This is a genomic window from Spirillospora sp. NPDC047279 (genome assembly GCF_040643285.1).
GTDB lineage: Bacteria > Actinomycetota > Actinomycetes > Streptosporangiales > Streptosporangiaceae > Spirillospora.
In genome coordinates, this window is sequence record NZ_JBEYUA010000004.1 from 387,995 (window position 1) to 443,767 (window position 55,773).

General features: G+C 72.9%; 54 protein-coding genes (2 of these 54 only partly in view). 26 read left to right on the top strand and 28 right to left on the bottom strand.

Features of this window, described 5'->3' with window-relative positions; genetic code table 11:
- The 5 genes from ABZ810_RS12380 to ABZ810_RS12400 form a co-directional block, all read right to left on the bottom strand.
- Positions 1-102 carry the start of an SAM-dependent methyltransferase gene (locus ABZ810_RS12380; protein ID WP_358402461.1) on the bottom strand. Its footprint begins 750 nt before the window's first position, so 102 of the gene's 852 nt are visible here — the first part of the coding sequence; it begins with the start codon at positions 100-102; its stop codon lies off the left edge, out of view.
- Positions 103-562: 460 nt separating this feature from the next.
- Complete coding sequence (locus ABZ810_RS12385) at positions 563-1,042, bottom strand: SRPBCC family protein (protein WP_358402463.1); 480 nt, start codon at positions 1,040-1,042, stop codon at positions 563-565.
- On the bottom strand, positions 1,039-1,632 hold the full coding sequence (locus ABZ810_RS12390) for a TIGR03086 family metal-binding protein (RefSeq protein ID WP_358402465.1): 594 nt from the start codon (positions 1,630-1,632) through the stop codon (positions 1,039-1,041). The genes ABZ810_RS12385 and ABZ810_RS12390 overlap by 4 nt, the downstream gene beginning before the upstream one ends.
- Entirely contained in the window at positions 1,625-1,960 is a 336-nt protein-coding gene (locus tag ABZ810_RS12395) for a metalloregulator ArsR/SmtB family transcription factor (protein WP_358402467.1), read from the bottom strand. Before ABZ810_RS12395 ends, ABZ810_RS12390 begins: the two co-directional genes overlap by 8 nt.
- 47 nt (positions 1,961-2,007) lie before the next feature.
- A complete protein-coding gene (locus ABZ810_RS12400; RefSeq protein WP_358402468.1) occupies positions 2,008-2,619 on the bottom strand; it encodes a TetR family transcriptional regulator in 612 nt (203 codons plus the stop codon).
- 76 nt (positions 2,620-2,695) lie between these two features.
- Here ABZ810_RS12400 and ABZ810_RS12405 point away from each other — a divergent pair, with 76 nt between their 5' ends.
- Positions 2,696-4,117 carry an amidase gene (locus ABZ810_RS12405; RefSeq protein WP_358402470.1) on the top strand — a complete coding sequence of 474 codons (1,422 nt, stop codon included), beginning with the start codon at positions 2,696-2,698 and terminating at the stop codon, positions 4,115-4,117.
- 23 nt (positions 4,118-4,140) lie between these two features.
- Here ABZ810_RS12405 and ABZ810_RS12410 read toward each other — a convergent pair whose 3' ends face one another.
- The 6 genes from ABZ810_RS12410 to nfi all read right to left on the bottom strand — a co-directional run bounded on the left by ABZ810_RS12410 (position 4,141) and on the right by nfi (position 10,201).
- Positions 4,141-4,902, bottom strand: coding sequence for a glucose 1-dehydrogenase (locus ABZ810_RS12410; RefSeq protein ID WP_358402472.1), 762 nt, complete (start codon positions 4,900-4,902; stop codon positions 4,141-4,143).
- Positions 4,889-7,039, bottom strand: coding sequence for an acetate--CoA ligase family protein (locus ABZ810_RS12415; RefSeq protein ID WP_358402474.1), 2,151 nt, complete (start codon positions 7,037-7,039; stop codon positions 4,889-4,891). Before ABZ810_RS12415 ends, ABZ810_RS12410 begins: the two co-directional genes overlap by 14 nt.
- 50 nt (positions 7,040-7,089) lie before the next feature.
- Positions 7,090-8,664, bottom strand: coding sequence for a class I adenylate-forming enzyme family protein (locus ABZ810_RS12420; RefSeq protein WP_358402476.1), 1,575 nt, complete (start codon positions 8,662-8,664; stop codon positions 7,090-7,092).
- Between the two features lie 47 nt (positions 8,665-8,711).
- Positions 8,712-9,056, bottom strand: coding sequence for a VOC family protein (locus tag ABZ810_RS12425; RefSeq protein ID WP_358402478.1), 345 nt, complete (start codon positions 9,054-9,056; stop codon positions 8,712-8,714).
- Positions 9,053-9,445 (bottom strand): OB-fold domain-containing protein, encoded by a 393-nt coding sequence (locus tag ABZ810_RS12430; RefSeq protein WP_358402480.1) that lies wholly within the window; start codon positions 9,443-9,445, stop codon positions 9,053-9,055. The genes ABZ810_RS12425 and ABZ810_RS12430 overlap by 4 nt, the downstream gene beginning before the upstream one ends.
- Positions 9,446-9,517: 72 nt before the next feature.
- Positions 9,518-10,201 carry a deoxyribonuclease V gene (gene nfi, locus ABZ810_RS12435; RefSeq protein WP_358402482.1) on the bottom strand — a complete coding sequence of 228 codons (684 nt, stop codon included), beginning with the start codon at positions 10,199-10,201 and terminating at the stop codon, positions 9,518-9,520.
- An 88-nt stretch (positions 10,202-10,289) separates the two neighbouring features.
- Here nfi and ABZ810_RS12440 point away from each other — a divergent pair, with 88 nt between their 5' ends.
- Together ABZ810_RS12440 and ABZ810_RS12445 are read left to right on the top strand one after the other, a co-directional pair.
- Complete coding sequence (locus tag ABZ810_RS12440) at positions 10,290-10,913, top strand: isochorismatase family protein (protein ID WP_358402484.1); 624 nt, start codon at positions 10,290-10,292, stop codon at positions 10,911-10,913.
- A 44-nt stretch (positions 10,914-10,957) separates the two neighbouring features.
- Entirely contained in the window at positions 10,958-11,692 is a 735-nt protein-coding gene (locus tag ABZ810_RS12445; protein WP_358402860.1) for an SDR family oxidoreductase, read from the top strand.
- Between the two features lie 28 nt (positions 11,693-11,720).
- On the opposite strand, the gene ABZ810_RS12450 is transcribed toward ABZ810_RS12445, so the two are convergent.
- On the bottom strand, positions 11,721-12,893 hold the full coding sequence (locus ABZ810_RS12450) for a serine hydrolase domain-containing protein (RefSeq protein ID WP_358402486.1): 1,173 nt from the start codon (positions 12,891-12,893) through the stop codon (positions 11,721-11,723).
- A 35-nt stretch (positions 12,894-12,928) separates the two neighbouring features.
- On the opposite strand from ABZ810_RS12450, the gene ABZ810_RS12455 reads away from it, so the two are divergent.
- Positions 12,929-13,840: a cyclase family protein gene (locus tag ABZ810_RS12455; protein ID WP_358402488.1), complete on the top strand. Its 912-nt coding sequence runs from the start codon at positions 12,929-12,931 to the stop codon at positions 13,838-13,840.
- A 67-nt stretch (positions 13,841-13,907) separates the two neighbouring features.
- Here ABZ810_RS12455 and ABZ810_RS12460 read toward each other — a convergent pair whose 3' ends face one another.
- The 3 genes from ABZ810_RS12460 to ABZ810_RS12470 all read right to left on the bottom strand — a co-directional run bounded on the left by ABZ810_RS12460 (position 13,908) and on the right by ABZ810_RS12470 (position 18,375).
- Entirely contained in the window at positions 13,908-15,425 is a 1,518-nt protein-coding gene (locus ABZ810_RS12460) for an AMP-binding protein (RefSeq protein ID WP_358402489.1), read from the bottom strand.
- A gap of 18 nt (positions 15,426-15,443) precedes the next feature.
- Positions 15,444-16,502, bottom strand: coding sequence for an LLM class flavin-dependent oxidoreductase (locus tag ABZ810_RS12465; protein ID WP_358402862.1), 1,059 nt, complete (start codon positions 16,500-16,502; stop codon positions 15,444-15,446).
- Between the two features lie 217 nt (positions 16,503-16,719).
- Positions 16,720-18,375, bottom strand: a complete 1,656-nt coding sequence (locus tag ABZ810_RS12470) for a phosphatidylglycerol lysyltransferase domain-containing protein (protein ID WP_358402491.1) — start codon at positions 18,373-18,375, stop codon at positions 16,720-16,722.
- Positions 18,376-18,572: 197 nt separating this feature from the next.
- Between ABZ810_RS12470 and ABZ810_RS12475 the strand changes: the two genes are divergently transcribed.
- Entirely contained in the window at positions 18,573-19,028 is a 456-nt protein-coding gene (locus tag ABZ810_RS12475; RefSeq protein ID WP_358402493.1) for an NAD(P)H-dependent oxidoreductase, read from the top strand.
- A 20-nt stretch (positions 19,029-19,048) separates the two neighbouring features.
- On the top strand, positions 19,049-19,348 hold the full coding sequence (locus tag ABZ810_RS12480; RefSeq protein WP_358402495.1) for a Dabb family protein: 300 nt from the start codon (positions 19,049-19,051) through the stop codon (positions 19,346-19,348).
- A 51-nt stretch (positions 19,349-19,399) separates the two neighbouring features.
- Here the strand turns inward: ABZ810_RS12480 and ABZ810_RS12485 are convergent, their stop codons facing one another.
- Both ABZ810_RS12485 and ABZ810_RS12490 read right to left on the bottom strand, forming a co-directional pair.
- A complete protein-coding gene (locus ABZ810_RS12485) occupies positions 19,400-19,996 on the bottom strand; it encodes an ankyrin repeat domain-containing protein (protein ID WP_358402497.1) in 597 nt (198 codons plus the stop codon).
- Positions 19,997-20,100: 104 nt separating this feature from the next.
- Positions 20,101-20,640, bottom strand: a complete 540-nt coding sequence (locus ABZ810_RS12490) for a heme-binding protein (protein WP_358402498.1) — start codon at positions 20,638-20,640, stop codon at positions 20,101-20,103.
- A 177-nt stretch (positions 20,641-20,817) separates the two neighbouring features.
- On the opposite strand from ABZ810_RS12490, the gene ABZ810_RS12495 reads away from it, so the two are divergent.
- The 5 genes from ABZ810_RS12495 (at position 20,818) to ABZ810_RS12515 (ending at position 25,830) form a co-directional block, all read left to right on the top strand.
- Entirely contained in the window at positions 20,818-21,945 is a 1,128-nt protein-coding gene (locus ABZ810_RS12495; protein ID WP_358402500.1) for a sensor histidine kinase, read from the top strand.
- A complete protein-coding gene (locus ABZ810_RS12500; protein ID WP_358402502.1) occupies positions 21,942-22,577 on the top strand; it encodes a response regulator transcription factor in 636 nt (211 codons plus the stop codon). The genes ABZ810_RS12495 and ABZ810_RS12500 overlap by 4 nt, the downstream gene beginning before the upstream one ends.
- Positions 22,578-22,854: 277 nt before the next feature.
- Positions 22,855-23,961 carry an acetyl-CoA acetyltransferase gene (locus tag ABZ810_RS12505; protein WP_358402504.1) on the top strand — a complete coding sequence of 369 codons (1,107 nt, stop codon included), beginning with the start codon at positions 22,855-22,857 and terminating at the stop codon, positions 23,959-23,961.
- A 28-nt stretch (positions 23,962-23,989) separates the two neighbouring features.
- On the top strand, positions 23,990-25,141 hold the full coding sequence (locus ABZ810_RS12510) for a histidine kinase (protein WP_358402506.1): 1,152 nt from the start codon (positions 23,990-23,992) through the stop codon (positions 25,139-25,141).
- A complete protein-coding gene (locus tag ABZ810_RS12515; RefSeq protein ID WP_358402508.1) occupies positions 25,138-25,830 on the top strand; it encodes a response regulator transcription factor in 693 nt (230 codons plus the stop codon). The genes ABZ810_RS12510 and ABZ810_RS12515 overlap by 4 nt, the downstream gene beginning before the upstream one ends.
- Here ABZ810_RS12515 and ABZ810_RS12520 read toward each other — a convergent pair.
- Positions 25,805-26,038, bottom strand: a complete 234-nt coding sequence (locus tag ABZ810_RS12520) for a hypothetical protein (RefSeq protein WP_358402510.1) — start codon at positions 26,036-26,038, stop codon at positions 25,805-25,807. The two genes, ABZ810_RS12515 and ABZ810_RS12520, sit on opposite strands and share 26 nt — an antisense overlap.
- A gap of 255 nt (positions 26,039-26,293) precedes the next feature.
- Between ABZ810_RS12520 and ABZ810_RS12525 the strand changes: the two genes are divergently transcribed.
- Positions 26,294-28,417: an MMPL family transporter gene (locus ABZ810_RS12525; RefSeq protein WP_358402512.1), complete on the top strand. Its 2,124-nt coding sequence runs from the start codon at positions 26,294-26,296 to the stop codon at positions 28,415-28,417.
- 33 nt (positions 28,418-28,450) lie between these two features.
- Complete coding sequence (locus ABZ810_RS12530) at positions 28,451-30,919, top strand: bifunctional serine/threonine protein kinase/MFS transporter (RefSeq protein WP_358402514.1); 2,469 nt, start codon at positions 28,451-28,453, stop codon at positions 30,917-30,919.
- A 34-nt stretch (positions 30,920-30,953) separates the two neighbouring features.
- Here the strand turns inward: ABZ810_RS12530 and ABZ810_RS12535 are convergent, their stop codons facing one another.
- Positions 30,954-31,598, bottom strand: a complete 645-nt coding sequence (locus ABZ810_RS12535; protein ID WP_358402516.1) for a TetR/AcrR family transcriptional regulator — start codon at positions 31,596-31,598, stop codon at positions 30,954-30,956.
- A 184-nt stretch (positions 31,599-31,782) separates the two neighbouring features.
- Between ABZ810_RS12535 and ABZ810_RS12540 the strand changes: the two genes are divergently transcribed.
- Together ABZ810_RS12540 and ABZ810_RS12545 are read left to right on the top strand one after the other, a co-directional pair.
- Positions 31,783-33,066, top strand: coding sequence for a glycine hydroxymethyltransferase (locus ABZ810_RS12540; RefSeq protein ID WP_358402518.1), 1,284 nt, complete (start codon positions 31,783-31,785; stop codon positions 33,064-33,066).
- A gap of 60 nt (positions 33,067-33,126) precedes the next feature.
- Positions 33,127-33,717, top strand: coding sequence for an HAD family phosphatase (locus ABZ810_RS12545; RefSeq protein WP_358402520.1), 591 nt, complete (start codon positions 33,127-33,129; stop codon positions 33,715-33,717).
- A 2-nt stretch (positions 33,718-33,719) separates the two neighbouring features.
- Here the strand turns inward: ABZ810_RS12545 and ABZ810_RS12550 are convergent, their stop codons facing one another.
- Positions 33,720-34,295 (bottom strand): hypothetical protein, encoded by a 576-nt coding sequence (locus ABZ810_RS12550; protein WP_358402522.1) that lies wholly within the window; start codon positions 34,293-34,295, stop codon positions 33,720-33,722.
- Positions 34,296-34,562: 267 nt separating this feature from the next.
- Here ABZ810_RS12550 and ABZ810_RS12555 point away from each other — a divergent pair, with 267 nt between their 5' ends.
- Positions 34,563-35,534: a UbiA family prenyltransferase gene (locus ABZ810_RS12555; RefSeq protein WP_358402524.1), complete on the top strand. Its 972-nt coding sequence runs from the start codon at positions 34,563-34,565 to the stop codon at positions 35,532-35,534.
- A gap of 15 nt (positions 35,535-35,549) precedes the next feature.
- Here ABZ810_RS12555 and ABZ810_RS12560 read toward each other — a convergent pair whose 3' ends face one another.
- Positions 35,550-36,659, bottom strand: a complete 1,110-nt coding sequence (locus tag ABZ810_RS12560; RefSeq protein ID WP_358402526.1) for a hypothetical protein — start codon at positions 36,657-36,659, stop codon at positions 35,550-35,552.
- A gap of 168 nt (positions 36,660-36,827) precedes the next feature.
- Here ABZ810_RS12560 and ABZ810_RS12565 point away from each other — a divergent pair, with 168 nt between their 5' ends.
- Positions 36,828-37,499, top strand: coding sequence for a hypothetical protein (locus ABZ810_RS12565; RefSeq protein ID WP_358402528.1), 672 nt, complete (start codon positions 36,828-36,830; stop codon positions 37,497-37,499).
- Between the two features lie 47 nt (positions 37,500-37,546).
- Here the strand turns inward: ABZ810_RS12565 and ABZ810_RS12570 are convergent, their stop codons facing one another.
- Entirely contained in the window at positions 37,547-40,087 is a 2,541-nt protein-coding gene (locus tag ABZ810_RS12570; RefSeq protein WP_358402530.1) for a M14 family zinc carboxypeptidase, read from the bottom strand.
- Positions 40,088-40,259: 172 nt separating this feature from the next.
- On the opposite strand from ABZ810_RS12570, the gene ABZ810_RS12575 reads away from it, so the two are divergent.
- Positions 40,260-41,327 (top strand): zinc-binding dehydrogenase, encoded by a 1,068-nt coding sequence (locus ABZ810_RS12575; protein ID WP_358402532.1) that lies wholly within the window; start codon positions 40,260-40,262, stop codon positions 41,325-41,327.
- A 22-nt stretch (positions 41,328-41,349) separates the two neighbouring features.
- Here the strand turns inward: ABZ810_RS12575 and ABZ810_RS12580 are convergent, their stop codons facing one another.
- Positions 41,350-42,135, bottom strand: a complete 786-nt coding sequence (locus ABZ810_RS12580) for a hypothetical protein (RefSeq protein WP_358402534.1) — start codon at positions 42,133-42,135, stop codon at positions 41,350-41,352.
- A 326-nt stretch (positions 42,136-42,461) separates the two neighbouring features.
- Between ABZ810_RS12580 and ABZ810_RS12585 the strand changes: the two genes are divergently transcribed.
- The 6 genes from ABZ810_RS12585 (at position 42,462) to ABZ810_RS12610 (ending at position 48,645) form a co-directional block, all read left to right on the top strand.
- Entirely contained in the window at positions 42,462-42,758 is a 297-nt protein-coding gene (locus ABZ810_RS12585) for a hypothetical protein (protein WP_358402536.1), read from the top strand.
- 390 nt (positions 42,759-43,148) lie between these two features.
- On the top strand, positions 43,149-44,234 hold the full coding sequence (locus ABZ810_RS12590) for a substrate-binding domain-containing protein (RefSeq protein WP_358402538.1): 1,086 nt from the start codon (positions 43,149-43,151) through the stop codon (positions 44,232-44,234).
- Positions 44,235-44,326: 92 nt separating this feature from the next.
- The gene (locus ABZ810_RS12595) at positions 44,327-45,109 is read left to right on the top strand and encodes an ATP-binding cassette domain-containing protein (RefSeq protein WP_358402540.1); all 783 of its coding nucleotides are present in this window, start codon (positions 44,327-44,329) and stop codon (positions 45,107-45,109) included.
- Between the two features lie 68 nt (positions 45,110-45,177).
- A complete protein-coding gene (locus ABZ810_RS12600) occupies positions 45,178-46,425 on the top strand; it encodes an ABC transporter permease (protein WP_358402542.1) in 1,248 nt (415 codons plus the stop codon).
- Positions 46,426-46,603: 178 nt separating this feature from the next.
- Positions 46,604-47,362: an ATP-binding cassette domain-containing protein gene (locus ABZ810_RS12605; RefSeq protein WP_358402544.1), complete on the top strand. Its 759-nt coding sequence runs from the start codon at positions 46,604-46,606 to the stop codon at positions 47,360-47,362.
- Positions 47,362-48,645 carry an ROK family transcriptional regulator gene (locus tag ABZ810_RS12610; protein ID WP_358402863.1) on the top strand — a complete coding sequence of 428 codons (1,284 nt, stop codon included), beginning with the start codon at positions 47,362-47,364 and terminating at the stop codon, positions 48,643-48,645. Before ABZ810_RS12605 ends, ABZ810_RS12610 begins: the two co-directional genes overlap by 1 nt.
- A 120-nt stretch (positions 48,646-48,765) precedes the next feature.
- Here the strand turns inward: ABZ810_RS12610 and ABZ810_RS12615 are convergent, their stop codons facing one another.
- Positions 48,766-49,287: a flavin reductase family protein gene (locus ABZ810_RS12615; protein ID WP_358402546.1), complete on the bottom strand. Its 522-nt coding sequence runs from the start codon at positions 49,285-49,287 to the stop codon at positions 48,766-48,768.
- Positions 49,288-49,594: 307 nt separating this feature from the next.
- Here ABZ810_RS12615 and ABZ810_RS12620 point away from each other — a divergent pair, with 307 nt between their 5' ends.
- Positions 49,595-50,770, top strand: a complete 1,176-nt coding sequence (locus ABZ810_RS12620; protein ID WP_358402548.1) for an acetyl-CoA acetyltransferase — start codon at positions 49,595-49,597, stop codon at positions 50,768-50,770.
- The gene (locus ABZ810_RS12625) at positions 50,767-51,180 is read left to right on the top strand and encodes an OB-fold domain-containing protein (RefSeq protein ID WP_358402550.1); all 414 of its coding nucleotides are present in this window, start codon (positions 50,767-50,769) and stop codon (positions 51,178-51,180) included. The genes ABZ810_RS12620 and ABZ810_RS12625 overlap by 4 nt, the downstream gene beginning before the upstream one ends.
- Before the next feature lie 25 nt (positions 51,181-51,205).
- On the opposite strand, the gene ABZ810_RS12630 is transcribed toward ABZ810_RS12625, so the two are convergent.
- From ABZ810_RS12630 to ABZ810_RS12645, 4 genes are all read right to left on the bottom strand, one after another.
- Complete coding sequence (locus ABZ810_RS12630; RefSeq protein WP_358402552.1) at positions 51,206-52,879, bottom strand: AMP-binding protein; 1,674 nt, start codon at positions 52,877-52,879, stop codon at positions 51,206-51,208.
- Between the two features lie 21 nt (positions 52,880-52,900).
- The gene (locus ABZ810_RS12635) at positions 52,901-53,980 is read right to left on the bottom strand and encodes a hypothetical protein (protein WP_358402554.1); all 1,080 of its coding nucleotides are present in this window, start codon (positions 53,978-53,980) and stop codon (positions 52,901-52,903) included.
- Complete coding sequence (locus ABZ810_RS12640) at positions 53,977-55,044, bottom strand: LLM class flavin-dependent oxidoreductase (protein WP_358402556.1); 1,068 nt, start codon at positions 55,042-55,044, stop codon at positions 53,977-53,979. The genes ABZ810_RS12635 and ABZ810_RS12640 overlap by 4 nt, the downstream gene beginning before the upstream one ends.
- A gap of 128 nt (positions 55,045-55,172) precedes the next feature.
- Positions 55,173-55,773: the 3' portion of a lysylphosphatidylglycerol synthase transmembrane domain-containing protein gene (locus ABZ810_RS12645; RefSeq protein WP_358402558.1), read on the bottom strand. It continues 554 nt past the right edge of the window; 601 of the gene's 1,155 nt are visible here — the last part of the coding sequence; its start codon lies off the right edge, out of view — the gene reads right to left on this strand; the stop codon is at positions 55,173-55,175.

Sequence of the window (55,773 nt, forward strand, 5' to 3'; positions counted from 1 at the left end):
CCGCGCGGTGTGCGGCTTGGCGGTGTCGATCTCCGGCGGGACGACGGTCTCGATCTCACCGGTGCTCGGCAGCCGCCAGGGCGACTCCGTCGGTTCGGACATGGGGCCACCTCCGGCGGCAGACGGGGAAGACGTCGATCTTCAAGATCGTACCTACCCAAAGCAGGATCCATGCCCAGATTCAGGACGTTCCTTTGAACGTTATCCGGCCTCGCCCGCAATTCCGCGACCCCCCGGAACCCCCTGTGGCGCGGGCGATAGCGCACCTGACGCCCGATTCTGATTAGGGTCTTCTCAGGCGCTCCCTAAGTGAGCCTTAAGCGCGTTCCGCCCGGGGTCACCGCCCCATAACGTTTCAGGTGTCACATCGGAGACACAGCGGAGGTGCACAGGCTGGAGAGCACAGTGAACGTCGGCTGAGGTTCCGACTTTGGCTTCCTGATTGAGACGAGCTTCCGGCCCGTACGGCCCGTAACCCCGCTCGGGGGCCGTGCGGGTCGCAGGCGTTTCAGGGGCCGCGCCCGCCGGGCGTTCTCAAGATGCCGCCGGTTGCCGGCAGGTCTCAGGATGCCGCGCTCGCCAGCCACGTGTCGAGTCTCTCGTAGCCCTCCGCCACGCCGCGGTCCATCGGCGAGGAGATGACCAGGTCGCGGGCCTCCCGCGACTCGAACAGCAGCGTTGAGGTCAGCGTGGTGACGCCGGCCCGCTCGGTGAAGTCGTGACTGACCAGGGACTCGCCCGGATACCAGTGCTCGTCGAAGGTCTCGGTGTAGGTCAGCAGCACCGGCTCCTCGATCTCGCGGTAGACGCCGCCGGAGGCCATGGTCGCGCCGCCGGGCCCGTGCCAGACGAACCGCCACGCCCCGCCCACGTTGAGGTCGATGCGCGCGTCGACGATGTCCCAGCCGTGCGCGCCGTACCAGCGCGCGACCAGCTCGGGCCGGGTCCAGGCGGCGAAGACCAGGGAGCGGGGCGCGTCGAACGAGCGGGTCATGACGATCGCGCGCCCGGAGGGCGTCGCGACCGTCAGCCCTTCCGTCACGGCCGCCACCGCGGGTCGCGCCCGATGAACCCGAGCAGCCGGTCCTGGAGGGGCGCGTCCGCGGGGACCTTCACCTCGGGGCCGAACACCTCCACGCCGGGTCCGTGCGCGCCCGGCGTGCGGAAGCTCTCGATGACCTCCGGCGGCAGCGAGGTCATGCCCTGCCAGAACGGCTCGACGTCGAGCGGGTCGATCGTGTCGTCCTGGCCGGTCGCGCGGGCGAGGTCCCAGCCGTGCAGCGGCAGGTCGGCGCTGACGACCTGGTCGATGTGCTGCTCGGTGGTCATCGTGCCGGCGGGGCTGGTGCCCTCGAAGGCCGCGAGCGCGGGATCGGCGAGGAGCGCCTCCACGTCGGCGCGCGCGGCGCGCAGGGCCGCGACCGGGTCGTCGTCGACCGACGGCGCGGGGGTCAGCGTGCGCCCGTGCGGCCGCAGCATCACCGCGTGCATGTCGATGATGTGGCGCACGACGTCGCGGGCGGTCCACTTCTCGCAGGGGGAGGGGTCCTCCCACTGGCCGGGGCGGACGGCGGCGACCTTGGCCTCGAAGGCGTCGGCGCGGCGGCGGTAACGATCGGCGATCTCACTCATGTGTCTCCCCTTTGAGCCGGTCGAGCAGTGCGTCGAGGCCGCGGTAACGCTCTTCCCAGAGGGCGCGGTAGTCCTCCAGCCAGTCCGTGGCCTCCTTGAGGGCCGTCGCCTCCAGCCGGCACGGCCGGCGCTGCGCGTCCCGGCCGCGCGTGACCAGCCCGGCGCGCTCGAGCACCTTGACGTGCTTGGAGATCGCGGGCTGGCTCATGGCGAACGGTTCGGCGAGCTCGGTCACGGTGGCCTCGCCCTGGCGGAGCCGGGCGATGATCGCCCGGCGCGTCGGGTCGGCCAGCGCGGCGAAGGTGGCGTCGAGCGTGTCGGCCTTCATATAACCCATTAGTTCCATAACCGTTTGGTTTGTCAAGGTGCGGGTCGTCAGGAACGCGAGCCGAGGGCGCCGCGCAGCAGCAGGCGGAAGGCGTCGGCGGTGCCGGCGGCGGAGGTGTCGCCGGTCGCCAGCCGCCGGACGGCCAGGCCGTAGAGCATGGTGACCACGGCGGGGGCGTGCCGTTCGGCGTCGGGGATGTCGAGCGCGGTGAGCACGGCGGTGGCGAGCCGGTCGTAGGCCTCGACCGAGCGCACCGCGGTGGCGCGCACGTCGGTGTCGCGGGCGGCGTGCAGGTGGAGCTCCAGGTTGGCGATCTGCTCGGGCCCGTACGCGAACTCGATGATGGCCTTCTCGACCAGGTCGGCGGCCTGGTCGGGGTCGATGTCGGCGTCGCGCAGCCGGGTGACGTACGCGGTGATGCGGGCGATCTCGGCGTCCACGAACGCCTGGAGCGACTCGCGCAGCAGGTCGGTCTGGCTCGGGAAGTGGTAGGTGAGCGAGCCGAGCGAGACACCGGCCGCCTTCGCCACGGCGCGGTTGGTCACGGCGCCGAGCCCCTGCTCGCCGATGAGGCGCAGGGTGGCGTTCAGGATCCGGTCACGCGCGCCGGTCCGGTCGGGCGCGGCGGTCCGGTCACGTGCGGGTTCGGGTGTGCTCACGGATCCAGTCTTTCGCGCCGGGCGTCGCTTCGCTATCGTTCGTTCGAACGAACGATACCTTGCGGGAGGAGCAGCCGTGCGGGAGTACCTCGGACTGGCCGAGCAGGCGGACCTGCTGGCGCGGGGCGAGATCTCGTCCACCGACCTGGTCGAGCACTCGCTGGAGCGCATCGCCGCCCAGGACTCGCTGGGCGCGTTCCGCGTCGTCCGGGCGGAGGCGGCGCGCGCCGAGGCCGCCCAGGCCGACAAGCGGCTGCGGGACGGCAGGGCGGCGGCGGGGCGCGGCAACGGGGGCGAGGCACGGCCCGCGCCGCTGCTGGGCGTTCCGGTCGCCATCAAGGACGACACCGACCTGGCGGGGGAGACCACCCCGTTCGCGGTCCTGGGCGACCACAGGCCCGCCACGCGGGACGCCGAGCAGGTGCGGCGGCTGCGCGCGGCCGGCGCGATCATCGTCGGCAAGACGACGACGTGCGAGATCGGGCTCTGGCCGTTCAGCGAGTCGCCGGGGTTCGGCGCGGCCCGCAACCCGTGGAACCCCGACTTCACGCCGGGCGGGTCGTCGGGCGGCTCCGCGGCGGCCGTGGCGGCCGGCATGGTCGCGGCGGCGGTCGGCTCCGACGGCGCCGGGTCGATCCGCATCCCGGCGGCGTGGACGGGCCTGGTCGGCATCAAGCCGCAGCGCGGCCGGGTGTCGGGCTTCCCGCAGACCGACCCGTTCAACGGCATCACCGTGTGGGGGCCGCTGGCGCGCAGCGTGGAGGACGCGGCGCTGCTGCTGGACGTCCTCACCGGCAGCCACCCCGAGGACGTCTACCGGCTCGACGCGCCCCGCACCCCGTTCGTCGAGGCGGCGCGGCGCGAACCCGGACGGCTGCGCGTCGCCGTCTCGTACAAGACCGCGTTCGGCGTGAGCGGGCGGCTCGACCCGCAGATCCGCCTCGCCGTCGAACGGCTCGCGCGGCGGCTCACCGACCTCGGGCACAAGGTCTTCCCCGCCGACCCCGACTACGGCCTCGTCGCGCTCGGCCTGGTCCCGCGCGGTACGTCCGGCGTCGCCGACTGGCTCGACTCGATGCCCAACCCCGTGCCGGAGCCGCGGACGGCGGTGGAGGCGCGGCTCGGCAGGGTCCTGGGCAAGCGGCTGCTCCCGCTGGCCAAACGCATGGACCCGGGCCTGCGGCGGCGGATCGGCCGGATCTACCAGTACGCGGACGTGGTCCTCACCCCGACCACCGCGCAGCTCCCGCTGAGGGTCGGCGCGTTCGACGGCGCGGGCTACCAGAAGACGCAGTCGGGCGTCGCCGCGGCGTGCCCGTACGCGTGGACGTGGAACGTGCTGGGCTGGCCCGCGGTGAACGTCCCCGCCGGGCTCAGCGCCTCCGGCCTGCCCATCGGCGCGCAGCTGCTCGGCCACGACTCCGACGAGGCGACGCTCATCTCCCTGGCCGCCCAGCTCGAACGCGCCGAGGGCTGGACCGCGCGCCGCCCCGGATAGCCGGGGCGGGCGGTCGCCCCGCCCTAGTAGCCGGCGCCGGTGAGCATGCCGCCGTCGACCAGGACCTCGCTCCCGCTGCAGTACGAGGAGTCGTCGGAGGCGAGGTAGACGACCAGACCCGAGACCTCCTTGGTCTTGCCCATGCGGCCGAGCGGCAGCGCCCGCATGAACGCGTCGGCGCTGTCGGCGGTCGCCGCGACCACGTCGTCCTGCAACGACATCGAGGTGAGGACACCGCCCGGGTGGATGGAGTTGACCCGGATGCCGTACTCGCCGACCTCGCGCGCGGCGGCCTTGGTGAGGCCGCGCACGCCGAACTTGCTGGCGCTGTAGGCGGCGAGGCCGGAGGCGCCGACGAAGCCCTCGGTGGACGACACGTTGACGATGGAACCGCCGCCGGCGTCCCGCATCGCGGCCGTCACCGACTTGATGCCGAGCCACTGGCTGACCAGGTTGACCTCGAGGACCCGCCTGAACTCGTCGAGCTCCATGTCCTCGATCCGCTGGTGCCGCATGATCCCGGCGTTGTTGACCAGGACGTGCAGCGCGCCGTACGTCTCCACCGCGGTGCCGACGGCGGCCTGCCAGTCGTCCGGGTCGGTCACGTCCATCCGGAGGAAGCGCACGGAGTCGCCCAGGTCGGCGGCGAGCTTGGCGCCCTCCTCCTCGAGCACGTCGCCGAAGACGACCTTCGCGCCCTCGTCGACGAAACGCCGCACATGGGACTTGCCCATGCCGCGGGCGCCGCCCGTGATCAGCGCCACCTTGCCGTCAAGCTGTCCCATGCGCACTCCTCTGCCCGCTGGGCCGCACGCCCAGCGCGGCGTATCCCTTTCCGGCGGACACCGCGACCGCCGCGGCCTCCATGTTCCGGTAGACCGGCACCCCCGCCGCCCGCGCGACCTCGCGGACGGCGTCCTCCACCCCGGGCGGCGCGCACTCGGCGTTGCGGATCACCAGGGTGATCCGCGTGCCGGGCAGCTCCTCCTGGAGCGCGCCCACGCTGCGGGCGTAGGCCAGCAGCGGGTCGGCGCTGTCGCCGAAGGTGAAGAAGCTCTGCACGTTGACGTGCGCGATGATGTCGGCGAACGGCCGTTCGGCCAGGATCGCCCGCACCGCGTGCCGCACCAGGTCGGGGTTGCCGCGCGGGCCGACGGGGATCTCCAGCGGGTTGGCGAGCGAGCTGCCCGCGCCCAGCCCCAGCCCGCGCAGGGCCTCCTTCGCCGCGTCCGGCAGGGCGGCCAGGTCGAGCCCGGCCGCGTCGAACACGTCCGCCGCCAGCACGCTCGCCCCGCCGCTCGGCCCGATGACCAGGATGTCCGGCGTCCCGGCCGCCGCGCGCGCCGCGTGCAGGTCGAAGAAGTCCAGCGTGCCGATCAGATCGTCCTGGCTGGTCACGACCGCCATGCCGGTCTGCGTGCCGAGCGCCGACCAGACGCGGGTGTCGCTGACCATGCCGCCGGTGTGCGAGGCCGCGGCCTTCTGGCCCTGCCCGCTCCGGCCGCCGATCAGCGCGACCACGGGTTTGCGCACGTCGCGCAGGGTCTCGAAGAGCCCGCGGCCGTCGCGCGGGTCTTCGAGGTAGAGCCCGATCGTGCTGGTGCCGTCGTCGTCCGCGAGGTATGCCAGCAGCTCGGCGGGCGTCACGTCGGCGCTGTTGCCGACCGTCGCGACCTTGGAGAACGCCAGGCCGCGCCGCTCGCCGACCTTGATGACCTCGCCCGCGAGCCCGCCGCTCTGCGACACCACCGCGATCCGGCCCGGCCGGCCGGGCTCGCCGCCGATGAACGTCTGCCCGCCCGCGGGGGAGTAGACGCCCATGCAGTTGGGGCCGAGCAGCCGCACCCCGGCCTCGCGGGCCGCGGCGAGCAGCTCGTCCTCCAGCTCCGGGGCGCCCATCTCGCGGAACCCGCCGCTCATCACCTGGACGTACGGGATGCCGGCCGCCTGCCGGACGACGTCCGGGCACTGCTTGGCGGGCACCGCGACCAGCGCGTAGTCGACGTCGTCGCCGGCCTCGGCCAGCGACGGGACGCACGGCACCCCGTCGATCTCGGGCGCCGTCGGATGCACCGCCACCAGCCGCCCCTCGAACCCCATCGCCCTGTAGAAGCCGAGGAACATGTTGCCGAAGTTGGGCTTCCTGGTCGACGCCCCGACCACGGCCACCCCGCGCGGGGCGAACAGCCGGCCGAAGTCCTCGGCCGTTGCGGCCGCGCCGGCCGCCGCCTCGGGGGGGCCGGCCGGTGCCGGGGCTTCGAGCGTGTCCGGCCCGACGAGCCGGGCGTCGACGGCGACGGCCCCGCCGGCGGAGGCGATGACGGGGTTGAGCTCGAACTCCACCAGGCGGTCGCCCAGCGTCTCGACGATCCCGCCCGGCCCGCCGACCGCGAGCAGCAGCTTGACCAGGGCGTCCCGGTCGACCGGCGGCTGCCCGCGGAAACCGTCCAGCAGCGCCCTGCCGCGCAGCTCGTCCAGCATCGCGCGCGCGTCCGCCTCGGTGATCGGGGCCAGCCGCAGCGCGGTGTCGTGCAGCACCTCGGTCCAGACGCCGCCGAGGCCGGCGAGCACGACCGGGCCGAACGCGGGGTCGGCGACCGCGCCGATGATGACCTCGACGCCGGGTGAGGCCTGCTCCTCGACCAGGAAGCCGTCAGGGACGATGTCCTGCCCGGCGAGCGAGAAGAGCATCTCGGCCGCGGCCGCCGCCGCGACGCCGGGCGAGCCCAGGTTCAGGCGGACGGCCCCGGCGTCGCTCTTGTGGAGCAGCCGGGGGCCGTACGCCTTGACCACCAGAGGCGGGGCCAGCCCTCCGGCGGCCGCTTCCAGGCCTTCGTGGGTCGTGGCGGTCGCGCCGCGCGGCACGGCCACCCCGAACCCCGCGACCCATGCCTTGACGAGGTGTTCAGGGAGGTGACTCATCTGTTTCGGCGAATCCCGTCCTTGTCCGTTTCGGCGAATCCCGCCCTGGTTCAGCCGACCTGGTCGGCGTAGGCGTCGCGGATGCCGCGGCGCAGCAGCTTGCCGGGCCCGCCCGAGGCGTCCTGGGTGTGCGGCAGCTCGCCGGCGACGACGACCGTGTCCGGGGTCAGGTGAGCGGGCAGGTCCGCCGCCAGCGCGGCCTTCACGGCCTCGGCGTCCAGCGTGGTGCCGGCGCGCGGCACCACGGCGAGGAGGATCTTCTGCTCGACCGCGTCCTGGCCCTCCGGGTGGGCGGGCACGCCGACCACGCCGGCCTCCGCCACCCCGTCGACCTTGATCGCGGCACCCTCGATCTCGACCGGCTGCGACCACTGGCCGCCCTTGAGGATCGCGTCCTCGCGGCGGCCGAGCACGTACACGAAGCCGTCCTCGTCGATGCGGCCCAGGTCGCCGCCCACGTACCAGCCGTCCTTCATGACGTCGGCGGTCTTGTCGGCCAGCTTGTCGTAGCCGACCATCACGTTCGGCCCGTTGAGGTTGATCTCGCCGACCTCGCCCACGACGCGGGCGCCGGACGGGTCGGTGACCCGGACCGCGCACGACATGCGCGCCCGGCCGACCGAGGAGATGTCCTGGCTGCCGTCGTCCTGGCGGCCGAAGCAGGTGTAGGGGGCCTCGGTCTGGCCGTAGTAGCTGTAGATCGCCGCGCCGGGGATCCGCTCCATGATGCGCTCGCGGAGGGCGGGCAGGAGGGGCTCGCCGCCGAGCACGATCGACGTGAGGGAGGAGAGGTCGACGCCTGAGTGCTCGTCGGAGCCCAGGAGGGCGGAGAAGAAGCTGGGGATGAGGCTGACGTGCGTGACCTTCTCGCGCGGCACGACCCTGAGGAAGTTGGACGGTCCCCAGTCCTGCTCCAGGACGAGCTTCATCCCGCCGTAGAACGCCGGGCCGACCAGCGCCGGGAAGCCGATGCCCCAGATGATGGCGCCGGTGCCCATCACCGAGTCCTGGTCGCGGTCGACGTCCAGCCAGATCTGCGCGACGGCCAGCGAGCTGAAGTGCGTGTGCATGACGGCCTTGGGCAGGCCGGTCGTGCCGGAGGTGTAGAAGAGGGCGAGCAGGTCGTTGCCGTGGCCGCCGAGCGGCGGTTCGGCGTCGCTCGCGTTCGCGGCGAGCGCGTCCAGGTCGACCGCGTCCTCCCCGGCGCCGCCCACGCGCAGCCACAACTTCACGTTCGGCAGCTGGGGCCGGATCGAGTTCACCAGTTCCTCGACCGTCGCGTCGTAGACGAACGCGGTGCACTCGGAATGCTCGACGACCTGCTGGAGCGTGTCGGCCGGCCAGTACGGGTTGAGCGCGGCGACGGTCGAGCCGATCTTCATCTGCGCGAGGTAGACCTCGGCGACGTGCAGGGTCTCGTTCATCAGGGAGGCCACCCGCATGCCGGGCGTCACGCCGGCCGAGAGCAGCGCGTGCGCCACCCGGTTGACCTTCCGGTTCAGCTGGTCATAGGTGAAGCTCTGCTCGCCGCAGTAGGTCAGCGCCACCTTGTCGGGCGTGCGCAACGCGTTCGCGGTGAGGATCGCGTAGGCGTAGTTGCTGAAGGGGGAGTTCTCTCGCGCCACGGCAGGTCTCTCCTTCGACTCCGGACTCCGGGGTGGGCGGCGGGGGGCTACTTGCGGCTCGCGTAGAGCACGAACGGGTTGCCCGCGGGATCCCGCAGGACGGCGCGCACCTCGTGCGGCCCCTCCTCGGGGCCGCGGACCAGCGTGGCGCCGGCCGCGGTGAGCGTGGTGGTCATCGCGGCGACGTCGTCGACCTTGAACGACACCGCGGGTTCGCCGCCGGTCACGTCCTCCTCCGGCCCGGCGATCGCGAACGTGGTCCCGCCGCCGTCGAGTGCCGCGAACCGGTCGCCGTCCTGGAACTTCACGTTCAGCCCGAGTCCGTCGCGGTAGAAGCGGACGGCCTCGTCGACGTTCCTGGCGCCGTAGAGGACGTTGCCGATCCGGGTCATGCGGGCCTCCAGTGGGGGACGGGGCCGAAGCCGTCGAGCTCGGTGAAGCACACCTCGACCTTCATGCCGATCCGCACCCGTTCCGGCGGGCAGCCCGTCACGTCCCCGAAGACCCGGGCGCCTTCCGGCAGGTCGATCCAGGCGACGGTGTAGGGCGGCTCGAAGCCGGGGAGGAACGAGCGGTGGACGACGCTGAAGGTGTGCACGGACCCGCGGCCGCCGACCGTCTCGTACGACAGCCGGCCGCCGCCGCAGAACGGGCAGACGGGCTCGGGGAAGTGCACGAACCGTCCGCACCCTGAGCAGCGCTGGAGCGCGAGCTCACCCCGCCGGCAGGCCGTCCAGTACGGCTCGGTCAGCGGCGTGGGCACGGGGCGCGGGCGGTCCATCGCGGCCCAACCTAGCGCACGCTTGGTTGGTGAACAAGGGTCGTGTCAGGGGGCGAAACCGCTGGCCCCGGGTCAGCTCGCGCGCAGGGCCGCGCGGGACAGGTGGTCGGCCCGCCGCGTCGTCTCCGGGAGCCGGAACTCCGGGCACAGCGCCAGCGTGTGCCTGCACGCGGTGTCGAGGTCGATGCGGTGCCCCACCGACACGTACACCGGCTTGACGTCGTCGCGGGTGCGCAGCACCTGCCCGATGACCGTGCCGTCGTCGCCGGTGAGCGCCGCCGTCGCGCCGCGCCGCGGCCCGGGGGCGTCGTGCGTCCCGTACAGCCGGGTCTTGGCCACGCCCATCGCGGGGAGGCCGGTCAGCACGCCCAGATGGCAGGCGAGCCCGAAGCGCCGCGGATGCGCCAGCCCGGCCCCGTCGCAGACCAGCAGGTCCGGGGTCGTCTCGAGCCGCCGCAGGGCCTCCAGCAGGGCGGGCAGCTCGCGGAACGCGAACAGTCCCGGCACGTAGGGGAACGCCGCGGTGCCGGTGACCACGGACTCCTCGACCGTCTCCAGCGTCACCGCGTCGAGCACCACCACGGCCGCCGCGAGCCGGTCGCCGTCGCCGTCCGCGTACGACACGTCCAGCCCGGCGATCGTCGCGGGCCGCTGCGGGCCGGTGTCGGCGAGGTCGAGCGAGGGCCGCAGCCGATCCTGGATCGCCTCGGCCTCGGCGGGCGTCGACGGCCACGCGTGCGGTTCCCTGACCTCCATGAACGGGCACGCTACCGGGACGGGCCCGCGGCGGGACAGCGAGTTTCCGGACTACCCAAGCAAGTGCTAGGTCGATAACCTGGTGCGCGTGGCGATCGATCTTGCTGAGCTGGCCGACCCCCGGCACACCGCGCTGCTCGTGATGGAGATGCAGCGGGGCGTGGTGGGGGATCTCGCCAAGTTCCCCGAACTGGTCAAGGCCTGCGACGAGCGCGGGGTGGTGGCCAACGCCGCCCGCGCCGCCGCGGCCGCCCGCTCCGCCGGAGTGCGGGTCGTGCAGTGCACGGCCGCGTTCCGCGCCGACCGGGCGGGCAGCCATACCGACAACTGCCCCTTCATCAAGGGCCTCCTCAAAGACCCGAACCACATGCTGGAAGGCACCGGGGCGATCGAGGTCCTGCCCGAGCTGTCCGATCCCGGCGACATCGAGGCGCGGCGATACCACGGCTTCTCGCCGTTCACCGCCACCTCCCTGGACCAGACGCTGCGTTCGCTGAACGTGCGCACGGTCGTGGCGATCGGGCTCTCCCTCAACCTCGGCATCCCCGGCCTCTGCCTGGAGGCCGTCAATCTCGGCTACCGCGTGGTCGTCCTGACCGACGCCGTCGCCGGGATGCCGGTCGAGTACGGCGACGCGGTGATGGCCAACACCATCAGCCTGCTCGCCGCCCGGACGACCACCGCCGAGCTCGCCGCGGCCTGGGAGTCATGATGGATCGACCGAGCATGGACGGACCCGGCATGGACGGACCCGGCATGGACGGACTGGACCTGGCGGGCCGGACGGCCGTCGTCACCGGCGGGGCGGGCGGGATCGGCCGCGCGATCTGCGCCGACCTGGCGGCCCTCGGCGCCCGCGTCGTCGTCGCCGACATCGACCTGCCCGCCGCCGAGCAGGTGGCCAAGGACCTGAACGGCACCGCGCTGCGCGTCGACCTCACCGACCCCGCCGACATCGACCGGTTCACGGCCGGGGCGGGGGACGTCGACGTCCTCGTGCACAACGCCGGGGTCAGCATCGTCGAGCCGTTCGTCGACAGCGACCCGGCCGCCTGGGACCTCATGTGGAAGATCAACCTCCGCGCGCCCATGCAGCTGACCAGGGCACTGCTGCCGGGCATGACCGAACGCGGCTGGGGGCGCCTGATCTTCATCTCGTCCGACGGCGCCCGGGCCGGCTCGGGCGGCGAGGGGGCCTACGCGGCCACCAAGGCCGGCCTCTTCGGCCTCGCCAAGACCCTCGCCCGCGAGGCCGCCCGCGGCGGCGTGACCAGCAACGTCATCTGCCCCGGGCCCACCGACACCCCGATGGTCCGGGCGGTGTCCGACCAGCACCCGGGACTGCTCGACAAGCTCGCCAAGCAGATCCCGCTGCGCCGGATCGCCCGCCCGGACGACATCGCGGGCATCACCGCGTTCCTGTGCACCGACCGCGCCGGGTACATCACCGGCCAGACCCTGTCCGTCAGCGGCGGCATCACGATGCAGTGACATCGTGAGTCCGGGAAGCGGCGGGACCTCAGGACAGGGAGGCGTAGGCGGCTTCGGTGATGCGGTAGGCGCGCAGGTCGCCGGAGAGCTGGTCGCCCATGGAGTTGGGCAGGTAGGCGAGGGCCAGGCCGGCCTCCGGGTCGCCGAGGCCGATCGAGCCGCCCGCGCCGGTGTGGCCGAACGCGGTGTCGCGGCCCGCGGCGGGCGTGAAGAACGTCATCGCGGGGCGCATGTAGCCGAGGCCGAAGGCGCTCTCCACGAGCATCGTCCGGTCGGCGCCGCGGACCCGGGTCCGGAGGGCCTCGGTGAGGGTCCCGGGGCGCAGGATCGTGCCGGAGATGAGCCGGTCGTAGAAGGTCGCGAGGGCGCCGGCGGTCGCGATCATCCCGGCGGCGGGCCAGCCCGCGCGCAGGACGACCGGGTTGTTGTAGCCGCCCTTGCCGGGGTGCGGGTTGTTGAGCGCCCGGTTGAGGGGGCTCTGCGGGTCGACGTACGCGCCGGCCAGGCGTTCCAGGACGTTGCCGTCCTCCACGGCCTTGGGCGCGTCCGCCCCGTTCTGGGCGGCGCGGCGGCCGGCGGTGAGCTTGGCGGCGCGGTCGATGACGTCGTCGGGGGAGCCGATCCACAGATCGAGGTCGCCCGCGAACTCGTCGCGGACGAACTCGCCGACCAGGCGCCCGGAGTGGCGGCGGACGATCTCGCCCGCGAGCCAGCCGTAGGTGAGGGCGTGGTAGCCGTGCGCGGTGCCGGGCTCCCACTCGGGCTTCTGCGCGGCCAGCTCGGCGGCGCGGGCCGGGGCGTCGGCGGCGTCCTCGGCGTCCACCGGGCGGCCGAACGCCGGCAGGCCCGCCTGGTGCGACAGCAGGTGGGCGGCGGTGGCCTTGTCCTTGCCGTGCTCACCGAACTCCGGCCACCAGGAGGTGACCGGGCCGTCCAGGTCGTACGCGCCGCGCTCGGCGAGGAGGAGGGCCGCGGTCGCGGTCACGGCCTTGGTGCAGGAGAAGCCGAAACAGGGGGTGTCGGCGAGCCACTCCCGGCCGGTTCGGCGGTCGGCGACACCGCCCCACAGGTCCACGACCTTGCGGTTCCCGGCGTAGACCGCCACGGCGGCGCCGAGCTCCCGCCCGTCCGCGAAGTTCTGCTCGAAGACGTCCCGTACGGCCGTGAACGCGGGGTCGCAGTGGCCCTGCACGATGGTCATGGGCGGTCCTTTCCAAGGAAGGTCTCAACCGAATCATGCTCGAAGAGTCGAACAACTGGGGACGGTGGGGGTCCGATGACGAGCGCGGGGCGCTCAACCTGCTGACGCCCGAGGTCGTCGTCGCGGCGGCGGGGAGCGTGCGGGAGGGCCGCACGGTCAGCCTGTCGCTGCCCATCCGGGGCGCGACGTCCTCGCCCGCGCCGACGACCGTTCCGCATCTGCGGGGCAGGCCCCTGCCGCAACACTTCATGTCCGTGGACGGCGGTGACTACGCGGCCGGGACGCGGGCCATCGGCGCCGGGCTCAAGATGGCCGACGACGCCCTCGTCGTCACGCCGCACGGGACCACGACGCACATGGACGCCCTGTGCCACATGTGGTCGGGCGACGAGCTCTACAACGGGCATCCGGCCGACCGCGTCCGCTCGTACGGCGCGGGACGCTGCGGTATCGACAAGGCCGGGCCGGTGGTGGCCAGGGGCGTGCTCTTCGACGTGCCGAAGCTGCGCGGGGCCGGCCACCTGGAGGCGGGCGACCGGATCGGTCCCGAGGACCTGGAGGGCTGCGGCGTCGAGGTGCGGCCGGGGGACGTCGCGGTGGTGCGCACCGGCTGGCCGCTGGTGTGGCAGGAGGGGCCGGACGCCTACTGGGCGGGCCAGCCGGGCCTGTCGGCGGACGGCGGGCGCTGGCTGGCCGAGCGCGACGTGTGCATGGTCGCCAGCGACAACGCGGCGATCGGCGGGCTGAACGCGCGCCAGCTCGCCGACGAGGACCTCGCCGACGACCTGCACATGATCTTCCTGTGGCGGCACGGGATCTACCTGGCCGAGATGCTCTGGCTGGAGGAGCTGGCCGAGACGGGACGCACCGACTTCCTCTTCCTGGCCGTGCCGCTGCGCATCGAGGGCGGCACCGCGAGCCCGATCAATCCCATCGCCGTCCTCTGAAGCCCGTCGTACGCGGAGACGTCGGCGGCCCCGGTCCCGGAGGCGGGGACCAGGGCCGTCCGGTCCGTCAGGCGCCCGGGTAGGCGCCCGGGTAGGCGCCGCCGCCGTGCCGCTCGTCGAGCGCGTCGTAGTCGGGCGTGTAGCCGCGCTTGGGGATCTCGTCGACGAACGCGACGTCGCGCGGCTTCTTGTACGAGGCGATCGCGCCGCGCACATGCTCGATGATCTCCTCGGCGGTGGCCGCCGTGTCCGGCTTGAGGACGACGATCGCCTTGGGGGACTGGCCGAAACGTTCGTCCGGCACGCCGATCACGGCGGCGTCGGCGACCGACGGGTGCGCCTTGAGGGCGCGCTCGACCTCGGCCGGGTAGATGTTCTCGTTGGCCGACTTGATCATGCGGAGCTTCGGCCCGATGAACGTGATCGTGCCGTCCTCCTCGCGGCGGCCCAGGTCACCGGTGTGGTGCCAGCCGCCCGCGGCCTTGGCCTCGTTCAGCTCGGGCCGGTTGAAGTAGCCGGAGAACATGCTCGGGCCCCGGGCCGCGATCTCGCCGACCTCGCCGGGCGCGGCCTCGGAGCCGTCGGCGTTCAGGATGCGCACGTGGACGAGCGGGGACGGGCGGCCCGCGAAGCCCGCGCCGCCCAGGCCCAGGCCCAGGAAGGTCAGCATGCCGCCGACCTCGGTCTGCCCGTAGCCGCCCATCTTGGACGCGCACCACGGGCTGTCGTCCACGGTGATCATCTCGTCCCACTCGGGGGAGTGCGAGACGAAGTGCAGGGAGGACAGGTCGTGGGCCCCGTCCTTGTTCGCCTCCACCAGGCCGTCGATCATCGGGCCGAACAGGAAGGCCTGCGTGCACTTCTCGGCGTCGATGAGCCGGCAGACCTCCTTCGGCTCGTACGCCGGGGTGAAGACGAGCTTGCCGCCGATCTGGAACGTGGCCAGCGTGAACATCATCGTGCCGACGTGGAACAGCGGCCCGCACGCCAGGAAGGTGAAGCCGTTCTCCATCTGCCGGATGTGCAGCAGCGACATGTTGTGCGCGACCAGCGCCGTGCTGCTCAGCAGCGCCGCGTTGGGGCGCCCGTCGAACGCGGCGGTGTAGAGCGCGAGCGCCGGCGCGTCCGACGCGACCTCGGCCTCCGGCTCGCCGTCGTCGTCGGAGAGGTACGACTCGTACTCGTCGCCCGACCTCACCCAGCGGGCGTCCAGGGTGACCTGGCCGCGCGCCTTCTCTACCGCCTCCGACTCCTCCCACACCACCACCGTGGGCGTGAGGTCGTTCAGCACGTACGCCAGCTCGTCGGCGCTCTGCCGCCAGTTGGCCGGGCAGAAGATCGCGCCGAGCCGGTTGCAGGCGACCAGCAGTTCGAGGACGCGGAACGAGTTCTGGCCGAGCCAGAGCACCCGCTCGCCCGCCGTGATCCCGTCCGCCGCCAGCGCGTGCGCGAGGCGGTTCACCCGGTCGTCGAGCTCGGGATAGGTCAGCCGTACGTCGCCGTCGACGACGGCGGTGTCGAGCGGCCGGCCGCGCCGGTGCTCGCTGAGGACGTCCCCGAGAGTGAACCGCTGAACGACGGACATCGCGCCTCCTTGACGGGCTTAACGGAACGCCGGCATGACTTCGGCGGCGAAGAACTTCAGGACCTTCTTCATCTCCTCGATCGGCACCGGCCGGGTCGAGCCGAAGTCGCACATGAGGTTGGTGAACCCCATCTCCTGGATGGTCTTGATCTGGCCGATGACCCGCTCCGGGTCGCCGATGACCTCGAGCTGCTCCCAGCGGAAGTCGTTGTCGACCGAGCCGCCCTTGAGGTAGCGGTGCTGGTAGTACTCGAAGCCCTTGGCGGCCTGACCGGTCTTGGGGTCGATCGGCGCGCTCTGCACGTTGAAGATCCGGGAGCGGTCGAACGACGCCTCGAACCGGGCCTGGTCCTCGCGGGCCTGCTCGATGGTCGGCGCGACGTAGACCGAGCGGCTGGCGACGAGCTCGGCGCCGGTGGTGTCGACGCCGTTGGCGGCGGCGGTCGCGTGCCAGGTCTCCGCGGCCTTGGCGATCTTCTTGAACGGGGCGGCGGGGTCGGCCAGGATCGGGATGCCGCGGGCCGCGTACAGCTCCACGGTCTCGGGGCTGACGGCCGCCACGTGCAGCGGCGGGTGCGGGCGCTGCAGAGGCTTGGGCATCAGCGTCAGCGGGTGCGTGGTCTCGTGGAAGCGGCCCTTGTACTCGAAGTCGTCCTGGGTCCACAGGCCGAGCAGGATGTCGAGGCACTCGTTGAAGCGGTCCCGGGCCTCGCTGAGGTCGAGCCCGAAGTTCTCGAACTCGATGCTCTGGTAGCCGCGGCCGATGCCCACCTCGAGCCGCCCGCCCGACAACACGTCCACCATCGCGGCCTCCTCGGCCACGTGGATGGGGTTGTGCAGGGGGAGGACGACGATCCCGGTGCCCAGCCTCAACTTCTCCGTCCGTGCTGCCAGGTGGGACAGCATGTTGAAGATGTTGGGCACGACGCCGTAGTCGCGGAAGTGGTGTTCGGCGACCCACACACCGTCGAAACCGAGCTCCTCCAGGAGCTCGACGATCTCGATCTGGTAGTCGTACACCTCCCGCGCGGTCTGGCCCGCGTTCTGGTGGAAGAGGTGGAAGGTCGAGAACTTCATCGGGCGGTCAGCCACGTGGACGGCTCCTTCTTCAGCGGGCCTGGCGGGTGGCACGCGGTGGGGCAGGTCCCCTTGCACCGCGCTCGCCGCCGCGACGTTCGACGCCTGACCCATCATTACGTACCAAGCGCTCGCTTGGGAAGACTAACAGGTCATCCCATGCGCGTCGAAGCGCCCTGATCCGGGGTCGGACCAGGGCGCTTCGAGAGCGGTGCGATCAGGGGCGTTCGAGCTGGCCGGCGGGTTCGGCGAGGGCGGGCTCGGCGGCGGCCGCCGGGCGGGTGCGGCCGAACTCCAGCGTCAGCAGCGCGGCGGCCAGCCAGGCGATGTCGGACCACGACCGGAAGACGATGGAGCGCGGCCGGTAGCCGGGCCGGAACTTCTTGTCGAAGAGGTAGAGCGACTCCACCGCGATCCACGGGTCGAGCAGGTGAAGCGCCCGGTACCCGGCCGTCTCCAGGACGCCGCGCTCCTCGGCGTCCAGCAGCTCGCGGAACGCGGCGAAGTTGAGCGAGACCACGCCGAGGCCGCGCTCCCCGGCGTGCTCGACCATCTCGACGATCAGCCGCTCGTTGAGGCCGTTGGGGCCCTCCGGGACGCGGCGCATCGCGTCCAGGCTGATGCCCGTCCCGGCGGTCACGTACCGCTGGAACGCGATCGGCTCGCCCGCGCCGTCGAAGGCCACCGCCACCACGGCGCCCGGGTGGTAGCCGGTGAGCAGCTCGTCCAGGTTCATCGAGAAGCCGCGCTCGGCGGCGCCGCCGAGCGACCGCGCCGCCACGCCCAGCAGCTTCTCCCGCAGGGCGGGCGTGAGCTCGTCCTCGCGCATGATCCGCGACGTCACGCCGGAGTTGTGGGTGCGCTTGACCGCCTGCCGCACGTTGCGCATCTGCCGCCCGGCCAGGCTGAACGCGGCGGGGTCGACGACGACCTCGTCACCGAAGCCGAACGAGCGCAGCGGGCCCCACATCGGCAGCGCCTCCGTGCTCGCGCCGAGCACCGCGGGCCGCCAGCCGGTGCGCCGTGTCAGCGCCAGGAACGCCTCCACCGCCGCGCCGTGCGAACGCGGGTCGCCGACCGGGTCGCCGCCCGCCACCGCGACCCCGAAGAGCACCCGGTAGCCGATCGCCGCCCGGCCGTCCGCGCTGAAGACGTACGACTTGTCCCGGCGCAGCGCGAACGGCGCCAGCGTGTCGCTGCCGGGATGCGCCACCAGCCCCGCGACCCGGCGCCGTTCGGACTCGTCGCCCGCGGGCGGGGCCGGGTCGGCGGCCATCAGCGTGACCACGATGACCAGGAACCCGGCGGCGCCGGCCAGCGCGAGCACGTTCGGCAGCCACGCGGCGCCGTCGATGTGCCCGCCGGTGGCGCCGAGCCCGCTGGCCACGTCGCGCGCGACCGCCCGGACCGACACGCCGCCGATCAGGACCGATCCCGCCACCGAGCCGATCACCAGCACCGCGCCGGTGCGGACGGCCGTGCGCACCCGCTCGTGGTGCGGGCGCACGAAGAAGTCCTCGCGCCGCGACCACAGGGCCACCAGCACGGCGAGCAGCAGCGGCAGCCGCCAGGCCGCGTCGTCACCGGCGAGCACCGCGAGCAGGCCCAGCAGGACGACGCCGACCAGGACGTACCAGGCGGCCCGCCGGTGCAGCAGCACGCCGCGCGCGGCGAGGGCCAGCGCCAGGCCCAGGACGAGCGCGTGCACGGGCAGCAACGGCCGCCCGGTCGCCAGCAGCGCCAGCCGGTCGAGCCACTCCGGCGCCCTGTCGGACGCCACCGGCTCGGCGACCATGACCGCGACCAGGCCCGTGGCCGCGGCCAGCGGCGCCGCCGATCTCGCCGCGGGTTCTGCGCCTTCCACCGCTTCCACCGCACACCTCCAACGAGGCGCCAACCAAGATCCGCTGGAACTCATTCCCCGGATCGAACGTTGATCACCGGCGCTCCTGATCGCCGGCCCCCTCAGACTAGATCGGACCGGGCCGCCCGTCCCGGCCGGTCCCCGCCGCTTCCCCACCCCGTGACCGGCCGAAAACGCTCTGACAGCGGCGGTCTAGGCTCGGAGCGATGAAGAGGCTGCTGATCGTTCATCACACGCCGTCGCCGAACCTCCAGGCCATGTACGAGGCGGTGCGGTCGGGGGCGACGACCGACGAGATCGAGGGGGTCGAGGTCGTGTCGCGCCCGGCGCTGACCGCCTCGCCCGTCGACGTGCTGGAGGCGGACGGCTACCTGCTCGGCACGCCGGTCAACCTCGGCTACCTGTCCGGGGCGCTCAAGCACTTCTTCGACCAGATCTACTATCCGTGCCTGGAGGAGACGGTCCGGCGGCCGTTCGGCGCGTACCTGCACGCGGGCGGCGACGCCGCCGGCGCGCTGCGCGCCCTCGACTCGATCACCACCGGCCTGAAGTGGCGCGGAGTGCTCCCGCCGCAGGTCGTGACGGGTGTGCCGGGCAAGCCGGAGCTCGAAGCCTGCTGGGAGCTGGGGGCCACCGTCGCGGCCGAACTCGGCTCGGTCTGACCTGCGCTAACGTGTGCCGCATGAGCGGTTTTCGGCATGTCGTGTTGTTCAAGTGGACCGCCGGCACCACCACCGGCCAGCAGGAGGAGGTGGCGGCCCGGCTCACCGCGCTGACCGGCGTGATCCCCGAGATCGACACCTACAGCGTGGGCCTCGACGCGGGCGTCAACCCCGGCAACCACGACTTCGTGGTGGTGGCCGACTTCGCCGACCGCGACGCCTACGCCGTCTACCGGGACCACCCCGCGCACCGCGCCGTCATCGACGAGTACATCAAGCCGATCCTGGGCGAGCGCGCCGCCATCCAGTACGACCTGTAGGCCCGCGCACCGGCCGCGCGGGCCCCGGCGCGCGAGCCCCGGGCACGCGCTCTAGGCACGCGCGCCGGCCGCGCGCAGCAGCGCGGCGACCTCGTCCTGCCCCCGGCTGAGCGCGTGCTTCAGCGGCGTGACGCCCTCGCCGTCGGCGAGGTTCACCTCCGCGCGGGCGGCGACGAGCGCCCGGACGATCTCCTGGTAGGGGCGCGACCCGTCGCCGAGGATCACGGCCTCCAGCAGGCCGGTCCAGCCGAGCCGGTTGACGTGGTCGACGTCGATGCCCGTCTTGAGCACCTCGCGCACGTACGCGGCGTGCCCGCGTTCGCAGGCGGGGATGAGGGCGACCCCGCCGTACCTGTTGGTGAGCTTCAGGTCGGGCCGCGCGGGCAGCAGGGTCTTCAGCATCGCCACGCTGCCGGTCACGCCGGTGACGAGGAACGCGCTGTCGCTCTGGTCGTCCTGCGCGTCGGGATCGGCGCCCGCCGCGACGAGCACCTGGGCGGCCTCGACATGGTCGGCCGCGGCCGCCAGCAGCAGCGCGCTGCGCCGGCGGCCGTCGCGGGCCTCCAGGTCCGCGCCGCGCTGGAGCGCGTCGCGGACGCCCGCCGCGTCGCCCTTGGCGGCGGAGGTCAGCAGGTCGTCCTCATGCATGGCAGTACGTCCTTTCGGGGTGCGTCCCGTCCGGGAACAGGCGGCGCCGGTGCCCATCGTCCCGAGCACCAGCGCCGTCAGGACCTGCCGCCGGGAGGGGGACATCAGCCCAGGTCGCCCTGCACGGCCTTGAGGCCGGCGTTGGCGATGGCCTCGTCGATGGCGCCCTGCGGGGCGCCGCCGACGCCGATGCCCGCGACGGGGGAGCCGTCGACCGCGACCGGGACGCCGCCCGCGAGGAACAGGGTGCCGGGGATGTCGCGGGTGGTCGGGCCGTCGCCGGTCGCGTTCTCGGCGAGCTTGGAGGTCGGCTGGCCCATCGACACGGCGGTGAACGCCTTGCGCTTGGCCGACTCGAACGTCTGCGGCCCGGCGCCGTCGCCCTTGACCGCGAGCTTCAGGTCGCCCGAGCGGTCGACGATCGCGACCGTGACCCGCTGCTTCTGCTTGGCGGCCTCCTTCTGCACCGCGTCCGCGATCTTCATGGCGGAGTCGGTGGACAGGACCTTCACGGTCTGCACGGCGCCGGCCCTGGGCGCGGCGGCCGGAGCGGCGGCCGAGGCGCTGGTGCCGGCGGAGAGGGCGACGGTCCCGGCGACGAGGGCGAGGCCCGCGGACATTCCGGCGATGGTCTTGATCTGCATGGTGTCTCCCTTGTGATCTTAGTGTTGAGCTGCGCTTTCTCGCTGACATCTACGAGCTTCGCCGGGATCGGGACCGGTTCCATCGGGGGTTCGTTCGAACCCGGCGTCAACCGATCGGTTGATGCCGGGCGGGCGCCCGTGGGTGACGCTGCAGTAACGTGCCGTGAAGGGGGAGAGATGACGGGTGCCGAACGGCGGATCTACAACGCGATGCACGTCGCGTTCTTCCTGCTGGTCGCCGCCGCGGCCTCCCGGCTGGTGATCCGGCACGGGATCGACGCCTACGCGGTCGTCAGCCTGGCGTTCAGCGGGGCCCTCGCGGTCGTGTACGCGGTCGGGATCGTCTGCTGGGACGCGCTCGGCCACGCCGGGCGCCTCGCCTGGTTCGGGCTGGTGATGGCCCTGCTGGTGGTCCTGGTCACCTTCGCGCCCAGCTTCTCCTGGGCGGCGTTCCCGCTCTTCTTCATGTCCCTGCGGCTGCTGGGCCCCCGCGCCGCCGTCGTGTTCGTGGTCCTGCTGACCAGCGCGGTGATCTTCGCCCAGGTCCGGCTGTCGGACGGGTTCGACCCGAGCCTGGTGCTCGGCCCGATCGCGGTCGCGGGCATGACCACCGTGATCTTCCTGGAGCTCCAGCGGCTGATCGACGACCTCGTCCGGACCCGCGACGAGCTGGCCACCACGCAGCGCGCCGCCGGGGTCCTGGCCGAGCGCGAACGGCTGGCCCGCGAGATCCACGACACCCTGGCCCAGGGGCTGACCAGCACCGGGATGCTGCTCCAGGCCGCCGACCGCGAATGGGACGCCGACCCGCCCGCCGCCTGGCGGCACGTGCGGGAGGCGTCCGCCACGGTGGCGTCCAACCTGGAGGAGGCCCGGCGGTTCGTGCGCGGGCTGGCCCCGGCCGACCTGGCGCGGGCGAGCCTGCCGGACGCGCTGCGCGCGGTGGTCGAACGCGACGCGCCCGGCGGGCGGCTGCGGGTCGACGGCGCCGAGCGCGAGCTGCGCCCCGAGGTCCAGGCGGCGCTGCTGCGCGTGGCCCAGGGCGCGCTGGCCAACGCGCGCGAGCACGCCGGCGCCCGCACCGTCGTCGTGTCGCTCACCTACCTGGACGACGAGGTGACGCTCGACATCGCCGACGACGGCGCGGGCTTCGACCCCGCGCACCCGCGTTCGGGCGCCGGGCGGGGCTACGGCCTGGCCGGCATGCGCGACCGGCTGGCCGAGGTCGGCGGCACCCTCGTGATCGAGAGTGCGCCGGGGGAGGGGACCGTGGTGGCGGCGACGATTCCGGAGGACGAAGGATGAACGCGGTACGCGTGGTCATCGTGGACGACCACCCCGTGGTCCGGGCCGGGCTGCGGGCGTTGCTGAGCAGCGAGCCGGACATCGAGGTGGTCGGCGAGGCCGCGGACGGCGCCGAGGCGGTGCGCCAGGCCGGCCTCGCCGAGCCCGATCTCGTCCTCATGGACCTCCAGCTCGGGGAGGGCATCGACGGGGTGGAGGCGACCCGGCGGATCCTCGCGCTGCCCGGGGCGCCCCGCGTGCTGGTGCTCACCACCTACGACTCCGACGCCGACATCGCCCGCGCCATCGACGTCGGCGCGGCCGGCTACCTGCTCAAGGCGGGCCCGCCGGACGAGCTCTTCCGCGGCATCCAGACCGCCGTGCGCGGCGAGACGGCGCTGTCGCCGAAGGTGGCGTCCCGGCTGCTGAAGCGGGTGCGCGAGCCGGCCCCGGCGCTCAGCCCGCGCGAGATCGAGATCCTGGAGCTGCTGGCCAAGGGGCTGTCCAACCGGCGGATCGCCAAGGAGCTCTTCATCAGCGAGGCGACGGTCAAGACGCACCTGGTGCACATCTTCGGCAAGCTCGGCGTCGACACCCGCACGGCGGCCGTGACCGTCGCCGCGGAACGCCGCCTGATCAGGATCGTCGACTGAAAACCGAGCAAGCGCTTGTCTATCTGGCGGATTGGGGCTAGTTTCGGCGGAAGGTCGCCTGTCGGGATGGATCGCGCCCCGTCCCGGCAGGCGCCGTGTTAATGGCTTCCCGGGCCTCGCCTTCGGCTTGCTTCACGACCCGGTCGCGCGCTCGCGTGCGGATGCGGGTGGGCGGGGGCACGTGCGGATGCGGGTAGCGGTCACCTGAACGGCGCCGGAGGAGGCTGCGTTGGGTCGGCAGGGGTTTTCGGGGCGGGCCGCTGTTGCCGGGGTGGGGATGACGGCACTGTCCCGGTCGTCGGGGCGGACCGAGCTTCAGCTGGCCGCCGAGGCGGCGCGGGCCGCTCTGGCCGAGGCGGCGGAGGCCACCGGGGGCGCGGTCGAACGGCCGGGGGCGATTCTCAGCTATCACCTGAACGACTCGGCGCCCGTGCTCTATCTGGCGCGTGAGCTGCGGCTGCCGGAGATCGGGTGGCACAACGAGATCTACGGCGGGGGTACGCAGAGCGCGTCGATCCTCGCCGACGCGGCGATGCTCGTGGACGCGGGGATCGCCGACAGCGTGCTGGTCTACCGGGCGCTCAACGGGCGGTCGGGGCGGCGCATGAACACCCTCGGGCTGAAGCTGGGGGAGGGCACCGAGGAGCAGTTCACCCATCCGTACGGGATGGCGGGGCCCGTTCACCAGTTCGCCCTCGCCGGGCAGCGTTACCTGCACGAGGCGGGGCTGGGCGAGGAGCACACCTGTGCGGTCGTCGCCCAGTCGCGGGCGCATGCCGCGGCCAACCCGCGCGCGTTGCGGCGGGAGCCGGTCGACCTGGACGCCTACCTGGCGAGCCCGATGGTCGCCTCGCCGTTGCGGCGGCTGGATTGTTGCCAGGAGACGGACGGCGCGTGCGCGCTCGTCGTCACCAGGGCCGATCTCGCTCCCGGGGCGCCGCGGGTGCACGCGGTGGTGCGGGGCGGCGGGCCCGGGGCGTCGACCATGGACAAGGCCGGGGACGTCGGACGGATCTTCTCTTCGTACGTCGCGGACCCGCTCTACGAGGCGGCGGGGATGAAGCCGGGCGACGTGGACGTGTCGTTGCTGTACGACGCCTACAGCTGGCTGGTGCCGCGCCAGATCGAGGACTTCGGGCTCGCGGCTCGGGGTGACCTGGGCGAGGTGTTGCGGGAACGGCGGATCGCCTTCGACGGGGGGCTGCCGGTCAACCCGCACGGGGGGCTGCTGTCGGAGGGGTACGTGCACGGGCTCAACAACGTGGCCGAGGCGGTGCGGCAGCTGCGCGGCACGGGGACGAACCAGGTCGGCGACGCCGGAGTGGCGTTGTGCACCGGGTTCGGCGGCAGTTACGGGAGCGCGGCGATCCTCACCCGCGCCTGAAACGCCGCGTTCGCGTTACCTTGACGCCATGACGGTGCGGTGGCGTCCGATCTCGGTGGACGTGGCGATCACGGTGGCGGCGGGAGTGATCAACGCGATCATGATCCGGGAGGCGCCGGAGCCCGAGTCGCTGAAACCCGACCTGTTCGCCTACACGCTCGGCGTGCTGATGACGCTGCCGATCCTGCTCCACCGGCGGCGGCCGGTGGCGGCGTTGATGTTGTCGAGCCTGGCGCTGTTCGCCTACTACTCGGCCGACTACCCGGGGATGTCGCCGGTCACGGTGCTCGCGGTGCCGCTCTACTCCGCCACGCTCCAGGGGCACCTGCGCTGGGCGGCCGGCGTGATCGCGGTGTTCTCGTTCGGGGGCTACTCCATCGTGGTCTTCCAGGAGGGCTCGCCGCCGTTGCGGGCGTTCTCGGAGTTCGTGGCGAACGGGGCGCTGGCGGTGACGGTCATCCTGCTGGCCGAGGTGGTGCGCAGCCGCCGGGCGCTGGCCGAGGAGACGCGGGAACGGCTGCGGCTGGCGGCCGAGGAACGCGACATCGAGGCGGCGCGGCGGGTGGCCGAGGACCGGGTCCGGATCGCCCGCGAACTGCACGACACGGTCGCCCACAGCATGGCCACCATCACCGTCCAGGCCCGGAGCGCCCTGCACGTCCACGAGAACGACCCGGAGTCCGAGCAGGTGCGCACCGCGCTCAGCACCATCCGCGAGACCAGCAAGCGGGCGCTGCGGGAGATGGGCGGCACGCTCGGCGTGCTGCGGGCGGACGCCGCCGACCACGACGACGCGGTCGGGCTGGAACGGCTGCCGTCGCTGATCGAGGCGGTCCGGGCCGCGGGCGTACCGGTCGAGGTGGAGGTCACCGGCGCGCCGCCCGCGCTGGCGCGCACCGTCGACCACGCCGCGTACCGCATCCTGCAAGAGTCGTTGACGAACGTGCTGCGGCACGCGGGCACGGAGGTGAGCGCGCGGGTGGCCGTGGCGTACGAACCCGGCGGGGTGGCGATCGAGATCGCCGACGACGGAGCGGGCGGAGCCGCGGCCCCCGGCGGCGGGCACGGGCTGAGCGGCATGCGGGAACGCGCCGAGGGCCTCGGCGGCACCTTCACCGCCGGGCCGCGCGACGGCGGCGGGTTCGTGGTCGGCGTGCGCCTCCCCGGGGGCGCGGCGTGATCCGGGTCGTGCTCGCCGACGACCAGTCGCTCGTCCGCGCCGGGTTCAAGGTCCTGCTGGAGGCGGCCGCCGACATCGAGGTGGTGGGGGAGGCGGGCAACGGGGGCGTCGCGGTCGCGATGGCGCGGCGGCACCTGCCCGACGTGGTCCTGATGGACCTGCGCATGCCGGAGATCGACGGGCTGACCGCCACCCGCCGCATCACCGGCGACCCGGAACTGGGCGCCGTCCGGGTCGTCGTGCTCACCACGTACGCCGAGGACGACAACGTCTTCAAGGCGCTCAGCGCCGGGGCGAGCGGCTTCCTGGTCAAGGACATCGAGCCGGAGGACCTGCACCAGGCCGTCCGCGTGGTCGCGGGCGGCGACTCCCTGCTGGCCCCCGCGGTCACCCGCGCCGTCATCGAGGCGGCCCTCCGCAGGGACGCGGGCCGCCCCGCCGCGGGGACGGCCGGGCCGGCGGGAGCGGCGCGGCTGGCGGCGCTCACCTCGCGCGAACGTGAGGTGGTGCGGCTGGTCGGGCGCGGGTTGTCGAACGACGAGATCGCCGGGCAGCTGGTGGTCAGCCCGCTCACCGCCAAGACGCACGTGAGCCGGGCCATGAGCAAGCTCGGCGCGCGCGACCGCGCGCAGCTGGTGGTCCTCGCCTACGAGTCGGGGCTCGTCACCCCCGGGAACGCGCGCTCATGATGGCGTCGCGGAGCTGCTGTGGCGTCGGCGCCTCGACCAGGCGCGAGCCGGACAGCGTCGGTACCAGCGCCCACCAGGAGCCGGTCGCGTCGCCGTACCAGACCCGAACACCGGGGAACTGCTCCTGCAGCCCCCGGGCGAGCGCCACGCGGAGTTCCGCCGGTGGCGGCTCCTCCCGCCCGGCGGCAGCGCCCCGTTGAGACGACATCCACGCCCCTTCCCCCGTAGAACCTCACCGGTATCAGCGTTCCCATGACGGGAAACGTCACCGCTTCCGGGTCACATGTGATGAAAAACACCAAGTGCCCCCGCAGTCTGTCGGATCCCGGTACCGCTCGGGGCGTACTCCGGCAGGAGTACAGGTCGCGGCGAGTGTCATCGCGCGCCGGATGTGCCGGAGGACGCCGGGAGAGAGCCTCGACGGGACACATCGACGAGACGTTCCCACCCGAGGTGATGACACGTGCGACCCCCTGCCGCGCACACCGGCGCGCTGGCCCGGCTGGCCCGGCTCTGTTACCGGCGAAGGCGCCTGACCGTCGTCGGCTGGATCGTCGGCACGATCGCCGTGCTGGTGGTGGGCTTCGGCTACGCCGCCGAGCCGCTGAACGACTTCAGCGGCGGCTCCTCGGAGTCGGCGAAGGCCGGTGACCTGTTGGAGAAGCACTTCCCCGAGATGAGCGGCGACAGCATCACGCTGGCGATCCGGTCCGAACGCGGGGTCCGCGACCCGGCCGTGAAGGCCGAGGTGGACCGGGCCGTCGCCCGGCTCGGCCAGACCCCGCACGTGGCCTCGGTCTCCTCGCCGTACCAGGGGCAGGGGCAGATCTCCGGGGACGGCAAGACCGCGTTCGCCACCGCCAACCTCGACGTGCCGTCGGACGACATGCCGGTCGCGGAGGTCGCCGAGTTGCTCGACGACGTGCGCCAGAGCAGCGGCGACCCGCGCCTGGAGCTGAGCGGCGCCGCGGTCGAGGCGGCCGAGACACCCGGCGGGGGCCCCACGGAAGGCGTCGGCCTGCTCGCCGCCATCGTCATCCTGCTCGTCGCGTTCGGCTCGGTGCTGGCGATGGGGCTGCCGATCGTGACCGCGCTCTTCGGCATCGGCACCGGGCTGGCCCTCATCTCGCTGATCGGCCACGTGCTGCCGGCGCCCTCGTTCAGCCCCATCGTCGCCGCGCTGATCGGGCTCGGCGTCGGCATCGACTACGCGCTCTTCATCGTCACCCGCTACCGGGAGGCCCTCGCCGAGGGCGGCGACCCGGAGGAGGCGACCGTCACCGCGATCGCCACCGCGGGGCGGGCGGTCCTGTTCGCCGGGACCACCGTGGTCATCGCGCTGATGGGGCTGTTCGTCATGCAGCAGGAGCTGCTGAACGGCGTCGCGGTCGCGGCCGGCGTCACCGTCCTGATGACGATGGTCACCGCGGTGACGCTGCTGCCCGCGCTGCTCGGCTTCACCGGCCGCGGCATCGACCGGCTGCGGGTGCCGGGCCTCGGCCGGGCGCGCCGCCCGCTGGCCGAACGCTGGGCGCGGACCGTCCAGCACCGGCCGATCTTCGCCGGGCTCGCCGCCGCGGCCGTGCTGCTGGTGCTCGCCGTCCCTGCGTTGTCGATGCGGCTGAGCCTGCCGGACGCCAGTACCCAGCCGCACGACACCAGCTCCTACGCCGCGCACCAGATCCTGACCGAGGGGTTCGGCGCCGGCACGGACGCGCCGCTGGTCATCGTGGCGAAGGGCGGCGACGCCGCACCGGTCGCCGCGGCGGTGGAGAAGACGCCCGGCGTGGCGGGCGTCCAGCCGCCGGCGCGCAGCCGGGACGGGCAGGCGTCGGTCTTCGTCGCGTTCCCGACGACGAGCGCGCAGGACGAGAGGACGCCGGAGCTCGTGCACACGCTGCGCGACGACGTCATCCCGGCCGCGACCGCCGGCTCGGGCCTGGAGGTGTACGTGGGCGGCCCGAACGCCGCGTCGATCGACTTCGCCGAGAGCGTGCAGTCCCGGCTGCCCTGGCTCATCACGGTGGTCGTCGGGCTCTCGCTGCTGCTCCTGGTGGCGCTGGTCCGGTCGGTCACGATCGCGCTGCAGGCCGCGGTGATGAACCTGCTGTCGATCGCGGCGGCGTACGGGGTGCTGACCGCCGTCGTGCAGTGGGGCTGGGCGGGGACCCTGCTCGGGTTCCCGACCGAGATGCCGGTGACGACCTGGGTGCCGCTGATGATGTTCCCGATCCTCTTCGGGTTGTCGATGGACTACGAGGTCTTCCTGGTCTCCCGGATCCGCGAGTACTACGAGAACGGCGTCGAGACGCGGGAGGCGGTCGCGCGGGGGCTCACCCGCACCGCGCGCGTCATCACCGCGGCCGCGGCCATCATGATCATGGTGTTCCTGTCGGTGCTGCTCGGGGCGGACGTCGAGGTCAAGCAGATGGGGCTCGGGATGGGCGTCGCGGTCCTCATCGACGCCACGATCGTCCGGCTGGTGCTCGTCCCCGCGCTGATGGAGATCTGCGGCAAGGCCAACTGGTGGTTGCCGCGCCCGGTGGCCCGGCTGCTTCCGGGTCGCCTGTCACGCGCCGAACACTGACCGTGGCACCGGGGCCTGTGGTCAAATTGTCCGATGATCGAACCCCTCAAGCCGGGCGATCCGGACAGACTCGGCGCCTACGAGCTCACCGGACGGCTCGGCGAGGGCGGCCAGGGCGTGGTCTTCGAGGGCCGCGGGCCTGACGACCGGCGGGTCGCCGTCAAGCTGCTGCACGCGCGGCTGAGCGGCGACCCGGCCGCGCGCGCCCGGTTCGTGCGCGAGATCGAGGCGGCCGAGCGGGTCGCCGGGTTCTGCACCGCGCAGGTGCTGGACGCCGACGCCGAGGGCGACCAGCCCTGCATCGTCAGCGAGTTCGTTCCCGGCCCCTCCCTCCAGCGGCTCGTCCAGGAGGAGGGGCCGCGGTCCGGCGGCGACCTGCACCGGCTCGCGATCGGCACGGCCACCGCGCTGGCGGCCATCCACCAGGCGGGTGTCGTGCACCGCGACCTCAAGCCGCCGAACGTGCTGATCGGCCCGGACGGGCCGCGCGTCATCGACTTCGGCATCGCCAAGGCGCTCGACGCCACCGGGACCATGACGAGCCACATCGTCGGCACCCCCGCGTACATGGCGCCCGAGCAGGTGGCCAGCGACGATCTCGGCCCGCACACCGACGTGTTCGCCTGGGGCGCCACGATCCTGTACGCGGCGACCGGGCGCGCCCCGTTCGGCAGCGACACCATCCCCGCCGTCATGCACCGGATCCTCAACGCCGCCCCGGACGTGTCGGCGCTGCCCGCGCCGCTCGCCGGGCTCGTCGCCGCCTGCCTGAGCAAGGACCCGGCGTACCGGCCCACGTCCACGCAGCTGGTGCTCAGCCTCATCGGCCACCAGGGCGCCGCACCGGCCGTTCCGGGCGCGGTCTCCGGCGCGGTGCGGGTCGTGGGCGGGGACACCGTCGTGGAGCCCCTCCTCGAACAGGGCGCGGGAATGGCCACCGGCAAGATCACGCCCCCGCCGCTGCCGCCCGTGCAGTTCCCGTTCGTGCCACCGCATGCCGCCTCACCCCAGGCCGCCTCACCCCAGGGTTTTCCGCCCCAGGCCGCCCCGCCGCCGGGGCCCGGGGCTCCGCTCCCGGGGGCGCACCTTCCCGTCGCGCCCGCGAAGGGCAACCCGGCGCTGACCGTGGCGGTGGTGTCGTTCGCGATGCTCGGCGTCCACCTCGGCCTGTACTGGTCGCAGAACCTCCTGCCGAGCCCCGGGGGCGTCTGGTTCTGGGCGTACGTCGCCTATCCGGCCGTTCTGGCCGGCGCCCTCGTCCCCTTGGGCCGGCTCGCCGACTCCATCGGGCGCAAGCGGGTCTTCCTCTCCGGGCTCGGCGGATACGCCGCGGCGCTGGTGCTGGGGATGGTGTTCGTCGACCTGATGCCCGCGGCCGGCGGCGGCTGGCCCGCCCTGCTGGCGCGGGCGCTGATGGGGTTGTCCATGGCGGCCGTCGTCGCGGGCGGGGTGGCGCTCGTGCGCGAGGCGTTCCCCGGCCGCGGGTTCGGGATCGCGATGGGCGTCTGGGGCGCCGCGCTCTCGGCGACGACGGTCGTCGCGGCCTTGGTCTTCGCCGTCCTCCGGCAGATGGGCGGGCTGCCCGGCTGGGGGGTGACCGCCGCCGCCGTCCCGCTGGTCCTGCTCGCCCTCGGGCTCGGCGCGGGACTCCTGCGGGAGTCGCGGCGCGAGGGCCCGGGGCGGGCCTCAGACGTCCCCGGAGCACTCCTGCTGGGCCTGGTGGGCTCCTGCACGGTCTTCGGGCTCTGGGCGGTCGCAGAGGAGGGCTGGGGCGACTGGCGCGCCATCACCGGGCTGGCGTGCGGCGCCGTCTTCCTGCTCGCCCTCGTCATCGTGCTGCTGTCGGTCCGTCCCGCGCTGATCCCGCCGCGCCTGGCCGCGACGGTGGTGCCGGCCCTGGCGGCGTTCACGGCGTTGTGGATCTACGACCGCGCCCTCTTCGACGCCGTCTACTTCGGTGACTCGGGCTCGTTCGGCACCGCCGGGCTCAGGTTGTCGCCCCTGCTGCTCGGCGCGCTGGTGAGCGCGCCGCTGACCGGCCTGCTCATCACCAGGACCGGCGTCCGGTGGCCGCTGGCGGCCTCCCCGGCCGCGCTCGTGCTCGGCGCGTTCCTCGCCTTCGGGCTGACGCTGGACGCCGACACGCCCTACGGATGGGTGGCCGTCCTGCTGCTCCTGGAGGGCGTCGCCATGGGGGCGATCACCGTCGCGGCCGCGGTGGCGATCGCCGGGAGCCCGCCCGGCGGCCTGACCGGCTTCGGCGGCGGGCTCCAGGCGTGGTGCCAGGCCGTGGGCGTCCAGTTCACCGGCGCGGTCCTGCTGGTGGGAGCCGAACGGGACTACGACACCGGCTCGGGCGGGGCCAGGCTCGACAACCTCGACGACGTCTACCGGACGTCGCTGCTGGTCGCGATGTGCCTGGCGCTGCTCGCCGCGGCGGGATTCGCCGCGGTGCGCCGCCGCGACCTGGCCGCGGGGCCGGATCCGGACCGTGCGTCGTGAGGTCAGTGCGTCGTGAGGTCAGTGCGTCGTGAGGTCAGTGCGTGTTGATGCCGTCGAACATCACCTTGAGGTAGTGCTCGGCGAGGCCCTTGGAGTTGAGGCGGCCGCCCGGCTTGAACCAGCGCACCGCCACCCACACGGTGTCGCGGATCATGCGGTAGGTGAGCTTGGGGTCGATGTCCTCGCGGAACAGCCCGTCCTTCTGGCCGTCCTTGATGGTGTCGACCCACATCTTCTCGACCTCGTCCTCGGACTTGGTGAGGTAGGCGAACCGCTCCATGTCCTTGAGGTAGTTCCAGTCGTTCTGCATCACCGTGATGGCGGCCCGATGTGGCTCGAGCGTGCCGAAGGCGAGGCGGACGAGGCCCGCGATGGTCTCGCGCGGGTCGAGGCCCTGGTCGATGACTCCCCGATAGGCCGACATGATCTCCTGGAAGAAGCCCGAGAGGATCTCGTCGACGATCGACTCCTTGGAGTCGAAATGGTGGTAAAGACTGCCCGAGAGAATCCCGGCCTCTTCGGCGATGTTGCGCACCGTCGTGGCCTGGAAGCCCTTCTCGGCGAAGAGTTCGGCCGCGAGCCTGACCAGGTGTTCGCGCCGCTCCGAGGCGAGGGCGGGTGAACCCTTGCCGCGGCGGCGTGCTTTTGGCTGTCCGGAATCGGTGCTCGTGGTCGTCACCCTCTCATTATGCCGTGTCCGCCCAACCGCTTGCTCAGTTTGGCGTGTTGACATCAGGTTACGTGTTGTAGCAAGCGCTTGGTGAGAGCCTGACGAACCTCGGGCCACTTGGCAAGATCCCCTCTGGCGCCCATTGCGTCCCGTTCTCTACGTTTTGACCTGAAGAAGTACTGAGGAGGGGTGAATGAGTGTGGAAATGGCGCCCTGGGCGTCGTCGGTGGCCCGATCCCGTATCGCCGAGGTGGCGGCCACGTTGACCGACCTCTCGCCCGAGGGGGTGTCCGAAACCGTCCGCGGCGCCCTCCGCGACCACGCGCGGGCCTTCGACGCCGAGGGGATCGTGCTCTACGCCGGAACGAACGTGCTGAGCCCCGCCGCGCGGGAGGTCGCCGACGCGCTCGTGAGCGGCCGGCCGAGCATGGGCTGGCCGGGGGAGAAGTACCAGTCCGGCCTCGACCACCTCGACACCCTCGAGGTGCTCGCGCCGACCCTGGTCGCCCGCCTGCTCGGCGCCCGGTTCGCCGAGGTGCGCAGCCACAGCGCCACGATGGCCAACCTCGCCGTCTACACCGCGCTCACCGACCCCGGCGACACGATCGCCGTCCTGCCCGAACGGGCGGGCGGCCACACCAGCCACCACGCGGTCGGCGCGCCCGACGTGCGCGGCCTGCGCGTCGTGGACCTGCCCTACGACGCCGGCGCGTTCGACGTCGACCTCGACGCGCTGCCGGCGTTCCTCGAACGCGAACGGCCACGCCTGGTCGTCATCGGCGCCAGCCTGCTGCTCTTCCCGCACGACGTCGCGGCGATCGCCGGGATCGTGGGCGACACGCCCCTGCTCTACGACGCGTCCCACATGGCCGGGCTGGTGGCCGCCGGCCGGTTCCAGCGGCCGCTGGCCGAGGGCGCCGACGTGCTGACGTTCTCCACGTACAAGTCGTTCGGCGGCCCGCCCGGCGGGGTGATCGCCACCGACGACGAGGCCTTGGCCGAACGGCTCTCAGCGGCCGTCTTCCCCGGCCTGACGGCCAACTACGACGCGGGCAGGCTCGCGCCGCTCGCCGTCACCGCGGCCGAGATCATGGCCGGCGGCGGCGCGTACGCCGACCGCTGCGTCGCCAACGCCCGGATCCTCGCCGCCGCCCTGCACGACGAGGGGTTCACCGTCGCTGGGAGGGGCCGCGGTTTCACCGAGTCCCACCACGTCGCCGTGGACGTGGGCGACGGCCGGGCCGCGATGGCCGCGCTGGCCGACGCCGGCATCTACCTGAGCGCCATCGGGCTGCCCTGGCAGGCGCCCGGCGAGACCGACCGCGGCCTGCGGATCGGCACCCAGGAGGTGACCCGCCGCGGCTTCGGGGAGCACGAGCTCCGCCAGGCCGCGTCCCTGATGGCCGACGTCCTGCTCCGCGACGCCGACCCGGCCGCCGTGCGCAAGGACGCCATCCGCCTGCGCACGAGCGTCTGACCGGCGGCTCCAGGGCAGGGCCGGATCGGGCGGGTGCGGGCGGCGCCTAGGGTCGGGAGCATGGCCAACGTGATCGTGTTCGACCTGTACGGAGTGATCGCCCGCACCCAGACCGGTGCGGCCAAGCGGCGGCTGGAGACGCTCGCCGGGGTCACCGGGCCGTCCTTCTGGGAGGCCTACTGGGGGTGCCGCCCCGCCTACGACGCGGGGCAGCCGAGCCAGGACTACTGGGCCGCGGTGGCGGCGCGGCTGGGCACCACGATCCCCGACGTGCAGGCGCTGAACGAGGCCGACCTGGACAGCTGGACCGAGGTGGACGACGAGATGGTCGGGCTGGTGGTCGAGCTGGCCGACCAGGGGCGGCCGCTCGGCCTGCTCTCCAACATCATCTCCGAGCTGGTGCCGCGGTTCGAGGCCCGGCACGGGGCCTGGCTGGGCCGGTTCGACGTGCTGACGTACTCCTGCGACATCGGCGTCGCCAAGCCCGACCCGCGCGCGTACGAGATCTGCGCCGAGCGCATGGGCGTGCCCCCGGCCGACGTGATCTTCTTCGACGACACCGAGGGCAACGTGGTCGCCGCCCGCGAGGCCGGCATGACGGCCGAGGTCTTCACCTCCCCCGCGCAGGTCCGCGAGATCCTCGCGGCCTGACCTCACCCCGCGAGCGCCAGCCAGGCCGCGAGCGCGGCGTCCTTGTGGTCACGCGCCCAGGGCGGGCCGATCTCGCGCCGCCACGAGGCGACCCGGTCGCGCGCGTCCGCCCCGAGCACCGGCGCGGCGGCGGTGCCGAGCGCCCGGAAGTCCTGGCGGACGGTCCGCAACCCGTGGTCCCCGGCCGCCTCGGCGAGCGCCTCCCGGTAGAGCTCGCCCTCGCCGGCGTGCAGGGACATGTGGTTGGCGAGGACCTTCGCCAGATCCTCCGGGAGGCCGCCCCGGTCGAGGCCGAGCGCGACGGCCTCGACCTCGTGCCCGTCGAGCTCGGCGACCGCCGCGGCGAGGACGTCGCGTGCCGCCGCGCGGGCCGACCGCTCGACCGCGGCGATGAGCGCGGCCGCCTCGTCCAGGTCGCGGCCGGCGGCCGCGTGGTAGGCCTGCGCGGGGAGCTCCGGGTCGTCCAGCAGGTCGACCCGCTCCCGCAGGATCACCTTCGGGGCGCGCGCATCACCGCCGACCGCCACCATCACCGCCCAACCCGAGTGTTCACGGAATCCGATCACCGCTCGTGCCATGCCGGCCACCTCCGATCCGACGCTAGGCCCTGAACCTGACACCTCCTGGCAGGTTTCGGTGCGGGTGTGAAATGTCGTGGACGGTGTTCTTTGAACTTTCGCCACGAAGGTGGCGTCTTTACCTCATGAGGGATGGACTGTCCGTTCGGGCGAGGGGGTCGGGCGGGCAGCCCTCCATCCCGTTCTGATTGAACGGGGTGTCTAATAAGGGTGTGCCGACCCGGGCCTGACCGGTCCGGTCCTCGATCGCCCCTGGGGGTGACGACCGTGCGGGTCCGTGCCCGTGTTCCCTCGACCGGCACCACGCCGCAACCGCGCTGGCGGGTGCTCCTCGACCTCTGGCTCATCGCCCGGCCCGCGTTGTGGCTGGTCTCCCTCGTCCCGTTCTACGTCGGGCACCTGCTCGCCACCCGGCGGCTGATCGCCGGCCAGGACGTGTGCGTGCCGCCCGGCCGCGCCTGCCTGCCCGAGATCACGCCCGTCCTCACCGGGCTGGTGGTCTGGGGGCCGCTGGTGTGGCTGGCCGTGCTCGCCATCAACGACGCCTGCGACCTTCCCGGCGACCAGCGCAACCCGCGCAAGGACGGCGCGCCGCTGGTCAGCGGGCGGTTGTCGGTGCGCGCCGCGGTGGTGGCCGCGCATCTGACGGCGGCGGCCGCGCTGCTCGTGGCGCTGACGGTCCGGCCCTCGTTCGCGCTGGTGACGCTCGGTTTCCTGGTCCTCGGCTGGCTCTACAGCGTGCGGCCGCTGCGGCTGAAGGACCGGCCCGGGTTCGACGTGGCGACCAACGCGGTCGCCGTGGGCGGCTTCGCCCTGCTGGCCGGCTGGACGGTCGTCCGGCCCGTCGAGGGTTTCCCCTGGGTCATGGCGGTCGCCGGGGTGCTGGTCGCGACCGCGCTCTACATCCCGACCACGGTGACCGACTACAAGGCCGACGTGGCCAGCGGATACACCACGATCGCCGTCCGGCTGGGCCCGCGCGCGGCGTACCGCGTCGGCCTCGGCGCGTGGACGGCGGCGTGCGCGCTGGCCGTCGTGCTGGCGGCGACCGGGCACGTCTTCCCCGAGCGCACGTTCTGGGTCCAGGCGGCGAGCGCGCCGGTCCTGGTCGCGCTCTACCACCGCCACCTGGGCCGGGCCCGCGAGCCCGGCGAGGTGCTGCACGGGATCGTCGTGGTGAGCTGGTGCTTCCTGGTGCCCTACCTGGTGTTCGCGCTCATGTACACCGGCACCCTCTGACCGCCCGCCCCCTGATCACTCGGGCTCGGGCGCCGCCGGCGGAAGCTCGTCGCCCCCGTCGGCGAGCCCGCCCGCCTCGGCGGCCTCGGCCAGCCGGGTGCGCAGCGTGCGCACCAGCTCGTCGCCCTGGTCGGTGAGCCGCTCGATCGACGGCATGGCCAGCTCGTCGCGGACGGTGTCGGCGAGCAGCTCGTCGTACTCGTGCGCACGGTAGGCCAGCGTCTCCAGATGGCGTTGCGCGCGCAGCGCCTCGTCCGCGGCCCGCGCGCGCTCGGCGTAACGTTCCAGCGCCTCGACGCGGCGCGTCACCGCCGCCACCGACAGGTCCAGCTTGTCGCGCAGCGGCCGCATCGCGGCCTGGACCTCCGGCAGCGGCGCCTCGTCGGCGAACCGCTCCTGCTCGACGCGCAGCTTGGACTGCCGGGCCAGCACCTGGGCGATCTCCCACTCCTGGCGCGGAAGCGTGACGGCGTTGTCGACGTTGTCGAGCAGGCCCTCCTTGTTGACCTGCGACTCCTGGACGGAGTCGATGGCCCGCTGCACCCGGCCGAGCAGCGCGCGGCCCTCGGCGTCGAAGTCCTCCGGGACCAGGAACCGGTCGCGCCGGCGGTCGAGCTCGCGGGCACGCCGCAGGTCGAGCGACAACGACGGCGCGCCGAGACCGATCATGATGGCCACCATCGCCAGCGCCAGCAGCCACAACTCGCCCAGCAGGGGCGAGCCGAGCACGCCGGCCGCCAGCACGGTCACCGGGGCCATCCAGGTCAGCGGCCGCTGCCGGGCGACGATCACGTCCAGCTCGGCGCGCAGCGACGGGTCGGCCACCGGTCGCGGCTCGGTCGCGGACGAGGGCTCCCCGGGGTCCCGCGCGGGGCCCACGAGGCGCCAGTAGGTGCCGATGTGGGTCTCGAACGCGAAGTCGGTGGGCGCGATCTCGATCTCGGTCGGGCCCGCGGGCAGCGGCCACGAGCCCACCGGCTGGCCCCCGCCCGGGCCGGTGAAGCGCACCCACCAGCCGCCCTTGCCCTCGTCGCACCGATATCGCCCCGGCGCGACGTCGATGCCGACGAAGAACGTCCCGATCCCCGGGATGGAGTTGCCCCACGCACCCGCACTACTGGCCACCGGCGACCTCCGTCTCCCGCCGTTCCCGCACCCGCGACGAGGCCCGCCCCACCGGCCGCACCCCTCACTGGGGCAGAACGTCCGAAGGACGGCACGAGTTGCCGTACCCAGTTCCCGGTCGCGAAAGCCGCGGGAAGGCGTCCGGATTGGGAATGGAATACTCCAGACGTGCGACCTGACTACGATCCCCGCGACGACCCGCCCTGGGCGATGCAGCTGGTGGTGCGTGCCGAGAAGGCCGAGCCGCCCACCCACGACGCCGTCTGCGCCGCCGCCGCGACCGCGGTCGTGGAGCTGCTGACCGACCCGCGCGCGGCCGATCCCGAGGGCGAGTGGCACGAGGCCGTGGGGGAGTGGGAGGCCCGCCGGATCCGCAAGGTGGCCCGGCGTGCGCGCGGCGTGCGCTGGCCCGAGGTCCAGCCGCTGCCCGGCGTCACGGTGGACGTCAACGGCGCCGAGGTGCGCGCGTTCGTGCCCGGTCCGGTGTCGGAGGTCCCGCCGCAGATCGCCAAGCTCCAGGTCGCCGGGCTCGACCTGCCCCCGGACGAGGACCCCAAGCCGCCGCCGGAGCCGCCGTACGCGGCGATCGCCCTCAATCCCGACATCACGATCACGACGGGCAAGGCCGCCGCGCAGTGCGGCCACGCGGCCCAGCTGCTGCTCCGCCAGGCCGCCCCGGCCGACGTGGCGGCGTGGCTGGCCGGCGACGTGCGCGTGCACCTGGCCCGCGACGTGCCCTGGCGCGAGTGCGTCGGGCGGGCGGCGGTGGCGGTCCGCGACGGCGGCTTCACCGAGGTCCCGCCCGGGACGATGACCGCCATCGCCTGGATCGTGCGCTGACGACCCAGGCGACGGCGGCCGTGCCCTACGGGATGGTGCCCGCCGGGTTACGGGAGGACGACCGCCACCGGCGTGACGCCGGCGCCGCGGATGGCGGCGGGCAGGCGGCGGGCCCACGGGTGGTGGCCCACGTCCAGGCCCTGCGGGTTGTCGACCACGAAGTGCACGACGTCACCGGAGCGGCGTTCGGTCCAGCCGGTGCCGAACGAGCGCAGCGCGGCGGCCGTCCGGCCCGCGTCGGCCGCCTTCACCGACACGCGGATCGGCGACTCGGCCTGGATCAGCCCGGCGGCCTGCCTGGCCTGCCCGCTGGACGGCTCGGGCGAGGCCGGCGCCCGGACGCCCGACGGGTCGCGCCCGACGATGGCGTTGAGCAGCAGCGTGGCCGTGCCGTTGGAGAACGCCCGGAAGTTGGGCTCGGAGCCGAACAGCACCGAGCGGCCCTTGCCGACCGGCTCGTCCACCACGGCGGCGGTGCCGCCCAGCTCCGCCGAGCCGCTCTCGAAGCCCGACACGAACCAGTCCGGCGAGCCGGCGGCCGGGTAGGACACCGCGACCTTGGCCGGGTCCGCCTGCTTCATCACCAGGTCGTAGGCGTAGAACTGCCACGTGGTCGCGCCGACGTCCTTCGCCAGCGGGCTGCGCTCGTTCACCCGCACCCGGAACAGCGAGCCCGGCACGTCGGACGTGGGGTCGCTGAGGGTGGCCGTGGTCAGGCCGAGCCGCGCGGCCAGCTGCGTGCCGCCCTGCCAGCCGACGTACCGGCCGCCGTCCTGCGTCCACTTCTGCAGCGCGGCGCGCCCGGAGTCGCCGAGCGCGTCGTAGCCGCCCGCGGCCGGGCCGTTGGGCACCAGCAGCACCTCGACGCCCGCGAGCCGGCCCGCGGCGACGTCGGCCGGGGAGAGCACGGTGTGCGGGATCTTCCACTCGCGGTCGAGCTTGTGGCGGAGCCAGCCCGCCGACTGCCGGGCCGCCGACGAGGTCGTCGACAGCTGGAGGATCGCCGTTTTGGGCGCCTTGCCCGGCCGTCCGGCGCTCTCGGCCGGCAGCGTCCGCAACGCCTTGGCGCGCGGTCGCAGCTCGACGCCCGACGAACCGCCGGACACGTTGCCGAGCAGCGGCATGCTCCACGCCGTCACGTCGTAGAAGTAGGGGAACGGGGTGTAGGAGTCCTCGTTCAGCATCGCCTGGATCCAGTGCTTCTGGCCCTGGGCCATGGAGATCCAGTACGTGCCCGCGGGCAGGGTGGCCCGGCCCTCGGGACGCCCGTACGCCTTGAAGTCCGGCACGCTCAGCGGCTTGGTCAGCTGCGACACCGTGACGCCCATGCGCTGGAGACGCCGCACGATCGTGCGGACCTCGGCGCGCTTGGCCGGGTCGTCGGCGCGCAGGAAGTAGTGCCGCACCTTGCGGTCGGGCACCGGCCGGTCGACCGCGTTGGGCGGGTTGTAGATCTGGTTGGGCTCCAGCTCGCCCGTCACGCCCTGCCGGTAGGCGTCCACGGCCATCTTGTGCCACTGGGTGAGGATCTTCTGCCGGTTGGCGACGGCCGCGGAGAGCGTGACCCACTGGGTGAGGTACTGCTCCTTCGTACGGTCCGGGTACGGGCTCTCGCCGCCCTTCTCGTACGTCATGCCGGCGGCGTGGAAGCCGGTCGTCGGCACCGTGTCGCCGTACCCCTGGTAGAAGAGGTCGTAGACGTCACGGTTGAAGAAGTCGATGCCCTGCCGGGTGAACTCGGCGGCCATCGAGGCGCCGTAGATGTCGTTGATCCACCCGATCGCCTCCTCCGGCGTCTCGTGGTAGATCGGGTCGGCGTTGGGCGGGAAGAAGTAGGAGTCGCCGCCCATCTCGTGCGCGTCGATGTAGAGCACCGGCGGGAACTGGTTCAGCATCGCGACCTTGCCGTCGGTCTCGGGCTGCGTGCGCGCGAACCAGTCGCGGTTCATGTCGAAGCCGTAGGCGTTCTGCCTGGTCTCGGCCTCGCGCCCGTCGGGGTTCTGCGTCGGCAGGATGACGACCAGCGCGTTGTCGAGGATGCGGGTCGCGGCGCAGTCGGAACGGTCGCCGAGGTCGCGCAGCACCTTCAGCGCCGCGTCGGTGCCGCTGGGCTCGTCGCCGTGCACGTTGCCGCTCACCCACAGGATCGGCACGCCGCGCGCGGCGATCTGCTCGGCGAGCTTGGCCGGGGTGCGCGGGTTGCGCAGCAGTTCGGCCTCGATCCGGACCTTGGCCAGGCCCGCCTTGGAGACGACCGCGGGCCTGCCCACGATCGCGTACTTGAGAGGACGGCCCTGGGCGCTGGTGGCGAGCGTGCCGGAGATGACCCGTTCGCTCCTGGCGGCGACCGTCTCGAGGTAACGGTCGGACTCCGCCGCGGTGACCTGCCGGTCGCCCAGCTCGATCCCGAGCACGTCCTTGGGGGAGGGGACCTGGCCCCGGTAGACCGGGGTCGTCTGCGTGGGGTCGCAGGCGGGTGCGGCCTGTTGCGCTGTTGCGGCCGGTGCGGCCTGTGCGGTGGCGGCGGTCGCCGGCACCGCCAGTGACGTGGCCAGAATCGCTGACCACGCGACGTTTCGGGCTCTCATGGGCCCCAAAGCTGACATCGTGCCGGAAGATCACCAATGGCAACTTCTGCCAAGAATCCTCCGGTGTCGTCTGCCGGAAAACCAGCGATCGGTGGCATGGTGGGCTTTCGTCTGCGCCGGTGACGTGGTTCGGTGCGGAAAGGGGGATTCGTCTAGGGCTGGGGAGGCTCCCATGCGCGCCGCTGTGACCAAGGGCAAGTCCATGATCGTGACCGAGGTGGCCGACCCGGTGCCGCAGGAGGGGCAGCTCCTCGTCCGTACGCTCGCGTGCGGCATCTGCGGGTCCGACCTGCACGCGCTGGCCGACCCCGACGCGTTCATGGAGACCACCCGGCGCTCCGGGGGCACGCCCTACGACCCCCGCGACGGGCTGGTCTTCGGCCACGAGTTCGCGGGCGAGATCGTCGAGTACGGGCCGGGCACGCAGCGGGCGCTGCCCGTCGGCACGGTCGTCTGCGGGCCGCCGATCGGCATCGGCCCGCAGGGCGCCGGCATCATCGGCTACGCGCCCATGTATCCCGGCGGCTACGGCGAATACATGATCCTGAACGAGGCCCTGACGATGGCGGTACCGGGCGGCCTGGACCCGAAGGTCGCCGCGATCACCGAGCCCTTCTCCGTCGCGGCCCGCGCCGTCGCGCGCAGCGGCATCGGAGCCGGGGACGTCGCGGTCGTGCTCGGCCTGGGCCCGATCGGCCTCGGCGTGGTGGCCCACCTCAAGGCCCGCGGGCACGGCCCGGTGCTCGCCGCCGACTTCTCGCCCAAACGCCGTGCCCTCGCCGAGGGCCTGGGCGCCGACGAGCTCATCGACCCCGGCGCCGGGTCGCCCTACGACCGCTGGGCCGACCTCGGCGTGCCGACCACGACGGTCGAACGGATCGCGGGCGAGCTGCTCGGCACCACCGGGCGCGGCGCGGTCATCTTCGAGTGCGTCGGCGTGCCCGGCATCCTCCAGCAGGCCATCGACGGCGCGCCGGCCGGCTCCACCATCATGGTCGTCGGCGTCTGCATGCAGAGCGACCGCATCGAGCCGGGCGTCGCGGTGAGCAAGGAGCTCGACATCCGCGGCAGCTTCGGCGCCATGCCGAACGAGTACGGCGCCACCCTGAACGACATCGCCGAGGGCCGCATCGACGCGGGCTCCATCATCACCGGGACGGTCGGCCTGGAGGGCATCGCCGGCGCGTTCGACGACCTCGCCGACCCCGAGGCGCAGGCGAAGATCGTGGTGACGCCTTAGCCGAATACACTTAGCGCGTGTCTCAGCCGTTCTCCGGCGGCCCCGCCTGCGGCGGCACCGGCGGTGGTGGCGCGGCCTGCGGAGGTTGCCCCTGCTGCGGCTGCCCCTGCTGCGGCTGGGCGTGCGGCGGCATCGCCTGCGGGGCGGGCTGCTGCGGGACGCCCTGCGGCGGGACGGTGAGCGCCTGCGGCTGGACCGTCAGCTGCTGCTGCTGCGGGACGGGCTGCTGCTGGGGTGCGGGCTGCTGGGAGACGCCGCGCTGCCAGCGGTTGAGCGCGGCCAGCGCGAGCTCCTGGGTGCGGGTGAGCCCGCCTCCGGCAGGGGCGACGTGCTGGTCCGGCGGGCCCGCGGGCACGGGGGAGGGGGCGGGCGGGGCCTTCCGGCCGCCGACCCGCGCCTTCACGCTGAGCGCGTACGTGAGACCCAGCAGGAGCAGGAAGAACGCCAGGTAGAGGGCGTGTTCGAGGAGCCCCGTCCATTTGCCCTTGACCACGTCCAGCACGCAGAAGACGGCGAAGCCCGCGACCCATCCGGTCAGCGCGGGCAGGAACCACACGTCCCGGCGGCGGATCAGGCCGGCGAGGGCGACGAGCAGGAGCAGGCCCTCCAGCACCTTGACCGTGACCAGCAGCGGGGTGGCCACGCCCGAGCCGAGGTAGCCGGCCAGCTCGTCGCGCCGGTCGGACCAGCCGAGCGCGGCGGAGACGATGCCGGTGACCCCGTACGCGAGCAGGAAGACCCCGACGGGGTAGTGGAAGCGGTGCCAGTTCTTGCCGCCGGGCGCCGTGGGCGGCACCGGGAGCGGCATGGGCAGGGGCATCGGCAGGGCCGGCGTCCAGCCGTGTCCCTGAGGCCGCTGCGGAGGTGGGGGAGGCGGAGGAGGGCTCGTCCCCGCCGGGCGTTGCGGCAGCGGTTGATCGGGACGGGTCCACTCGTTGCTCGACCCCGCGCTCACCGGCATTCGACCCCGTCCTCCCCCGTCTGGCTGTAAGCGAAAGATATCCCGTAAGTCCGCCTCCGGTGGCGTCTCCCGCGTCTGAGCTGGCCGAAGTGCTTGCAGATGGGTCGGTGACACGGGAGGCTGTGCCTCGTCGGGCCATGCGGAGTCCACTTGGAGTCCACAAGGAGTCGAGGATGACGCCTGACGATACGGGAACCGCCGCGCTGGTGAAGACGCGGATCGAATATCTGGAAGAGCTCGGCGCCGAACTGGCCGGACGCGGATTCCGGGTGCGCATCGACGTGCCCCGCGGCCAGGCGCCCAGCTTGCACGTGATGAATCCGGACGCCTCCGTGCTCACGGAGAACATCCTGGCGGAGCGGGGGGCGGACGGCTGGTGGTACTGGTGGTCGTGGGCGGAGCGCATCGCGACCGCCGGCGACACGCCCGGGGCGGCCGATCGGATCGCCCGGGTGCTGTCCGCTAACTGAACGGTGTGATCATGCAGCGGGCTCCGGCCCACTCCGGAGATCCTGCATGATCACGCTTCTTCCCCGCGCGTCCGCCTCGTCCGCGTCCGCGTCCGCGCCTGAGCCCGAGCCTGCCGCGGGCGCCCCTTATGTTGGCTGACAGAACATTCGCCCCTCCCGCGTCGAGCACGCGCTCCGCGGTACGGCCCAGGACAATCTGATCTTGCGCCCAGGTGAAGCCCCTGTTACGGGATTGTTACTGCTGACAACAAATTCGGCCGTCCGGGGACTTGGCGGGACGGCGGGAGGCGGCATATGTTGCGGGTCACAACATTCTCACCGGTACGAATGTCCCACCCCGTCAACACGCACGGCCACTGACGTGTCCGTACCCCAGAAAGGACCTTGCACATGCGCAAGGGCATCCTCAGCCTCACCGCCGTATCCGTGGCGGCGGCCCTCACGCTCACCGCCTGTGGGGGCGACGACTCCGGCGACAACGGCTCGGGGTCCGGTTCCGGTAACAAGGGCAAGATCGGCGTGATCCTGCCGGACACCAAGTCGTCCGCCCGGTACGAGAGCTTCGACCGGCCGTTCCTCGAGCAGTCCTTCAAGGCCGCCGGCGTCCAGTACGACATCCAGAACGCCGAAGGTTCCACCCAGCGGTTCCAGACCATCGCCGACCAGATGCTCACCAGCGGCGTGACCGTCCTGATCACTGACGGCCTGGACTCCAACTCGGCCGCCGCCGTGCAGCGCAAGGCGCAGGCGCAGGGCGTCAAGACGATCGACTACGACCGGCTGGCGCTGGGCGGCGTCTCCGACTACTACGTGTCGTTCGACAACGTGAAGGTCGGCGAGGAGCTCGGCAAGGGCCTGCAGAAGTGCCTGGGCGACAAGAAGGCCAACATCGTCTACCTGAACGGCGCCCCGACCGACAACAACGCCACGCTGTTCGCGCAGGGCGCGCACTCGGTGCTCGACAAGGACACCAACTACACCAAGACCGCCGAGCAGGCCGTGCCGGACTGGGACAACCAGCAGGCCGCGACCATCTTCGAGCAGATGTGGACCGACAAGGGCGGCAAGATCGACGGCGTGCTCGCCGCGAACGACGGCCTCGGCAACGCCGCGATCTCGATCCTGAAGAAGAACAGCGCCGCCGGCAAGGTCCCGGTGACCGGCCAGGACGCCACCATCGAGGGCCTGCAGAACATCCTCGACGGCAACCAGTGCATGACGGTCTACAAGCCCATCAAGCAGGAGACCGACGCCGCCGCCAAGCTCGCGATCGCGCTGCTGAACGGCCAGAAGGGCGAGACCAACGGCACCACCAAGGACACCGTTGGCAAGCGCGACGTTCCCTCGGTGCTGCTGAACCCGGTCGGCGTCACCAAGGAGAACATCAAGCAGGTCGTCACCGACGGTTTCGTCAAGAAGGAAGAGCTCTGCAAGGGCGCGTACGCCGCCAAGTGCAAGGCCGCCGGCATCGAGTGACGACCCTCGTCGGCCTGCGGCGGGCCGCCCGGTACTGACCCCCTTGCCGGGGCGGCCCGCCGCCGGTCAACGAATCCCCAGGAGGGAAGCGCGTGGCAGACAACGGGAATCCCGTACTCCGCCTCACCGGGCTCAACAAGAGCTTCGGTGCCGTCCACGTCCTGCACGACGTGGACTTCACCTTGCGGCCTGGTCAGGTCATGGCCCTCGTCGGCGACAACGGCGCGGGCAAGTCGACCCTGATCAAGTGTGTCGCGGGCATCCACCCGATCGACTCCGGCACGATCGAGTTCGAGGGCAGGCCGGTGCAGATCGGCGGCCCGCGGGACGCGGCGGAGCTCGGCATCGAGGTCGTCTACCAGGACCTCGCACTCGCCGACAACCTCGACATCGTCCAGAACATGTTCCTCGGCCGCGAGCGGACCAAGGGCGTCGTCCTGGACGAGGACTCGATGGAGGAGGCGGCCCGCGAGACCCTCGCCCGGCTGTCGGTCCGTACGGTCAAGTCCGTCCGGCAGCAGGTCGCGAGCCTGTCCGGCGGTCAGCGGCAGACCGTCGCGATCGCCAAGGCCGCGCTGTGGGAGTCCAAGGTCGTCATCCTGGACGAGCCCACCGCCGCCCTCGGCGTCGCGCAGACGCGCCAGGTCCTCGACCTGGTGCGCCGCCTCGCCGACACCGGGCACTCGGTGATCCTCATCTCGCACAACATGAACGACGTCTTCGAGGTGGCCGACCGGATCACCGCGCTCTACCTCGGCCGGGTCGCGGCCGACGTCGCGCGGTCCGAGGTCACCCACGGTCAGGTGGTCGAACTGATCACCGCGGGCCGTTCCGGCGACCTGGGCCTGGCCCCCGTCACCGCCGAGAACCTCTGATCGGGGCCTGAATGTCCATGGAATCATCACCACCCACCGGAACCACCAACGGCACGAAGGGGGCCGCCGTGAAGCTGGCGGACTCGGACTTCGCCACCGACCGCCGCACCCAGGACGTGGCGTCGGCCGCGCGGGACTACTGGACCCGCGTGCGCGGCGGCGAGCTCGGCGCGCTGCCCGCGATCCTCGGCATGGCCGGCCTGGTCCTGCTGTTCTGGATCCTGCGCCCGGAGACCTTCCTCAGCGCGCAGAACATCGCCAACCTGTTCACCCAGGCGCTGCCGGTGACCATCCTGGCGATGGGCCTGGTGTTCGTCCTGCTGCTCGGTGAGATCGACCTGTCCGCCGGCGTGACCGGCGGCGTCTGCGCGGCCGTCATGGCCAAGCTGATGGTCGACTCCGGCCAGCCCTGGTACGTGTCGATCCTCGCGGCGCTGGCGACCGGCCTGGTCATCGGCGGTGCGATCGGCTGGCTCGTGTCGGTCATCCGCATCCCGTCGTTCGTCGTCACGCTGGCGCTCTTCCTCGGCCTGCAGGGCGTCACGCTGCGGCTCATCGGCGAGGGCGGCACCGTCCCGGTCCGCGACGACGTCGTGGTGGCCCTCGCCAACAAGAACATGCCGATCTGGGCGGGCTGGGCGCTGGCCCTGCTGTGCACCGGCGGGTACGCGGCCGTCCTGCTCGGCCGCTGGCGCCGGCAGCGCCAGCGCGAACTGGCCGCCCGGCCGATCCAGCTGGTCGTGGCGCAGATCGCCGTGGTCGGCGCGGCGCTGCTGTTCGGCACCGCCCTGCTGAGCATGGACCGCGCGCCGAGCCCGCTGATCGTGGTGGCGGGCGTGCCGTGGGGCGTGCTCCTGGTGGCCGTGCTGTTCATCGTGGCGAGTTTCGTGCTGTCGCGGACGCCGTACGGCCGCCACCTGTACGCGGTCGGCGGCAACGCCGAGGCGGCCCGCCGCGCGGGCATCAACGTGACCCGCCTGCGGATGTCGGTCTTCATGATCTGCTCGACGCTCGCGGCGGTCAGCGGCATCGTGGCGGCGTCCCGGCTCAACTCGGTCGCCACCGCCTCGGGCGGCGGCAACGAGCTGCTGTTCGCGGTCGGCGCCGCGGTCATCGGCGGCACGAGCCTCTTCGGCGGCAAGGGCAAGGCGCGCGACGCCATCCTCGGTGGCCTGGTCGTCTCGATCATCGCCAACGGCCTGGGCCTGCTCGGCGCCAAGGCCTACCTCAACATGCTCATCACCGGCGCCGTGCTGCTGCTGGCGGCGAGCATCGACGCGCTGGCGCGCCGCCAGCGCTCCGCGTCCGGACGCTGATCCAGGCACACGTCCGGACGCCGCTCAGGGAGCCGGTCCGGACCGACCCGATGGGCCGACCGACAAGGGGTTGACCGTGCACTTCGCGACTCCGGGCAGGGCGAACAAGGCTGGTACGCTCAGCGACCACGACCGCTTCTCCCTGTCCGGAGTCGCGTCACGGTGGGAGCCCCCCGGCATGCCTGTGACACCTCTTCTTGACCTGCGCGGGATCGACAAGAGCTTCGGTCCGGTCAAGGTCCTGCACGACGTCGCCTTCGCGGCGTACCCCGGTGAGGTGACCGCCCTCGTCGGGGACAACGGCGCGGGCAAGACGACACTGGTCAACTGCATCGGCGGCGTCTACCCCTGGGACTCGGGCACCTACCTCTTCCGCGGCGAGCCGGTGCGCCTCGGCAGCCCCCGCGAGGCCAACGACCTCGGCATCGACATCGTCCACCAGGACCTGGCGCTCTGCGAGAACCTCAGCATCGTCCAGAACATGTTCCTCGGCCGCGAGCGCCGCCGCGGCCTGGCGGTCGACGACGCCGAGATGGAGGAGCTGGCGACCACCACGCTGGCCGGCCTCTCCGTCCGCACGGTGACGTCGGTGCGCGCGCCCGTCGGGTCGTTGTCGGGCGGGCAGCGGCAGACCGTGGCCATCGCCCGCGCCGTGCTCTGGGACAGCAGGGTCATCGTGCTGGACGAGCCCGCCGCCGCGCTCGGCGTGGCGCAGACGCAGCAGGTCCTCGAACTGGTCAGGCGGCTGGCCGACAAGGGCCTGGCCGTGGTCCTCATCTCGCACAACATGAACGACGTCTTCGCCGTGTCCGACCGCATCGCGGTGCTCTACCTCGGCCGCATGGTGGCCCAGGTCCGGACGGCGGACGTCACCCACGCCCAGGTCGTCGAGCTGATCACCAGCGGCCGGAGCGGGGAGCTGGGGCTGGCCGGATGATGAAGGCAGGCCCGTCGCCGGAGGAGATCCGGCGGCACAACCTCGGCACGCTGCTGCGTTTCGTCCATCTCCGGGGGCCGTCGTCGCGCGCGCTGCTGGCCGAGGCGATGGGCCTCAACCGCAGCACGATCATGGCGCTCACCTCGGATCTGACGGCCGCGGGGCTGGTCCGCGAGGAGCTGCCGCGGGGGCCGGGCCGCCGGGCCGGCCGCCCGTCGCTGGTGGTGCGCCCGGAGTCGACCCGCGTCTACGTGCTGGCGTTCGACCTCGGCGTCGACCGGCTCGCCGTCGCCCGGGTGGGGCTGGGCGGCACCATCCTGGACCGCCGCGAGGCGGGCCGCACCCGCGGCGAGTTCGACGCCGCCGAGACCGTCGCCGCGCTCGCCGGGGCGGCCCGCGCGCTGATGCGCAAGGCGGGCCGTGACGCGGTCTGCGTCGGCTCCGCCATGGCGTTCCCCGGCACGGTGCGCCGCTCCGACGACGTGATCCGGTTCGCGCCCAACCTGGACATGCGGAAGGCCGAGCGCGGCCCGGCCGCCGAGGGCGCGGCCGGGCGAAGCCTGGAGGAGGGCGTCGCCCTCGGCGACGCGCTGTCCCGCCGCCTCGGCCTCGGCCTGCCGGTGGCGGTGTGCAACGACGCCAACCTGGGTGCGCTCGCCGAGCACGAACGCGGCATCGGCATCGGCTGCGACGACCTCATCTACCTGCACGGCGACGTGGGGTTCGGCGGCGGCATCGTCGTCGGCGGGCGGCTGCTCGGCGGCGCCGACGGCTACGGCGGCGAGATCGGCCACATGGTGGTCAACCCCGGCGGCCGGCTCTGCGGCTGCGGCTCGCGCGGTTGCCTGGAGGCCGAGGTGGGGGAGCGGACCCTGCTCGCGCTGTCGGGCCGCACCGAGTCGTCCGACCTGCTCGGGCGGGACGCGATCCGCGCCGTCGTCGACGCCGCCGACCGCGGCGACGTGCAGGCGCGCGACGCGCTGCACCGGGTGGGCGACTGGCTCGGCCGCGGCGTCGCCAACCTGGTCAACATCTTCAACCCCGGCATGGTCGTCTTCGGCGGCACGCTGCGCGACATCTACCTCGGCTCGGCCGCCCAGGTGCGCAGCGCGCTCGCTACCAACGCCCTCAACGCCCCCCGCGAGAACCTCAAGCTCCGCACCGCCGAGCTCGGCGACGACGCCACCCTCGTGGGCGCCGCCGAGTTCGCCTTCGCGGACGTGCTGGCCGACCCGGTGGAGGTGCTCGCGCGCCTGCGCTCGCCGGAGGAGACCCCCGTCTGAGACCGCGCACGCGCGCGTTGAGACCGCGCACGCGCCAACGGGGACGCGCACGCGCGAAAGCCCGCGCCGGGGATGGCGCGGGCTCCTGCGCGTCGGTCCGGCCGCCGGAGCGGCGCGGGCTCAGCCGTCGAAACGGCCGTAGCCGCCCTTGTAGAAGAGCAGGGGGTCGCCGTCGTGGTGCTTGTCGAGGTGGTGGACGCGGGCGACGACGATCACATGGTCGCCGGCCACGTACTCGCTCTCGACGCAGCACTCGATCCAGGCGAGGGCGCCCTCGATGACCGGGCTGCCGTTCGGCGACTCGGTCCAGTCGATGTTGGCGAACTTGTCGCCGCCCTTGATCGCGAGCTGCTTGCAGACCTCGAGCTGGGGTTCGCTCAGGATGTTGATGCACAACCGGTCGGCGCCGCGCAGCAGCGGCCAGGTGGAGCTGGTGTGCGCCACGCAGAAGGCCACCAGCGGGGGCTCCAGCGAGACCGAGGTGAACGAGTTGGCGGCCAGCCCGGTGGGGCGGCCGGATTCGGTGTCGATCGCCGTGATGGCGACCACCCCGGTCGCGAACCTGCCCAGCACCTGCCGGAACCGGGCACCGTCGATGTCGGTGACCGGGGCTCCGACGGCGCCGTTGGGGGATCCCTGCATACGGCCTTCCACTCCCTGGCCCAAGGTTCGGTAGGCCGAATCACGCACGGTCGCTGCGGCTGCGGTCGCCCCGTCGCCCATGTGATCCAACCCTTCTCTTAGCCAAGCGCTTGCTTGGACGATAGGGCGGCGGCGTTCCGGGTGTCAAGCCGGAACGGGCCTCCCGTCATCCATGGCCATCTCAAGGCACAGCTCGGCCCATTGATTCCGTTCGGAGCCGATATCGGTCAAAGGTCCTACGCGGGTCCTAGGACCTCGCGCCATGATAGAGTCGCGGCCAAGCGCTTGCTTGTTTTTGGGAGGGCGTGTGGCGGGCTTTCGCGACCGGACGGCGATCGCAGGGGTGGGGTACACCCCGTTCAGCAAGGACTCCGGGGTCTCGACGCTGACGCTGGCGGTCGACGCGATCCTGGCGGCGCTGGAGGACGCCGGGCTGACCGTCGACGACGTCGACGCGCTGGCCACGCACCGGGTGGGCGACTCGACGCCGCCCTGGGTGGTGGCGCCGGCGCTGGGCGTGCCGGAGGTGTCGTGGTACCTCGACCAGTTCGGCGGCGGCAGCGTCTCGCACTCGGTGATCGGGCAGGCCGCGATGGCGGTGGCGGCCGGCGTCGCCGAGACGGTGGTCTGCTACCGGGCGATCAACGCGCGGTCGGAGTTCCGCATGGGCGGCACGGGGCGCGGCCCGGCGCCGCTCTTCGACGTCCAGTACCAGGCGCCGTACGGCTACTTCGCGCCGCCGCAGCAGTTCGCGATGTTCGCGCGGGCGCACATGAACGCCTACGGCACCACGCACGAGCAGTTCGGCCGGATCGCCGTCCAGCAGCGGTCGAACGCGGTGAAGAACCCGCGCGCCCTCAAGCGCGACCCGATCACGCTGGACGACTACCTGGCGTCGCGCTGGATCGCCGAGCCGCTGCGGCTGCTGGACTGCTGCCTGGAGACCGACGGGGCGTGCGCGGTCGTGATCACCTCGCGCGAGCGGGCGCGGGACCTGCGGCACACGCCGGTGCTCGTGTCGGGCGCGGTGTGGGGCGGCGGCGACTCCTTCTTCTCCGGCGCCGGGAGCGCGCCGTACGGCACCGACTTCACCGTCACCGAGGCCGCCCGGATGGCGCCGCGGCTGTACGCGATGGCCGGCGTCGGCCCGGGGGACATCGACGTCGCGGAGCTGTACGACTGCTTCACCTACTCGGTGCTGGTCCAGCTCGAGGACTACGGCTTCTGCGAGAAGGGCGAGGGCGGGCCGTTCGTGGAGAGCGGCGCGACCGCGTCCGACGGCGCGCTGCCGGTCAACACGCACGGCGGGTTCCTGTCCGAGGGCTACGTGCACGGCATCAACCACGTCGCCGAGGCCGTCGCGCAGCTGCGCGGCGACGCCGGCGACCGCCAGGTGACCGGTGCCGAGGTGGCGCTGTCGACCGCCCAGCCCGGGTACGTCCTCGCCGGCACGTCGGCGCTGATCCTGAGGAGCGACGCATGAGTATCGCCCAGCGGCCGAGGCCCGAGGCCGACCGTGACTCGGCCCCCTGGTGGGAGGCGGTACGGCGGCACGAGCTGATCGTGCAGTGCTGCGAGGAGTGCGGCACGCTGCGCTTCCCCGCCCGGGCGATCTGCAACCGCTGCCGCTGCCGCATGTACGAGTGGGTGCCGGTCCGGGGGACCGCCACGGTGTACAGCTGGATCGTCAACCACCAGGTCTTCATGCGGTCGATGGCCGACGAGGTGCCGTTCCCGGTGCTGCTCGTCCGGCTGGACGAGGGCGACGACCTGCTCATGTACGGCGACCTCGCCGAGGGGGAGGCGGCCGACCTGCGGCCGGGCCTCCCCGTCGAGGCGGTGTTCGTGGACGTGGACGACACCACGACCGTGGTGCACTGGCGCCCGCGCTAGCCGTGCCGGGCGCCGCGCGCCCGCGCTAGGAGGCTTCGGCGCGGGCGTGCAGGGCCAGCTTGTCGATCTTGCCGTTGACGTTGACCGGCAGCGCGTCGAGCAGGACGACCCGCCGGGGGACCTTGTAGTTGGACATGCTGTCCCGCGCCCAGGCGACGACACCCTCGGGCGAGAGCCCGGAGCCCGGCGCGGCGACGACGTAGGCCAGGCCGACCTCGCCCATGCGCTCGTCCGGCACGCCGATGACGGCGACCTGCGAGACGCCGGGGCAGCGCAGCAGCAGGCCCTCGATCTCGGCCGGGTAGGCGTTGAAGCCGGAGACGATGAACATCTCCTTCTTCCGGTCGACGATGGCGACGTTGCCGTCGTCGTCGATCGTGCCGATGTCGCCGGTGTGCAGCCAGCCCTCGGCGTCGACCGCCTCGGCCGTACGTTCGGGGTCCTGCCAGTAACCGCGCATCACGCCGTACCCGCCGACGAGGATCTCGCCCGCGTCGCCGGCCGGCAGGTCCTTGCCCTCGTCGTCCACGATGCGCACCGACACGCCGGGCACCGCACGCCCGGTGGAGGCCGCGATCACCTCGACCGGGTCCCCGGCGCGGGTCATCGACACGACCGTGCCCTCCATCAGCCCGTACGCGTTGATCATGCGCTCGATGCCGACCCGGTCGACCAGCCGCCGGATGAGCTCGGGCGGCACCGCGGCGGCACCGCAGATGAGCACGCGCAGCGACGACACGTCCCGGCCGTCCAGCTCGTCCAGGATCTTGAAGAACATCGGCGGCGCGCCGGCCAGGATGCTGATCCGGTTGCGCTCGATGAGGTCCATCAGCTCGCCCGGCTGGAACAGCGCGATCGGCATCATCGTGGCGCGGCGCAGCACGCACGCCAGCAGCCCGGCGTTGATGCCGAAGCCGTGCGAGAACGGCGCGATGATCGGGTAGTGGTCGCCCTCCCGGAGCGTCACGATCTCCGCCCAGTCCCAGTAGCCGCGGAGCAGCTGGACGTGGTGGAGCATGACGCCCTTGGGCTTGCCGGTGGTGCCCGACGTCGCCATGATCTCGGCGAGGTCGTCCGGGCCGACCGCGAGCGCGCGCTCCTCGGCCTCCTCGGGGGAGACCGCCTCGCCGCCCGTGAGGAACTCCTGCCAGGACACGACGCCATCCCGCAGCCCCCGCCCAGCGCTCCCTTCCAACGGACGAGCTGCGCTCGGCTCGCCTGATGGCTCCGCGAACGGCCCGTTCCCCAGCACGACGACACGTTCGAGGCCGGGAAGACCGCCGAACGGGCGGCCGTCCGCGGGGTCCCCGGCGGTGTCGCCGAGCATGCCGAGGTAGGAGGTGTCCATGAAGCCCTCGGCCACGATCAGGACCTTGGCGCCGACCTTGGTGAGCAGGTCGGCGGCCTCGATGCCCTTGAAACGGGTCGAGAGCGGCGTGATGATCGCGCCGGCGTCCCAGACGCCGTACGCGGTGACCACCCACTCGGGCGTGTTGGGAGCCCAGACGGCGACCCGGTCTCCGGGCGCGACGCCGAGGGCCATCAGCCCGCGGGCGACCTCGGCCGCCGCGTGCGCCAGCCCGGCCAGCGTGAGCCGGGTGTCGCCCGCGACGACCACCTCCACGTCACCGTGGTTCGCCGCCTGGTCGCGCACCATCCGCGGGATCGTCCCCCAGCCGGGGACCGGCTGCACATCCATCTCGCGCCCTCCCGGCGGCTGTCAGGACAGTTGTGAACGGTCGCGGCCGAGGTGGTGGCCGCGTTCGTCGGTGACCGTGCCGGGGCGGCGCTCCTCGGAGACCTCCGGTTCGACGACGACCTCGATGGAGATCGGCGTGAGGGCGTAGAGGGCCTGGACGATCCGCGACTTCCACATCGGGTTCTTGACCAGCGAGTCGCGGCCGAACGTGACGTGCAGGGCCGCGGCGTCGAGCGTGCCCTCGCGGGTGACCCGCAGGTCCCAGTGCGTGAGCCCGTCGATGCGGGTGAGCGCCGCGCCCAGCCGGGGGACCGACAACCAGCGGCCGCGGACCAGGACGTGCTCGCCCGCGGTGTGCGCCGGGGCGGGGACCGCCTCCTCGCCGCCCGACAGCCGCACCACCTGGCCGGTGCGCAGCACGCCGCCGCCCAGGGTGGAGTGCCAGGCCGGCGTGACGACGATCTCGGCCAGGCCTTCGGCGTACGGCGCGTCCAGCACCGCGTCCTTGTCGAGCGGCGCCAGGCCGAGCAGGCCCTCACGGACCGGCGTGTAGGCGGTGTCCCCGGGCGCGCGCTGCGCGATGGGGACGCCGAGGAACGGGTCGGCGTACAACTCCCGGACCGACGCCTCGAACTCGGCGGCGAGCTGGGTGTAGGCGTTGGGCGAGGGCACCTCGCCGACCAGGAGGATGTGCCGGAGCTCCAGGTCGAGCGGGTCGAGCAGGAACTCCAGGTGCAGCCGTGCCAGGAAGTCCATCGCCCCGGCCGGCGTGGTGATCAGGGTCGTGGCCCGCGTCTTCTCCAGCGCGGTGTGCAGGCGCATGCGCCCGCGCGCGCCCACCGACGCGGCGGCCCGGCCGACCGTGGCGGCGGCCTCCGCGATCAGCGACCCGGCCGGCTCGCCGTCGTTGTTGAGCGCGACGACGACGCGGTCGGACGCGCCGAGGCCGGCCGCCCGCAGGGTCTCGGCGGCCAGTTCGAGGGCGGCCGCCCGGTCGGCGGCCGCCAGCGGGGCGACGAGGTCGCCCTCGGAGGAGACGTTCAGGAGGCCCTCGGCGGAACCGCCGGCCGGGAACGTGTCCCGGGTGATCCAGGACGTCACTTCATGACCTCCTGCATGAAGAGCTTCATCGAGTTGCAGACGTGCTCGTGCGAGAGTCCGCCGACCTGGGCCTGGAGGATGAGGTCGGTGGCGCCCGCGGCCTGGATCCGCTCGACCGCCTTGCGGGAGCCCTCGACGTCGTCGATGACCACCATGTGCTGGTCGCGCAGGATCTGCATGGCCTCGTCCGGGGGCATGCCGACGGCCTGCTGGCCGAGCACGCGGTGGGTGGCGTGCCGGGCGTCGGTGTAGTCGGGCGGCGCGACGAGGTTGATCTGCCGGCGCAGGTACCAGAGCACCGGGTCGGCGGCCGTCTCGACGGCCTCCTGCTGGGTCGGCGCCACGAACCAGGGGATCATCAGGGCGATCCGGCGCGACTCGGGGTCGAAGCCGTTGTCGGCGAGGCACTGCTTGTACTTCGCGATGTCCTCGGCGACGTCGTCGAGCCCCTTGAGCATCGTCATGCCGAGCAGGTTGTAGCCCTGCTTGGCCGCGGCGAGGTAGCCCTCGACGGAGGTGGAGGCGACCCACACCGGCGGGTGCGGCTCCTGCACCGGACGCGGGTAGACCGCGACGTTCGGGATCTCGAAGTGGTCGCTGGACCGGGTGATCGGCTCGCCGTCGGCGTTCCAGATCGCCAGGACCGCCTCCAGGGACTCCTCCCACAACCGCCGCGACTGCTCGAACGGCTTCTGGAAGGCCTGGTACTCCAGCGGGGAGGCGCCGCGCCCGGTGCCGAACTCGACCCGCCCGTTGCTGATCACGTCCAGCGTGGCGACGCGTTCCGCGGTGCGGATCGGGGACTGGAACGGCAGCAGCACCACGCCGAGGCCGAGGTGGATGCGCTCGGTCCGCTGCGAGATGCCCGCCAGCACCAGGTCGGGCGCGGACGAGTGCGAGAAGCCACGGGTGAAGTGGTGTTCCACGAACCACGCGGTGTCGAATCCGAGTTCGTCGGCCAGGACGCACTGGTCCATGACGTTCTCGAACGCCCGCCGCTCGACGTCGCGGGACCGCCCGCGGACCTCGAGTTCGTAGCCAAGGCTGACCCGTAGGGACGTCATCGCGCCTCCGGTTATCGCTGATGCTCTGCTGCCGTATTAGTGAACCAAGCGCTCGCTTGGGAGATTAGCAGCAGGGGACCAGCGCAACAAGTCGCGGAGGGATGCGTGGCGGCCGGGTGAGGGTGAGGTCAGGAGTTGCGCGGCCGCGGCGTGCTGGTGGGCGCCACCGTGTAGGGGGTCGTGAACGCGACCGCCGTCAGCCCGCCCATCGCGGCCCGCCCGGCCGCCGACAGGCGGCACCGGGTCTGCTCGGAGAGCCGCGGACCCTCGTGGAGGGCGAGCCAGGCCAGCCAGCCGACCGTCACCACGGCCCAGTACGAGGCGAGCCGGTAGAGCCCGACCGCCGCGCCCGCGGGCGCCAGGGCCGCGCCGAACGCCACCAGGGAGGCGGCCATGCTGCTCTCGATCGCGCCGATGCCGCCGGGCAGCAGCGGCAGCAGGCTCCCCGCGGCCTGCGCCGCGAAGTAGACGAGCGTGACGCCCTGCGGGGCGACGTCGATGCCCACGGCACGGGCCGCCGCGGCCAGCGCCAGGATGTCGAACACCCAGTTGAGCGTCGCGAGCGTGGTGAGCGCCGCCCAGTCGCGTCCCGTCGGGCGCAGCGCGGCGCGGCCCTCCCGCAGCCGCTCGGCGTGCGGGGCGATCCGGCGGTGCGCCAGGACCGCGGCGCCGGCCCGGCCGAGCGGCCCGGCGACGCGGGCGCGCAGCGCGGGCCGCCGGTAGGCGAGC

Bases quoted from the DNA above. Each gene is read 5' to 3' on its own strand.
- ABZ810_RS12390 (WP_358402465.1), bottom strand. From the start codon at position 1,632: ATGAGTGAGATCGCCGATCGTTACCGCCGCCGCGCCGACGCCTTCGAG.
- ABZ810_RS12395 (WP_358402467.1), bottom strand. From the start codon at position 1,960: ATGAAGGCCGACACGCTCGACGCCACCTTCGCCGCGCTGGCCGACCCG.
- ABZ810_RS12410 (WP_358402472.1), bottom strand. From the start codon at position 4,902: ATGGGACAGCTTGACGGCAAGGTGGCGCTGATCACGGGCGGCGCCCGC.
- ABZ810_RS12415 (WP_358402474.1), bottom strand. From the start codon at position 7,039: ATGAGTCACCTCCCTGAACACCTCGTCAAGGCATGGGTCGCGGGGTTC.
- ABZ810_RS12425 (WP_358402478.1), bottom strand. From the start codon at position 9,056: ATGACCCGGATCGGCAACGTCCTCTACGGCGCCAGGAACGTCGACGAG.
- ABZ810_RS12430 (WP_358402480.1), bottom strand. From the start codon at position 9,445: ATGGACCGCCCGCGCCCCGTGCCCACGCCGCTGACCGAGCCGTACTGG.
- nfi (WP_358402482.1), bottom strand. From the start codon at position 10,201: ATGGAGGTCAGGGAACCGCACGCGTGGCCGTCGACGCCCGCCGAGGCC.
- ABZ810_RS12445 (WP_358402860.1), top strand. From the start codon at position 10,958: ATGGACGGACTGGACCTGGCGGGCCGGACGGCCGTCGTCACCGGCGGG.
- ABZ810_RS12450 (WP_358402486.1), bottom strand. From the start codon at position 12,893: ATGACCATCGTGCAGGGCCACTGCGACCCCGCGTTCACGGCCGTACGG.
- ABZ810_RS12455 (WP_358402488.1), top strand. From the start codon at position 12,929: ATGCTCGAAGAGTCGAACAACTGGGGACGGTGGGGGTCCGATGACGAG.
- ABZ810_RS12460 (WP_358402489.1), bottom strand. From the start codon at position 15,425: ATGTCCGTCGTTCAGCGGTTCACTCTCGGGGACGTCCTCAGCGAGCAC.
- ABZ810_RS12465 (WP_358402862.1), bottom strand. From the start codon at position 16,502: ATGAAGTTCTCGACCTTCCACCTCTTCCACCAGAACGCGGGCCAGACC.
- ABZ810_RS12475 (WP_358402493.1), top strand. From the start codon at position 18,573: ATGAAGAGGCTGCTGATCGTTCATCACACGCCGTCGCCGAACCTCCAG.
- ABZ810_RS12480 (WP_358402495.1), top strand. From the start codon at position 19,049: ATGAGCGGTTTTCGGCATGTCGTGTTGTTCAAGTGGACCGCCGGCACC.
- ABZ810_RS12485 (WP_358402497.1), bottom strand. From the start codon at position 19,996: ATGCATGAGGACGACCTGCTGACCTCCGCCGCCAAGGGCGACGCGGCG.
- ABZ810_RS12490 (WP_358402498.1), bottom strand. From the start codon at position 20,640: ATGCAGATCAAGACCATCGCCGGAATGTCCGCGGGCCTCGCCCTCGTC.
- ABZ810_RS12495 (WP_358402500.1), top strand. From the start codon at position 20,818: ATGACGGGTGCCGAACGGCGGATCTACAACGCGATGCACGTCGCGTTC.
- ABZ810_RS12500 (WP_358402502.1), top strand. From the start codon at position 21,942: ATGAACGCGGTACGCGTGGTCATCGTGGACGACCACCCCGTGGTCCGG.
- ABZ810_RS12505 (WP_358402504.1), top strand. From the start codon at position 22,855: ATGACGGCACTGTCCCGGTCGTCGGGGCGGACCGAGCTTCAGCTGGCC.
- ABZ810_RS12510 (WP_358402506.1), top strand. From the start codon at position 23,990: ATGACGGTGCGGTGGCGTCCGATCTCGGTGGACGTGGCGATCACGGTG.
- ABZ810_RS12520 (WP_358402510.1), bottom strand. From the start codon at position 26,038: ATGTCGTCTCAACGGGGCGCTGCCGCCGGGCGGGAGGAGCCGCCACCG.
- ABZ810_RS12530 (WP_358402514.1), top strand. From the start codon at position 28,451: ATGATCGAACCCCTCAAGCCGGGCGATCCGGACAGACTCGGCGCCTAC.
- ABZ810_RS12540 (WP_358402518.1), top strand. From the start codon at position 31,783: ATGAGTGTGGAAATGGCGCCCTGGGCGTCGTCGGTGGCCCGATCCCGT.
- ABZ810_RS12545 (WP_358402520.1), top strand. From the start codon at position 33,127: ATGGCCAACGTGATCGTGTTCGACCTGTACGGAGTGATCGCCCGCACC.
- ABZ810_RS12550 (WP_358402522.1), bottom strand. From the start codon at position 34,295: ATGGCACGAGCGGTGATCGGATTCCGTGAACACTCGGGTTGGGCGGTG.
- ABZ810_RS12570 (WP_358402530.1), bottom strand. From the start codon at position 40,087: ATGAGAGCCCGAAACGTCGCGTGGTCAGCGATTCTGGCCACGTCACTG.
- ABZ810_RS12575 (WP_358402532.1), top strand. From the start codon at position 40,260: ATGCGCGCCGCTGTGACCAAGGGCAAGTCCATGATCGTGACCGAGGTG.
- ABZ810_RS12580 (WP_358402534.1), bottom strand. From the start codon at position 42,135: ATGCCGCTCCCGGTGCCGCCCACGGCGCCCGGCGGCAAGAACTGGCAC.
- ABZ810_RS12585 (WP_358402536.1), top strand. From the start codon at position 42,462: ATGACGCCTGACGATACGGGAACCGCCGCGCTGGTGAAGACGCGGATC.
- ABZ810_RS12590 (WP_358402538.1), top strand. From the start codon at position 43,149: ATGCGCAAGGGCATCCTCAGCCTCACCGCCGTATCCGTGGCGGCGGCC.
- ABZ810_RS12605 (WP_358402544.1), top strand. From the start codon at position 46,604: ATGCCTGTGACACCTCTTCTTGACCTGCGCGGGATCGACAAGAGCTTC.
- ABZ810_RS12610 (WP_358402863.1), top strand. From the start codon at position 47,362: ATGAAGGCAGGCCCGTCGCCGGAGGAGATCCGGCGGCACAACCTCGGC.
- ABZ810_RS12615 (WP_358402546.1), bottom strand. From the start codon at position 49,287: ATGCAGGGATCCCCCAACGGCGCCGTCGGAGCCCCGGTCACCGACATC.
- ABZ810_RS12625 (WP_358402550.1), top strand. From the start codon at position 50,767: ATGAGTATCGCCCAGCGGCCGAGGCCCGAGGCCGACCGTGACTCGGCC.
- ABZ810_RS12630 (WP_358402552.1), bottom strand. From the start codon at position 52,879: ATGGATGTGCAGCCGGTCCCCGGCTGGGGGACGATCCCGCGGATGGTG.
- ABZ810_RS12640 (WP_358402556.1), bottom strand. From the start codon at position 55,044: ATGACGTCCCTACGGGTCAGCCTTGGCTACGAACTCGAGGTCCGCGGG.